The sequence below is a fragment of the Streptomyces sp. NPDC001714 genome (assembly GCF_042892755.1).
GTDB lineage: Bacteria > Actinomycetota > Actinomycetes > Streptomycetales > Streptomycetaceae > Streptomyces.
Genome location: NZ_JBIAUL010000024.1, coordinates 1 through 56,784, shown reverse-complemented (window position 1 = coordinate 56,784; position 56,784 = coordinate 1). Strand labels below are relative to the sequence as shown.

Here is a 56,784-nt window from a genome sequence, read left to right as displayed (position 1 = left end):
AGCTGCGAGGCGTCGCTCTTGGCCTTCTCGACGATCCGGACGCCCTCGTCCTCGGCCTTGGCCTTGCGCTCCGCAGCGAACGATTCTGCGTCGTTGCGCACCTGCTGGGCCGCCGACTCGGCGAGCTCGCGGTGCTGCTCGGCCGCGCGCCGGGCCTCCTCGCGCAGGTCCTTCGCCTCCTCCTCGGCGAGGCGGAGGATCTTCTCGACACGCGCGCCGAGGCCGGCGTACGACGGCTCCGCGTCGCTTACCTGAGCCTGGGCGTTCTGCGTCTCGAGGTGAAGCTCCTCGATGCGCTTTTCCAGAGCGGTGATGCGGGCGAGAGCGCTGTCACGGTCGGAGACGAGCTTGGAGATCCGTTCGTCCACCTGAGCGCGGTCGTACCCACGCCGCACTAGCTCGAAGCCGTAGGGGGAAGTGTCGCTCATGGGGTTCCTGTCGAAAGAGACCGGTGAGGTGATAGGGGGAATCCTAGGGGCCGAAGCGGTGTGTCATCGAGCGGATACGTGTTTGATCTGGAGAATGACACCCCTTTTGAGTGGCTAGCTGTGAGATCGCTTGCCAAAGCCTCTGCCGCAGATTTAACCAAAAGCCTCAGAACACTACAGAACCGGCCCCGGTCTCTAGCCCTCTGACGTCTTGCCACCCGATCGAGGCGCGCCCACCGTACTGCCCGCCTTGACTCCGCCGTCCTTGCCGGCCGACGGAGCCTCGAAGGATTCCAACGCCTCCAGGACGTCCTGGACACGGGAGATCTCGCCGTTGATGTTCTCCCGCCGGCGCTCCAGGATCTCCAGTTCGCGCTTTCCCTCCTCGACCGTGCGGCGCGCCTCGCGGATCGCCTCGGCCTTGAGCTCCTCGGCCTCCCGGACCAGCGTGGCCTTCTTCTGCTCGGCCTCCTTGAGCAGCCCCTCGGCCTTCTTGACGGCGGCGATCCGGACCTTGCCCGCCTCCGAGTTGGCCTCCGAGACCAGGTCCTTGGCCTTGGCCTGGGCCTTGGCGAGCTGCTCCTCGGCGGCCTTGATGAGCGCGTCACAGCGGTCGCCGGTGGACTTCATGGTCTCGGCGGCCTCGCGGCGGGCCCGCTCGTGCAGCTCCTCGATCTCGGCGGTGATGCGGTCGCGCAGCTCCTCCGCCCGCTCCCTTATGGCGGTGGCGTCCCGGCGGGCGCCGACGAGCAGTTCGTCCGCGTCCGTGCGGGCCTTCTCCACCCGCGTGTTGCCCTCGACCGTGGCCTCGGACACCAGCCGGTCGGCCTCCTTGCGGGCCGCGCCCACCATGGTGTCGGCCTGCGACTCGGCGTCCGCGGTGGTCTTCATCGCCTGCTGCTGCGCCTCGGTGAGCAGCTTGTCGGCCTCGGCGGTCGTCTCGTTGATCAGCGTGTCGACCTGCTCCGCCACGTCCTGGCGGCGCTTGTTGGCGTCCTTGCGGGCCTCGTCGAGGGTGCGGTCGGCCTCCTCGCGGGCGGCGTTGAGCATCCGCTCGGCCTCGGCCTCCGCGTCCGCCTTGAGCCGCTCGGCGTCGGCACGGGTCCGGTCGGCGTGCAGCTGGGCGGAGCCGACCGTCTCGGCGGCCTCGGCGCGCAGCCGCTCCGCGTCGCCGGTGGCGTCCGAGATCAGCTTCTCCGCCTTGGCGATGGCGTCGGCGCGGACCCGGTCGGCCTCGGTGATCGTCTCGTTCTGGAGCCGCTCGGCCTCGTTGCGCGCCTCGGTGATGAGGGTGTCGGCCTGGGTCGCCGCGTCCGAACGCATCCGGTTGGCGTCCTCACGCGCCTCGGCACGCGTGCGCGCGGCGTCCTGGTCCGCCTGGGCGATGGTGTCGGATGCCTCGGTGCGCACCCGCTGGGCGTGCGCCGCCGCCTCGGACCGCAGCCGCTCCGACTCGGCCATCGCGTCGGCGACGGTCCGCTCGGCGAGCGACTTCGCCGCCTCGGACGACTCCGCCGCCTCACGCCGGATCCGGGACGCGTCCTCGCTGGCCCGCTCCCGCTCGGCGTAGGCGTCGGCGCGGACCCGGTCCGACTCCTCCTCGGCCTCCCGCCGGGTACGGTCCGCGGCGTGCTCGGCGGCCGAGCGCAGCCCGGTGATCTCCTCCTGCGCCTGCTCGTGCAGCCCGGCGACCGAGTCCCGCACCTGCTGGGCGTGGAGTTCGGCGGCCGACACCATCTCGCTGGCCCGCCGGTCCGCCTCCTCGACCAGCCGTACGGCCTCGGCCTGCGCCTCCTCGACGCGGTTGCGCGCCTGGGCCAGCAGGTCCTCGCTCTGCTCGCGGGCCCGCTCGCGCTCCTGGTCGGCCTCCTGGCGGGCGGAACCGAGCAGCTCCTCGGCCTCCCGGCGCCGCCGGGCGGCCTCCTCCTGGGCGGCGGCCAGCGTCTCGGACGCCTCGGTGGACAGCCGCTCGGCCGCCGCCTGCGCCTCGGCGCGGACCCGGTCGGCGGTGTCCTGGGCCTCCTGCTTGAGCCGCTCCGCCTCGGCCGCGGCCTCGGACCGCAGCCGTACGGCGACGGTCTCGCCCTCCGCGCGAGATGCCGACGCGTCGGCGGCGGCCTCGTCACGGAGCCGCTCGGCCTCGGTCTCGGCCTGCTGCTGGAGGGTGCGGATCCGCTCGGCGGCCTCGGAGCGCAGCCGGTCGGTCTCCTCGGCGGCCTCCCGGCGGATCCGGCCGGCCTCCTCGCGCGCCTCGGTCAGCGCCTGGTCCGCGTTGGTGAGCCGGTCCTCGGCCTCGGTGTGCAGGCGGGTCAGCTCGTCGGCGGCCTCCGCGCGCCGGGCCTCGATGCCCCGCTCGGTCTCCTCGCGCAGCTCGGCCGCGGCCCGCTCGGCTTCCGCCTGCATCGCCTCGGAGTGCTCACGGGCCTCCGCACGGAGCCGTTCGGCCTCCTGGCGGGTGCGCTCCAGGGTCTCCTCGGCCTGCCGGCGCAGCGTGGTCGCGCGCTCGATGGCCTCGGTGCGGACCTTCTCGCTGTCCGTGGTCGCGGTCTGCCGCAGTTCGTCGGCGTCGGCCTTGGCCTTGGCGAGCAGCTCCTCGGCGGACTTGGCCGCCTCCTCGATCTGCTGCACGGCCTCGCGCCGGGCCTCGGCGCGGATCGACTCGCCCTCGGCGACCGCGTCGGACCGCAGCTGCTCGGCCTCGCCGCGCAGCCGGCGGGCCTCCTCCTGCAGCTCGACCGTCTTGGCGCGGTACTCCTTGGTGTCGTCCTTCGCCGTGCCCTTGAGCTGCTCGGCGATGTCGTGCGCCTCGGCGCGCAGCCGGTCCGCCTCGGTCTCCGCCTCGGTGCGGATCCGCTCGGCCTCCTCGGCGGCGGCCTTGGTGGTCTGCTTGGCCTCCTCGGCCGCCCGGTTCAGGACGTCCTCGGCGGTCTTGGCGGCCTTCGCCAGCTGGGAGGCGCTCTCCTCGGCGGTGAGGCTGCGGGCCTTCTCGGAGGCCTCCGCGATGATCTTCTCGGCCTCGGCGCGCGCGTCCGCGACGACCTGCTCGGCGCTCGCCTTGGTGGCCTCGGCCTCCTTGGTGGCCTCGCTGACCAGCCGGGCGACCTGCTCCTTGGCCGTCTGGGTGCGCTGCTGGTTGGTGGCCTCGGCGCTGGAGAGGGCCTTCGTGGCGTTGGCCTCGGCCTCGCTGACCAGCTTCTCCGCCTCGGACTGCGCCTTGCGCAGCGCCTCCTCGGCCTCCGCCATCCGCTGCTCGGCGGCCCGGCTGAGCTCGCCGGCCTGCCGACGGGCGGTGTCCGACTCCGTCGCGGTGGAGTTGCGCAGCTGCTCCGCGTGGTCGGTGGCCTCCTGGGCCTGCGTGGACGCGGCGTTCAGCAGCCGCTCGGCGTCCCGGCGGGCGCGCAGCAGGATCTGCTCGGCCTCGGCACGGGCCGCCTCGGCGTCGCTGGTCAGCCGCTGCCGGGCCTCGTCGGTCAGGCGCTGGGCCTCGGCCCGGGCGGCCGTCATCGCCTGCTCGGCCTCGGCGCGGGATTCGTCGAGCAGCCGCCGGGCCTGCGACTCGGTGCGGGCGCGCAGTTGCTCGGCCCACGACACGTTCTCGTTGACGTGCGACTCGACGGTCTGCCGGCGCTCGGCCAGTTCCTGGTCCAGCTGCTGGCGGCGGGTCACCGCCTCCTGGTGCAGCTCGGCCTGGAGCCGCGCGGCCTGCTCGGCGTGCTCCTGGAGGATCCGCTGGGTCTGCGCCCGGGCCTCCGCGGCCACCCGCTCCGCCTCCTGGCGGATCTGGTCGGCCTGCACCTGGGCGTTCCGCAGCAGCTGCTCGGCGTGGTAGCCGATGTCACCGCCGTCGAACGCGGGCCGGGACATGATGGTGCGCCGCGCCTCGTGCAGCTTGGCGCGCAGCACCTCGACCTGGTAGCCGAGGTCCTCGGCATGCTGGATCGCCTTTTCCCGCTCGGTCTTCAGCCGTTTCATCTCGGCCTCGAACCGAGAGAGGTGGTCGACGTCAGCCGCCGGCTCTCGCTCCTGGCTCTCGTAGCCCCGCACTGCGCGGTCCCATCCGTCCCCTGGTCGCAACCTTCTCCGAACGAGCTCCGTCCATCCGCCGAACGGGGCCCCCGGGGAATGGTGTCAGATCAACGGCGGAGCACGGGCTGCTGCCCCGACGCTCGTCCCCCGAAACCCGGACCCCGGCATGCGGCCGCCCCGGCCCTGCGAACGTGCGAAGGGACGACCGCCCCCAACCCTACCGGCCCATATGTACGAGGGTCAGTGCTCAGGTGACTCAACAGCCGCCGAAGTGACCAGTTCTGTCAGTACGCCGTGGCAGTCCTTCGGGTGCAGGAAGGTGATCCGCGACCCCATGGAGCCGATCCGTGGCTCGTCGTACAGAACGCGTACGCCCTTGGAGCGGATGTCGGCCGCGTCGCCGTCCACATCCGCCGTACCGAAGGCGATGTGGTGGACCCCCTCGCCGTTCTTGGCGAGCCACTTGCCGACCGCCGAGTCCTCCCGGGTCGGTTCGAGAAGCTGCAGGTAGGAGGCGCCGCCGTCGGACGTATCGTTGATCTTGAGCATGGCCTCGCGCACGCCCTGTTCCTCGTTGACCTCGGTGTGGAACACCTCGAAGCCGTACGTGGCCCGGTAGAACTCGACGGTCGCGTCGAGGTCGTGGCAGGCGATCCCGATGTGGTCGATTCGCGTCAGCATGGATTCAGTGCAGCGCCACGGCGGTGGTTACGCAACGTGCCAGCGATCACACTGACGGCCCGATGACGGCACGGAGTGCCACGCAATACATTCGAAGTAAACCCTCGTTCACTCCTCGGCAGTGCAGCCGGTAAGGGGATTCGCAGCTCATGACTTCTGGAACCTCTGGAACCACCTCGGTGATCGTCGCGGGCGCGCGTACGCCCATGGGACGACTGCTGGGCTCGCTGAAGTCCTTCTCGGGAGCCGACCTCGGCGGCTTCGCGATCAAGGCCGCCCTCGACCGTGCGGGGATCGGGGGCGACCAGGTGCAGTACGTGATCATGGGGCAGGTGCTCCAGGCCGGCGCCGGGCAGATCCCGGCCCGCCAGGCCGCGGTGAAGGCCGGCATCCCGATGAGCGTCCCGGCGCTCACCATCAACAAGGTGTGCCTCTCCGGCCTGGACGCCATCGCGCTGGCCGACCAGCTGATCCGCGCGGGCGAGTTCGACATCGTGGTCGCGGGCGGTCAGGAGTCCATGACCAACGCCCCGCACCTGCTCCCGAAGTCCCGCGAGGGCTTCAAGTACGGCTCGATCGAGATGCTCGACGCGATGGCGTACGACGGCCTGACCGACGCCTGGGAGAACATCCCGATGGGCGAGTCGACCGAGAAGCACAACACCCGCCTCGGCCTCGGCCGCGAGGAGCAGGACGCGGTGGCCGCCCTGTCCCACCAGCGGGCCGCCGCCGCCCAGAAGAACGGGATCTTCGAGGCCGAGATCACGCCGGTCGAGATCCCGCAGCGCAAGGGCGAGCCGGTCGTCTTCAGCAAGGACGAGGGCATCCGCGGCGACACCACGGCGGAGTCGCTGGGCAGGCTCCGCCCGGCGTTCACGAAGGACGGCACGATCACCGCCGGCAGCTCCTCCCAGATCTCCGACGGCGCGGCGGCCGTGGTCGTGATGAGCAAGGCCAAGGCCGAGGAGCTGGGCCTGGAGTGGCTGGCCGAGATCGGCGCCCACGGCAACGTGGCCGGACCGGACAACTCCCTCCAGTCCCAGCCGTCCAACGCCATCAACCACGCCCTCAGGAAGGAGGGCCTGGAGGTCGGCGACCTGGACCTCATCGAGATCAACGAGGCCTTCGCCGCCGTCGCCGTCCAGTCAATGAAGGACCTCGGGGTGTCCACCGAAAAGGTGAACGTGAACGGCGGAGCCATCGCTCTGGGCCACCCCATCGGCATGTCCGGTGCCAGGCTCGTCCTGCACCTGGCCCTGGAGCTCAAGCGCCGGGGCGGCGGCGTCGGCGCGGCCGCGCTGTGCGGCGGCGGCGGTCAGGGTGACGCGCTGATCGTGCGGGTACCGAAGGCCTGAGTACGTTTCGCCGAACTGACGGAAGCGAACGGCAGCGAACGGAGCGAACGGAGCTGTGATGCAGGACGTCTCCTCACTGGTGGCCCAGGCCAGGGAGGGCCGACCGCGTGCGGTGGCCCGCCTGATCTCCCTGGTGGAGGGGGCGTCCCCGCAGCTCAGGGAGGTCATGGCGGCACTGGCGCCGCTGACGGGCAACGCCTACGTCGTGGGCCTGACCGGCTCTCCGGGAGTCGGCAAGTCGACATCGACGTCGGCGCTCGTGACCGCCTATCGCAAACAGGGCAAACGGGTCGGCGTCCTTGCCGTCGACCCGTCGTCCCCCTTCTCCGGGGGCGCCCTGCTCGGCGACCGCGTCCGCATGTCCGACCACGCCTCGGATCCCGGTGTCTACATCCGCTCGATGGCGACGCGGGGCCACCTGGGCGGTCTCGCCTGGGCGGCACCCCAGGCCATCCGCGTCCTGGACGCGGCGGGCTGCGAGGTGATCCTGGTGGAGACGGTCGGCGTCGGCCAGTCGGAGGTCGAGATCGCCTCCCAGGCGGACACCAGCGTGGTGCTGCTGGCCCCCGGCATGGGCGACGGCATCCAGGCCGCCAAGGCCGGAATCCTGGAGATCGGCGACGTGTACGTCGTCAACAAGGCCGACCGGGACGGCGCGGACGCCACCGCCCGCGAACTGAACCACATGCTGGGCCTCGGCGAGTCCCGCGGCCCCGGCGACTGGCGGCCTCCGATCGTCAAGACCGTCGCCGCGCGGGCGGAGGGCATCGACGAGCTGGTGGAAGCCCTGGAAAAGCACCGCGCCTGGATGGAGGAGCGGGGCGTCCTGGCGGAACGCCGCGTGGCCCGCGCCGCCCGCGAGGTCGAGACCATCGCGGTGACGGCCCTGCGCGCCCGCATCGGCGACCTCCACGGCGACCGCCACATCGACGCCCTCGCCGACCGCATCGTGGCCGGCGAGCTCGATCCCTACCGGGCGGCGGACGAGTTGGTGGCGGGTCTGACGGAGGGGTAGCCGCCGCAGGGGCGTGGGCCGTCGGTCGGCTGCGGGCCGGTGGGGGCTGGTCGCGCAGTTCCCCGCGCCCCTTTGGGGCGCTGCCGTACTGCTGCGGACTTCGTCGGCCTCGCTTGGCAGCGGTGGCCTGGGCCGTCGGTCGGCTGCGGGCCGGTGGGGGCTGGTCGCGCAGTTCCCCGCGCCCCTTTGGGGTGCTGCCGTACTGCTGCGGACTTCGGCGGCCTCGCTTGGCTGCGCGCAGTTCCTCCCCCAGTGCCTCTTCCCAGCCGCGGGCAGTCGTGCCGCTGGGGCGGCACGGGTGGGCGCGGGCGGTGCCTTGCAGGTGCCGGTAAGTGTCCACACGCGGCGGCCGGTGCTGCTAGCTTGAGCGGCATGTTCCTCTCCTTGGCGTAGAGCGCACCCGGCGCCGCCACCGGCATGTGAGTACCCCGTGCCGTGGCGTGCTCAGGTGTCCCCTCTTCCGCCTCTGCCCGAGGAACTCACTCATGTCCGCGTTGACTTCGTCGCGCCCTTCGCATGCCCGGCGGCCGTCGTACGCCGCCGTCCTGGGTCTCCCGCACGCCCGCCGCACCTTCTTCGCCGCCCTGGCGGCCCGTCTCTCCTACGGCACGGTCTCGCTGTCCGTCCTGCTGTCGGTCACCCGGGCGACCGGCTCCTACACCGTGTCAGGGGTGGTGATGGCCCTGTTCGGCGGCGCGACGGTCGTCCTGCTGCCGGTCCGGGCGACCCTGGTGGACCGCTTCGGCCCGCGGCGCGCCCTGCCACCCATGGCGGCGCTCTACAGCGCCCTGCTCTGCGTCCTGGCCGCCTTGGCCTGGCGCCCAGGCGCTCCTGCGGCGGCGCCGGCCGCGGCCGCCGTGCTCGCGGGCTGCTGCGCCCCGCCCCTGGGTCCCACCATGCGGGCGGTGTGGGGCAGCCTGGCCGACGACCCGCCGTTGCTGCGGCGGGCGTACAGCCTGGACGGGGTGGCCGAGGAACTGCTGTTCGTGTCGGGGCCTGTGCTGGTGGGCCTGCTGCTCCCCTTCGGTCCGCCGCCGGTGGGGGTGCTGCTGAGTGCGGTGCTGATGCTGGGCGGCACCTGGGCGTTCGTGGCGTCGCCCGCGGTGCGGGGGGTGGTGCCGCCGAAGCGGGAGCCGGGCCGGCGGCCCCGCCGTTTCCCGGCGGCTCCCGTGGTCGCGGCCGCCGGCCTCGGCCTCGCGCTGAGCGCGGCCGACCTGCTGGTGATGGCCTTCGCCGAGCGACGGTCGTACGGCGCGGAGGCGGTCCCCTGGGTGCTGGCCGCGCTCTCCGCGGGCAGTGCGGTGGGCGGCCTGCTGAACGGTGCGGTGGACTGGCGCCGCCCGGCCGGGGAGCGGCTGGCGTGGCTGACGGTGGGGCTGGGCGCGGTCCTGGCCACGGCGGGCCTGGCGCCCGGCGTCGGGACGCTGGCGGTGGCCATGGCGGCGACGGGGCTGTTCGTGGCACCGACGCTGACGACGGCGTATCTGCTGGCCGACGAGATGGCGGGGGAGGGGGAGCGGACGCGGGCCGGGGCGTGGGTGAACGCGGCCGTCAACGCCGGCAGCTCGGGAGGTTCGGTCGTGGCAGGGCTGTTGGTCGGGTGGCTGCCGGTGGCGGTCTGCTTCGCTCTGGCGGGAGGTGTCGCGGTCGTGTCCGCCGTAGGCGTGCGGGCTGTCCCCGGGCCGCGGGCGGGCAAGCGCCGGTAAGGGTCCCGTCCCCAGCCCGACATGCAGCAAGCGGCGGACGGGACCTGAACCCCCGTCCGCCGCTGTCAGGTGCTGCCTGTGGTCACGGGCGCCCGCGCTGCCCCCGCAGGTGCTCCGCGATCGGCTTGAGGCCCTTGTCCAGCTCGATGAGTGCCTCCGGCGACAGCAGGTCGATGAAGTGCCGTCGCACGGAGGCCACATGATGTGGCGCCACCTTCTTCATCGTCTCCATGCCGTGCTCGGTGAGGACGGCATACAGCCCGCGGCGGTCCGACTCGCAGTTCTCGCGGCGGACCAGGTTCGCGTTCTCCATGCGGGTGATCTGGTGGGACAGCCGGCTCTTGGACTGGAGGGTGGCGGAGGCGAGGTCGCTCATCCGCATCCGGTAGTCCTCCGACTCGGACAGGTTCACCAGGATCTCGTAGTCGTTCATTGTCAGGCCGAACGGCTGCAGATCCTTTTCGAGCTGGTACGTCAACAGCCTGTTGACCTCCAGGTGGGTGCGCCAGGCGCACTGCTCCGCATCGGTCAGCCAGCGCGTGGCCGTCTCGGTCTCCATGAATGAAGTCTACCTAAAATGTTGAAAGGCGAACTAGTGAGGGTGGTGTGACTGTGCGCACGCGTTCGATGTCACACTCCGCAGACTACCGCTCACAGCCCGAAGCGACGCTGGAGGTCCCCCAGCTGTCCGGGAAGGCGCGGTGTACCCGGTTGCTGTGGATGGCCTGTGGAGGGGACGCCTCCGCCGGGCACTCCGGGCTCGTGCGGAACCGCTCCCGCGGCCTGCTCGGCCATCAGGGTCTCGGTGGACTGGAGCAGGACCGTACCGGCCCCTACGAACTCGAACTGATGCTCCTCTCCGGAGGCCCCGCCGAGGCCTGTCAGTGCACGTAGACCGCCCATCACACCGGTCATATACCCATGGTCGTAGTGATGGCACGGGGAGGGGCAGTCGGCCCAGCCCACCAGTGCCTGCGGGTCCACCCGGATGGGGGGTTCCATGAACACCACCGGGCCGTTGGACGCGGCCACAAACTTTCCGGTTCCGATAAGGGTCAGAAAACCTGGAACGATCGATTGCTTCAGCGCGAGACTTGGCTGAAAAGCGAGCAGGTTGCCGGAGCGAATGGTCAGGTTGCCGTCGTCGAGGTCGTACGAGTTCACATCGAACGCCCGGTCGGCGAGGAGCATCTTGCCCGAGCCCTCGGCCACCACCCAGTCGCTCGCGTGCAGAGGCGAATGGAAACTCGTGCGGACAAGTCGGTCCAAACGGCCGTGCCCGATGCCGTTGAAGTCGATCGAGCCGTAGTAGGCGATCATCTTCCCCTTCTGCAGGAACCACTGGCCGCTCTTGAGCTCCACGCAGAAGGTGTACTTGTTGACGTTGTCGTCGACGGGGAGGGTCATGGGGTCGTACACGACCGGTCCGGCCGCACCGTATGGGCTCACAGCTTCTCCTCCGACGCCTGCACGTACACCATGCCGTTGCCGCTGAGCTCCAGCTGGAACGCCTCGCCGGAGCCGCGGCCCACCATGTCCCGCCAGCCGAGCGCGGACGACAGCTTGTTGCGCACGTCGCCGTGGTGGGCGACGTAGGCCTGCGGGTCGACATGGACCGGGCGCTGCGGAGTGACCGGGATCTCGAAGACCCCGCCGTGGGCCATCACGGCGACCGCGCCATGGCCCTTGAGGGTGGTGGTGAACAGACCCTGGCCGGTGACCTGGCCGCGCACCATGCCCATCACGCCGCCCTGGGAACCCATGAACATCGTCCCCTGCTGCAGGGTGCCCTCGAAGGCGAGCAGCCGGTCCGCCTCGACGTAGAGGGTGTCGCCGGTGAGGGTGATGACGTGGACGTGGTGGCCGCCGTGCCCGAAGAAGACGGTGCCGCTGCCCTCGACGGTCATGAGGGGGGTCGCCTCGCCGGCCACCCGGCGGCCGAGCATCGACATCAGCCCGCCCTGGCCGCCCTGGATGTTGGGTGTGAAGGACACCTCGCCCTTGTAGGCGAGCATCGCGCCACGCTGGCTGAACAGCCGCTGCCCCGGCACGACGGTCGCCTCGACCATCTTGGAGTTCACCTCGCGCAGGGCCATGTCAGACGTCCCCCGCGATCGTGTTGCGCTCGCTCGGCTGTACGTACACCAGGCCGTCCCCCTCGAACCGGATCTGGAAGGCCTCCCCGCCGCCCTCCCCCAAGAACGTGCGGAAGGTCACACCCGACTGGAAGGACTGGCGGAGGTTGCCCTGGTGGGCGATGTAGGCACCCGGGTCGACGGTCAGCGGGTACTGCGGGCTGACTCTGAGCACCACCGCCGGGCCGTCCGACATGATCGCCGCCTGGCCGTGGCCCTCGACCGTGGTGGTGAACAGGCCGTTGCCCTGGGAGGCGCCGCGCAGGCCGGTGAAGGTCGTGCCGGTGCGCAGGCCCGCGTCGGTCGCGAGCAGGTTGCTGGACTCGACGTACAGCTTGTCGCCCTGGAGGCCGACCAGGTTGATCTCGGACGCCCGGTCCGCGAACCAGCACGTCCCGTGCCCCTTCACCTCCATCACCGTCATCTGCTCGCCGGTGAGCCGCCGGGTCACCATCCCGCGCAGCCCCTCGCCGCCGCCGCTCAGCTTCTTGAACGCCATCTGCCCGTCGTACGCGACCATCGAGCCGTTCTTCGCCTTCACGGCGTCCCCGGTCATCTCGACGGCGAGCACCTTGCTGCCCTGGAGTCGGAACATCGCCACGCTGCGAAGGTAGCCGCAGGCAGACGGCGGCGACAGGTCCCGGGGGTGGACATCACCCCGGATCCGCCCCCCAGGGGTGCGGCCGGCAGGGGTGTGCGGCCGTCAGGGGTGCCGCCGCTCGCCGGGGAGGCGTATCACCGCCGTCCCGGCCGTCAGGTCGACCGTGGACCTCGGCGGCGCGCCGTCCTCCTCGTCGTCGCGCAGCACCAGCGCGCTCTGCCGCTCCTTGAGCTCGTTCTGCTTGCCGGGGGAGAGCGCCGCGTGCAGCTGCTCGAAGCCGGTCGCGGAGATCTGTCCCTGCCGGCCGGCGTTCCGCCACGGCAGCACCCCCGCCCGCCCGGCCCTCAGCAGCAGCTGGTCCACGAAGGCCAACACGGTGAGCAGCACCACCAGCCCCGGCAGGGTCATGAAGAACACGAACTGCATACCCGCGCCCCTTTCGTCGCGCGGCCCAGCCTGCCACCCCCGCGCCGGGTCCGCGCCGTCCCTTTGCCACAATGGCTGAACGTTTGTGCTCGCGTTCACAAAGAGTGGACGTCTCTCCCACCGAAGGTGACTCGTGGACATCAAGACCGCCACCGCCATCCGCCGCCTGCGCCTGGTCTCCGCCCCGGAGGCCGTTTCCTTCCTGATCCTCCTCGTCTGCTCGGTGCTCAAGCGGACCACGGACTTCAACGCGGTGCCCGTGATGGGCGCGATCCACGGTGTCCTGTTCATCCTCTACGTGATCTTCTGGGCCGACGCGTGGAACCGCACCAAGTGGTCCCTGAAGACCGGCCTCTTCTACTTCGTCCTCTCCGTCCTGCCGACCGGCGGCTTCTTCGCCGAGCGCAGGCTCAAGCGCGCCGCCGAGGACGAGGTCATCGCCGCCCGCGCCCGCAAGGAAGGGGTCGTGAACGCATGATCGTCGCCTTCTCCGTGACGCCGTTGGGCGTCGGCGAGGACGTCGGGGAGTACGTCGCCGACGCCGTCCGGGTGGTCCGCGAGTCCGGGCTGCCCAACCGCACCGACGCCATGTTCACCTCGGTCGAAGGTGACTGGGACGAGGTCATGGACGTCGTCAGGCGCGCCGTCGCCGCCGTGGAGGACCGCGCCCCGCGCGTCTCCCTGGTCCTCAAGGCGGACATCCGGCCGGGCGTCACCGACGGACTCACCAGCAAGGTGGCCACGGTCGAGCGACACCTCGCCCAGTAGCCGCGGCGGCAGAAGCAAACCGGCAGAAGCGAATCGGCAGAAGCAAACCCGCAGAGAACCCCGGCCCCGCGCGGCCGGGGTTTTCTTCCGCCCAGCGATTGAGCGATCGCTCAAAACTCGGTACCGTCATCCTCGGAGAGTTTGAGCGACCGCTCAAAAAACACTCGAAGGACCAGGTGACGGGGGTACAGCACCGATGGGGCTCTACATAGAGGCGCACATCCGCGCCGAACTCGACGAACTGTGGGCCCGCACCCAGGACCCGGCCCGGCACCAGCGCTGGGACCTGAGGTTCACCGAGATCGCCTACCTGCCGTGCGCGGCGGGCGAACCGCAGCGCTTCCGCTACGCCACACGCGTGCTCCCGTTCCTGACGATCGCCGGCACCGGCGTCTCGGCGGGGGAGAAGGAGCGCCCCGACGGCACCCGCACCTCGGCCCTGCGCTTCGCCTCCCCGCACCCGCTCTCGCTGCTCGCCGAGGGCAGCGGCTACTGGCGGTACATCCCGGTCGCCGACGGCGTTCGCTTCCTCACCGGCTACGACTACCGGCCCCGCTGGGGTGCCTTCGGCGCGCTCGCCGACCGGCTGGTCCTGCGCCCGCTGATGGGCTGGGCGACCGCCTGGTCCTTCGACCGGCTGCGGCTGTGGCTGGAGCGCGGGATCACCCCGGAACGCGCACGCCGGAACTGGCTGGCCGAGCTGACGGCCCGCGCGCTCACGATCGCCGGCTGCGCGGCCGGCCTGGGCCGGGGCCCGGTCCTCGGCGCCCTCTCGCCCACCTGCGCCTTCCTGGTCCCGCTGCTCCTCGTCGTGGCTCTCTCGCTGGCCCTCTTCGCGGCCCCGCTCGCGACCACCCCCGCCGCCCGCCGCTGCCTGCGCACCCCGCCGGCCCGAGTCACCGCCCCCCGAATCCTGCACGCCCTGGAGAAGCAGTCGTGACCTCGATGTTCCGCACGGTCATGGGTCCGGACTTCGACCGGCTGCACCCACAGCTCCAACGGCGCTTCTCGGTAGGCCTGGCGAGCGGCGAGGCCTGCACCGGCCGGGGCGTGATGGACCGCATCTGGCACGGGCCGGTGTTCGTGAAGCCGTTCCTGGCGCTGGGAGCCACCCGCAACATCCTGGTTCCGAAGGCCGCCCGGAACGTGCCCTTCAAGATCGAGAATGTGCCCTACACGGACTCCTACGGCCGTGAGACCGTGACCTTCGTGCGCACCTTCGACCTGCCCGGCCGCTCCCGCCGCTTCGACGCCCAGATGGTGCTCAGCCCCAAGGGCGACCGCATCCTCGACTACCTCGGCACCCACCAGCACCTCGCCAGCGAGCTGCACTTCCATGCCGAGGCCGACGGCTCCCTGCTGATCCGCTCCGGCGAGCACCGGTTCAGGGAGGGCCCGGTGGACGTCCGCGTCCCCGAACTCGTCGGCGCCACCGCCGAGGTGCGCGAGTCCTACGACGACCGCGCCGGGCGCTTCCGGATCCGGGTGCGGGTCGTGAACCGGTACTTCGGGCCGCTCTTCGGCTACCAGGGCTCCTTCGAGGCGTCGTACATCCGCCTCCGCGGCCGCGGGGTACGGCCGGGGCTGCGGCCGGTCCGTGAGGAGTCGCGCGCGTGAGCCCGGAGACCGCCAAGTCCCTGGAGACCAAGAACAAGCTGCTGGAGGGCGCGCTGCGGACGCTCACCGAGCAGGGGATCGCCAAGACCTCGGCCCGCACCGTGGCGGCGGCGGCCGGGGTCAACCAGGCGCTGGTCTTCTACCACTTCGGATCCGTGGACGAACTCCTCTCCGCCGCGTGCCGGTACGGCGCCGAGCAGGCCGTCGCCCGCTTCCGCCCCCGCCTCGCCGCGGTCGGCTCGCTCTCCGAACTCCTCACCGTGGGGCGTCAGATCCACGAGGAGGCACGCGCGGGCGGCCATGTCGCCCTGCTCGGCCAGCTGCTGGCCGGCGCCCAGACCCATGAGGCGCTCGGTCCCGCCACGGCGGCCGGGCTCGACCTGTGGATCGCCGAGATAGAGGAGGTGCTCGTCCGGGTCCTCGCGGCCACCCCGTTCGGCGAGTTCGCCGACCCGGCCGGGCTCGCCCGCGCGGTCGCCGCGTCCTTCGTCGGCATCGAGCTGTACGAGGGCGTCGACGCGGCCGGCGCCCACACGGCCCTGGACGCCCTGGAACAACTCGGCGCACTGGTGGCCGCGTTGGAGGACCTCGGCCCGGTGGCCCAGCGCGCGGTCCGGCACCACCTGCGCCGGGTCGGCCGCACGTAGGCGGTCCACCGGGAGTGCGGCGATGTGCCGTTGGCCGTCTGTCGTCCGCGGCGCCGTCGTGGCTGGTCGCGCAGTTCCTCCCCCAGCCTTCGGCCGGGGGTACCCCCAGCGCCCCTTCGGGGGCGCTGATCCTGCGGGGCGCTGCCGAACAGCAGCAGGCTTTGACGGAACCGTCGTAGGGATCCGCTACTGGCGGCGCGGGCCCGAGGCCAGGGCGATGCCCAGCGGAGTTCGCTCGTACAGCACCTGGTGGCCGTAGCGGCGCGAGGTCAGCAGGCCCGCGTCGCGCAGTGCCGCCAGGTGCGCGGAGACCGAGGAGGGGGCCAGGCGCAGCCGGTGGGCGAGGGCGGTGGTGGTGGCCGGTTCGGCGAGGGCGGCCAGGACCGTGGCACGGCCCCGGCCCAGCAGCCGTACCAGGGCGTCGGGTGTGGCCTCGGCCGGGTCGGTCCACAGACCGCCGATGCCCCGGGCCGGGTAGACCAGCGTGGGCCGGGCCGGCGGGTCGAAGGTGCTGACCACGTCCGGCCACGTGAAGACGCTCGGCATCAGCACCAGACCCTGCCCGCCCAGGCGCCGTTCGTACGCGCCGCCGGGCGATGCCACGGTCAGCGTGCCGGACCGCCAGCCGAACCGGTGGTGGATCTCCGGCAGCAGCCCGCCCAGACCGACCTGCGCGAGCCGCCGGGAGTGGAACGCGATGTCCGCCTCCAGCAGGGCGCGCAGCCGGGGCCAGTCCGGGGCCACCAGCACGCGCCAGGCCTCCTCCAGCGCGTCCGTCAACTCCCGGACCATGCGCGGCGGGTCCGCCAGCCAGGCCCGGCCGGTCGCCGACTCCAGCGCGCCCGGCGTGTCCGCGAGCGAGCGCGCGGTGTCCGCCCGGGCCGTCTCCGGGTCCACCACCCGCAGGGCCGCCAGCTCCTCCTCGACGGACGCGGCCGGACCGGTCGGCGGTGCAACCAGCCAGTCGGGCGAGTGACCGCGCCGGGGCATCAGCAGCCACAGCGGCCTCAGGTCGAGACCGGCCGCCACCGCCCTGATCCGCCGCAGCCAGGGCGCGTGATAGCCGTGCCGGTCGGGCCGCCGCAGCGTGCGCACCGCCTCCTGCGTCTCCCACAGCGGCGACACGGCGAACCGGCACCGGAGGAAGTCGTCCTCGTCGAAGTGGAGGTGGGAGGGCATGGCGGGACCGTTCCGGGGCGAAGATTCGGCTGGTGCCGAAACTCTAAGCGGTGGGCCGGAGCACGGGCACGCTGCCGTCCATGTCCGCCCCTGCCCTCCAGCGACCCGTCGGCTACGGCCGCGTCCTCGCCGTTCCCGAGTTCCGTGCCGTCTTCGCCGCCCACGTCCTGTCCATGCTCGGCGTGATCGTCAGCGAGATCGCGCTGTCCGTGCTGGTGTACGACCTCACGGGATCACCGCTGCTCAGCGCCCTCACCTTCGCGCTGGGCTTTCTGCCCTACGTGGTCGGCGGCACGCTCCTGGCCCCCGTCGCCGACCGGTTCCCGGCCCGCCGGGTGCTGGTGGTGTGCGACCTGGTGTGCGCGGGCTGTGTCGCCGTGATGGCGGTCCCGGGAACCGGGATCGGGGTGCTGCTCGGGCTGCGCTGCGCGCTCGCCGTCGTCTCACCGGTGTTCGCCGGCACCCGGATGGCGACCCTCTCCGCCGTCCTCGGCGGCGGCGACCTGTTCGTACTCGGCCGCTCCCTGCTGCGGATCGTCGCGCAGAGCGCCCTGCTGGTCGGCTACGGCCTCGGCGGACTGCTCCTCGCCGTCCTCTCCCCGCGGCACGCCCTGCTGATCACCGTCGGCACCTTCCTCGCCTCGGCCACACTGCTCCGCCTCGGCACCCGGCGCCGCCCCGCCCGCGCACAGGCCCGGGAGCGCGGCGGCACCCGGCAGCTGCTCGCCGACCGCCGCATCCGCCTGCTGCTCCTCCTCTTCTGGATTCCCGCGATGTTCGCCGTCGTCCCCGAGGCGCTCGCCGCCCCCTACGCCGACGCGCTCGGCACCGGATCCCCGGGGCTCGGCCTGCTGATGTGCGCGCTGCCGGTCGGCACGGTCGCCGGGGAGCTGTACGCGGGCGCCCGGCTCGGCCCGGCCGCGCGGGAGCGGATCGCCCTGCCGCTGGTCTGCCTCACGCTGCTGCCGTACCTGGGGTACGCCCTGCACCCGTCCCTCGCCCTCTCGCTGCTGCTCCTGCTGGCGGCGGGGGCCGGGTCGGCGTACACGCTGGGACTTGACCAGTGGTTCGTGCGGGCCGTGCCCGAGGAGCTGCGCGGCCGGGCCATGACCGTGCTCAGCGCCGGGCTGATGACCGTCCAGGGCGTCGGCATGACCCTGGCGGGGCTGGCGGCGGAGGCCGTGGGGGTGCGGGCGGCCGTGGCGGGCGCCGGGGTGGCGGGAGTGGTCTGCTGCTGCGGCCTGGCGGCGGCGGCCCGGCGGACGTCGCGGCCGCTGCCGTAGCGGCCGCCTCGGTGGGCCGTGTCGCCGGGGCTGCCCCCGGCGGCGGGCAAAGGTGACCGAAAGCCGAGACACGGCTGACCGCTATATGACCGGCCGGTAGGGTCGGTGACGTGCCCAAGCCACTCAGTCTCCCCTTCGACCCCATCGCCCGAGCCGACGACCTCTGGAAGCAGCGCTGGGGAAACGTCCCGTCGATGGCCGCGATCACGTCGATCATGCGGGCCCAGCAGATCCTGCTGGCCGAGGTCGACGCGGTGGTCAAGCCGTACGGGCTGACGTTCGCGCGCTACGAGGCGCTGGTGCTGCTCACCTTCTCCAAGGCCGGCGAGCTGCCGATGTCGAAGATCGGCGAGCGGCTGATGGTGCACCCGACCTCGGTGACGAACACCGTCGACCGGCTGGTGAAGTCCGGTCTGGTCGCCAAGCGGCCCAACCCCAACGACGGGCGTGGCACGCTCGCCAAGATCACCGAGAAGGGCCGCGAGGTCGTGGAGGCGGCCACCCGCGACCTGATGGCGATGGACTTCGGGCTCGGGGTGTACGACGCCGAGGAGTGCGGGGAGATCTTCGCGATGCTGCGGCCGCTCAGGGTCTCCGCGCACGACTTCGACGAGGAGTGAACCCGCCGCCGGCGCAGCGGTGACCCGGGGCAAGATCTCCCGGAACGGGTGGTTACGCTCGTCCCCATGAAAAAGAGCGTGCTGACCCGCTACCGCGTCCTGGCCTATGTCACCGGTGTGCTGCTGGTGCTGCTGTGCCTGAGCATGATCGCCAAGTACGGGCTGGACATCGACGGTGCGGCGGACGTCACACGCGTCGTCGCCATCGCGCACGGCTGGCTCTACGTCGTCTACCTGGTCTTCGCCTTCGACCTGGGCTCCAAGGCGAAGTGGCCGGTCGGCAAGCAGCTGTGGGTGCTGCTGGCGGGCACCATCCCGACCGCCGCCTTCTTCGTGGAGCGCAAGGTCACCCGCGAGCTGGACGCCAAGGTCACCGAGGGTTCTCCGGTGGCCGCGAAGGTCCGGGCCTAGGCCGTAGGCCCCCGGGCCGTACCGCCGTACGGACACCCGTGCGGCGGTTCCCCATCGACATTTACTAGGACGTCCTAGTAAATTCGAAGGTATGGACGCTGACGCCATCGAGGAGGGCCGCCGACGCTGGCAGGCCCGTTACGACGCGGCCCGCAAGCGGGACGCCGACTTCACCACGCTCTCCGGGGACCCCGTGGAGCCGGTGTACGGGCCCCGACCGGGGGACACCTACGAGGGATTCGAGCGGATCGGCTGGCCGGGGGAGTACCCCTTCACGCGCGGGCTGTATCCGACCGGCTACCGCGGGCGGACCTGGACCATCCGCCAGTTCGCCGGGTTCGGCAACGCCGAGCAGACCAACGAGCGCTACAAGATGATCCTCGCCAACGGCGGCGGCGGCCTCTCCGTGGCCTTCGACATGCCGACCCTCATGGGGCGCGACTCGGACGACGGGCGCTCGCTCGGTGAGGTCGGGCACTGCGGGGTCGCCATCGACTCCGCCGCCGACATGGAGGTCCTGTTCAAGGACATCCCGCTGGGCGACGTCACGACGTCCATGACCATCAGCGGGCCCGCCGTGCCCGTCTTCTGCATGTACCTCGTCGCCGCCGAACGGCAGGGCGTCGACCCGTCGGTCCTCAACGGCACGCTCCAGACCGACATCTTCAAGGAGTACATCGCCCAGAAGGAGTGGCTGTTCCAGCCCGAACCCCATCTGCGGCTGATCGGCGACCTGATGGAGTACTGCGCCGCCGGGATCCCCGCGTACAAGCCGCTGTCCGTCTCCGGCTACCACATCCGCGAGGCGGGCGCGACGGCCGCGCAGGAGCTGGCCTACACGCTCGCGGACGGCTTCGGCTACGTCGAGCTGGGGCTCTCCCGCGGCCTCGACGTCGACGTCTTCGCGCCCGGCCTCTCCTTCTTCTTCGACGCGCACGTCGACTTCTTCGAGGAGATCGCCAAGTTCCGCGCCGCGCGCCGGATCTGGGCCCGGTGGATGCGGGACGTCTACGGCTCCCGGTCGGACAAGGCGCAGTGGCTGCGCTTCCACACGCAGACCGCCGGAGTCTCGCTGACCGCCCAGCAGCCGTACAACAACGTGGTGCGGACGGCCGTGGAGGCGCTGGCGGCCGTGCTCGGCGGGACCAACTCGCTGCACACCAACGCCCTCGACGAGACCCTCGCCCTGCCGAGCGAGCAGGCCGCCGAGATCGCGCTGCGCACGCAGCAGGTGCTCATGGAGGAGACCGGCGTCGCCAACGTGGCGGATCCGCTGGGCGGTTCCTGGTACGTCGAGCAGCTCACCGACCGGATCGAGGCCGACGCCGAGAAGATCTTCGACCAGATCAAGGAGCGGGGGCTGCGCGCCCATCCGGACGGGCGGCACCCGATCGGACCGGTCACCTCCGGGATCCTGCGGGGCATCGAGGACGGCTGGTTCACCGGGGAGATCGCCGAGTCGGCCTTCCAGTACCAGCGGTCGCTGGAGAAGGGCGACAAGCGTGTCGTCGGCGTCAACGTGCACACCGGGTCGGTCACCGGGGACCTGGAGATCCTGCGGGTCTCGCACGAGGTCGAGCGGGAGCAGGTGCGGGTGCTGGGTGCCCGGCGGGCCGCCCGGGACGAGGGAGCGGTGCGTGCCGCCCTGGACGCGATGCTGGCCGCTGCGCGGGGCGGGGCCAACATGATCGAGCCGATGCTGGAGGCCGTACGGGCCGAGGCGACCCTGGGTGAGATCTGCGGGGTGCTGCGGGACGAGTGGGGGGTGTACACGGAGCCGGCGGGATTCTAGTCACGTACCAGGGGGCTCCGCCCCCTGGACCCCCGGGCCCTATGCCCACCCACCACCCGACTCGGTCGGCCGAGAGGTGGCCGCCCCGGTTGGCTCGGTCGGCCGAGAGGTGGCCGCCCCGGTCGGCTCGGTCGGACGAGGGGCGGCAGCCCCGGTTGGCTGGGTCGGTTCGGCGGGTTGAGAAGTGGCCGCTCCGGTCGGGTCGGCCGTCGGCTCGGCGGCGAGGCCCAGGAGCAGGACCCGGGTGAAGTCGCGCACCCACGCCTCGTCCGCCGGCTTGCCGCTCATGAGGGTGCGGTGGACCACCGCACCCGCCACCATGTCGAAGATCAGGTCCACCGTGCGGGCGGCCTCCTCCGGGTCCGGCTCGGAGGGGAGTTCGCCCCGGCACTGCGCCCGGGCCCGGCCCTCCAGGACCAGCCGCTTCTGGCGGTCCACGATGGACGCGCGGATACGTTCCCGCAGCGCGTCGTCGCGGGTCGACTCGGCGACCGCCGCCATCAGGCCGCTCCGGGCCTCCGGGCGGTCCAGGATCGCCGCGAACTGCAGCACGACACCCTCGATGTCGTTCGCCAGGCTGCCCCGGTCGGGGAGTTCGAGTTCGTCGAAGAGTTCGGCGACCGCGTCGACGACGAGCTCGTTCTTGCCCGCCCAGCGGCGGTAGAGAGTCGTTTTTGCAACCCCGGCGCGCGTGGCCACGTCTCCGAGGGTGAGCTTGGACCAGCCCAGTTCGACCAGCGCCTGCCGCGTCGCCTCCAGGATCGCCGCGTCCGCGGCGGCGCTGCGCGGGCGGCCGGTACGTCCGGCGGGGGTGCGGCTCTGCATCCCACGACCATAACCGGCGGTTCATGTGATGCCGTGAGGGAGATCACCGGAAAGTGGTGTCGCGCGGGTCCGGGATGGCATTACGCTACGGGTCGTAGCGAAAGCTCGTGGGTGACCGCACGGGCGACGACCATGGCGTGGGGTGGGGACCCGGCGCCGTCGAAGAGCACAGGTTCGGCCCGGCTTTCACAACGCTTTTCACACACGCGCGGGAACGGGGGAGGATAGACGCATGCAGCCACGGAACATGTCCATGAGCGGCGTCGTCGACCTCGCCGCGGTCAAGGCGGCCCAGGAGGCCAAGACCAAGGCCGAGCAGGCGCGCGCCGAAGCGGCCCGGCAGGGTGGTGCCGGTGCCGTGTCCCCGGCCGACCTGGTCATCGACGTCGACGAAGCCGGCTTCGAGCGCGATGTCCTGCAGCGGTCCGCCGAAGTCCCTGTCGTCATCGACTTCTGGGCCGAGTGGTGTCAGCCCTGCAAGCAGCTGAGCCCGGTCCTGGAGCGCCTCGCCGTCGAGTACAACGGCCGCTTCCTGCTGGCGAAGATCGACGTCGACGCCAACCAGATGCTGATGCAGCAGTTCGGGGTCCAGGGGATCCCGGCGGTGTTCGCCGTCGTCGCCGGGCAGGCACTGCCGCTCTTCCAGGGCGCGGCCGGCGAGGAGCAGATCCGCGGGACGCTGGATCAGCTGGTGCAGGTCGCCGAGCAGCGGTTCGGGCTGACCGGACTCGTCGTCGACCCCGACGCGGAGCCGGGTGCCCAGACCGGGCCCGCGGTGGTGCCCGCGGGGCCGTACGACGCGCTCCTCGAAGCCGCCGTCCAGGCGCTGGACGCGGGTGACTTCGGCGGTGCGGTCCAGGCGTACAAGAACGTGCTGAGCGACGACCCGGCCAACAGCGAGGCCAAGCTGGGGCTCGCGCAGGCCGAGTTGCTCCAGCGGGTGCAGGGGATGGACCCCCAGCAGGTGCGCAGGGACGCGGCCGAGAAGCCGGCCGACGCCGAGGCGCAGATCGCGGCCGCCGACCTGGATCTGGTGGGCGGGCATGTCGAGGACGCCTTCGGGCGGCTGATCGAGACCGTGCAGCGGACGGCCGGCGACGACCGGGATGCCGTACGGCGGCGGCTTCTTGAGCTCTTCGAGGTCGTGGGCACCGACGACCCGCGGGTTGTGGGAGCGCGCAGGGCGTTGGCGCGCGCGCTGTTCTAGACAACGATCTGAACACGGGTCTGACCAGTCGCTAAACGTCACGTCCTGTGATGCCCGAGTGAAAGATTTGCCGAGGCGGGGCCGCAGCGGCCGCTCTTTACCAAATCTTGGTAATAGCGGCCGCTGTTACTCGGAGTAAATTCGGGCTGTTGGTCTGTCTGGTTTCGTCCATGGGTCAACTGTTTTGCTCTGCCCCTGGATGCCACCCAGAGTCGCACTCCGAGACCGGTGGGTCGTCCTTCGGTTATCCGGCCGTTACTACCGAGTAACGAAGCCCCTTGTGCGGGCGGCGAGAATGCACCACGATCGGCGACGCTCGGTCCATTCCCGTACCCCGACAGCCGGTCGGGCCGCGGGTTCATCTGGGTCCCCACCGAGCAGAGTCGGCGGCAGTGACGCCGGCTCTTGGGCAGGGGGGTCTTCGCCTCACCGCGAAGCCTGTCCAGAAAGGTTGTGCGTGATGCGTGTCAGGCGCGACCAGTGGTTGTCGCTCGGGGGTGATCGCCGGTGATCGAGGTGCGTTCGTGCCTCCGAGTACGGGCGCTCCCCTTCCGAGGACGTAGCACTTCTCCCATCCCTGCCCGGCCGAGCCGCCGTTGGGGGCGATACCGGGCCAGGAGATGTACGTCCGAGAAGGAGGAAATATGGAGTCCCAGGTGCGTGGCGGGACCAGATGGAAGCGGTTCGCTGTGGTCATGGTGCCCAGCGTTGCCGCCACGGCGTGTATAGGTGTCGCCCTCGCGCAGGGCGCTCTCGCCGCGTCGTTCAGCGTGTCCGGCCAGCAGTTCAAGGTCACGGCCGACCAGCTCGAAGGCGACGGCTTCGTTCAGTACGGTGCTGTCGACTCGGGGTACACCCTCGCGGGTAAGAGCACCATCCACCCGGTGGCGGTCTCGGCGTTCAACACGGCGAAGATCACCAACCTGTGCCAGTCCGTGGTCACGCCGAACGTCCCGATCTTCGGGAACGTCAGCCTGATCCTGCACGCGGGCACCGACAGCAGCAAGCCGGTCGAGGCCAGCAAGCTGTACATCGACCTCGATGACCTCAGCGCCGACGCGACGTTCACCAACATCAACATCGGTGTCGCCGCCAAGGACTCGACCAAGGGTCCCGGCGTCAAGTCGGACGAGGTCACCAAGCAGCAGACGAACCCGTACGGGTTCGCGCAGGAGGCGGACCACGCCTCGCTGTCCGGCGTGAAGCAGACGGCGTGGGCCACCACTGCCGGAACCTTCAAGCTCAGCGGCCTGCACATGTCGATCTCGACGTCGGGAGCGGAGTGCTACTGAGCACTCCGTGACGGGCGGGGGAGCCGACGGCACCCCCGCCCTTCCACCTTCGGTCCACGGTCTTCACACGCGGTACAAGGAAAAACCACCGCCGACCACAGCACCATCACCACAGCAACGCCGCACCAGGGAGCTGTTTTCCATGAGCGCCGAGACTTCTGCCGCACCCGGCACGTTCACCCGCCGGAGGCTGCAGTTCCGTTCCTGGCGGGGCACGCGGCCGTTCTGGGCCGGCCTGTACATGCTGCTCGCCGGTTTCCCGATCATGTACTTCCCGTACGCGCATCTCCAGATCGGCAACCTCACGGTGGCGATGGCGACCACCGCGGGCGCCGGGTCCCTGATCATCGGCGTGCTGCTCGTCGTCCTGGGCGTCAGCGTCTGGTACCAGAAGCACATCCGCACGTTCGCGGGAATCGCCGCGATCCTGCTGGCGCTGGTGTCTCTTCCCGTGTCCAACTTCGGTGGCTTCGTCATGGGCTTCCTGCTCGCGCTGATCGGCGGAGCGATGGCCGTGGCCTGGTCGCCGGGTGTCCCCCCGCAGCCGCAGCCGGAGGGCGACGTTCCCCCGGCCGAGGGCGACACCCCGGACGCGGTCGCCCCCTTCGCGGGCCTGGACGGCGTGGGCAAGGCGGATGACCTGTCAGGAACGAGCCCTGTGAACGGGGCGAACGGGAGGCACAGTGCCGGCTGACGAGGTGACCCACGGGACTGAGGTGGACGAGTCCCGTGTGAGAACCGGGCCGCGGCATGCGGCACCCAAGAAGCCGCTGTTCACCAGGTTCCACATGCCGGCGGGCAAGGCGATAGCCTCCGTGGCGATGCCGACGGCCGTACTCATGGGCTTCGGGTTCACGTCCTCGCTCGCGATCGCCGACACCAGCAACACGTCGTCGTCCTCGAAGACCCTCGCCGAGGACTACAAGGACTGTGTCGCCGCCCTGGACTCGGCCTCGCCCTCCGCTTCGGCGAGCGCGAGCGACGACGCCACGGACTCGGCCACGCCGTCCGCCACGGCCTCGGCCGGCGCGAAGGACTCGACGTCGTCCGGCAAGTCCTCCTCGTCGGATTCAGGTTCCGACGACGCGGCCACGCCGACGCCGTCCGCCTCCAAGTCGTCCTCCTCGTCAGGCGATTCGGGTTCCTCGGACTCTTCGGGGTCCTCCGGCAGCACGGCGACCCCGTCGCCGTCCGCCTCCGCGAGCAGCAGCGGTGGCGGTCTGCTGGACTCGATCGGCGACGCGATCGGCAGCATCCTCAGCGGCGGCAGCACGACGGGTTCGTCCTCGTCGGACTCCACCGCGAGCGCCACCCCCTCGCCGTCCGCGTCCTCGGCGTCCTCGGAGAAGTCGGACTCGTCCTCCTCGTCGAGCGACGGCAGCGGCTCCGGCGCCGTGTCCAAGACCGTCAAGAAGGTCACGGACACCGTGAAGGACACCACCGACACGGCGACCAAGGCGGCCGGCGACGTCACCAAGGACGTCACCAAGGCGGCCGAGGACGCCACCTCCAGCGCCTCGCCGAGCCCATCCGCGAGCTCCAGCACGTCGGCCGACGACTGCAAGGCCGCCACCGACGACGTGAGCGGTGTCGACAACAAGGTGGCGGTGGCGGACGACCCCTGGTACCTGAGCGCCAGTTCGCTGACGCTGAAGAGCGCCGACTACCAGGGCATCGTCGAGGTGAAGACGGCCAGCGGCAAGACGAAGAAGGTGCTGAAGTACGTCATCTCGGGCGGCACCGACATCGGTGACCTGCACCAGACGGTCAAGGACACGACCATCGGCAAGACCTACCACGTGCAGGCCGCGTCCGGTTCCACGTCCACGATCCGCGGCGGCTCCACGACGATGTACACGGAGTCCATCTCCGGCAACCTCTTCGGCCTGATCCCGATCACGTTCGACGTGGACAACCCGCCGCCGCTGAACATCCCGCTGATCTACTTCACCAAGGTGAAGGTCATCCAGGCTGCCCAGTTCGGCGGCACCCTGCACGTGCCCGGGATGCACGTCTACACCACCGACGGAACCAGCTGAGCACCACCACAGACCCGTTCGGGAGCCGCGAGGAGACTGTGCCCCGCCGAGTACCGACTCGGCGGGGCACAGTCGTGTTCGCTGCCCCCTTGAGGCGGGAGTGATTCAAAAGCGCAAATAAAACACCGATATTGCTTTCGTAAAATGCCCTGGTCTGACAGGATGATCGCGGCCCCGGGGGAGGGGCGGGGGGTGGCGTGTCGACCGCACGCCGCAGGGGGATCTGTGCCTGTTTCCAGCCTTTGCTGCGTCCTGCCCGCTTTCCGCGCGGACCGACTGACGGACTGACCATCCAGAGGAAGGCATGGACGTGCGAACGGCACGGAAGAACGGATTCAGACACACCGGGGGAAGACGGCTCCGGCGGGGCCTCGCCGGCACGGCGCTCGCCACCGCTGCCGCGGTACTCGGCGGACTCGTGTACGCGGTCCCCGCCGCCGCGGACGAGCCGGGCGACAACCCGGCCAATCCCTACCAGCGCACCCTGCGCATCAGCCTGGGCGCCCACGCCCGCGCGGACCGCTGCCAGGCGGGGCAGGCCGTGCACTTCGGCGGCCCCGACCTCAAGGCGGCCGCCGCCGCGAAGCTCACCGGTACGGACGCCGACCTGCGCGCGTTCGTGTCACCGGACTCGGTCGGCGGCGAGCGGACCCAGGCCCGTGACCGGGACAGGGACGCGGGCATCGCCGCCCTGAAGGCGTTCCGGGACCGGCAGACGCAACTTGACGAGAGCAACAAGCCGTACCGCTCGGTGAACTCCTCGAACGGCCGGGACTTCTGGGCCCCCGAGTTCGGCGCGGACGTCGTCACCTTCACCCTGGGCACGCAGCAGAAGCTGTACGACAAGGCGTTCGAGGACCCGACCCCGCGCCCGGGCCAGGCCTCCCTGGACCAGGCCAAGAAGGTGCTCGACGCGTTCGACACCGGCGGTGACGCCTGGGCGGCCGCCTACAAGGACGTCGCCGGCCGGGAACTGCTCGACACGAGCGGCCTGGGCTACTCCTCGGCCAACGACATCGCCACCTTCCTGCGCTTCGGCGGCTTCGCCACCAAGGCCCCCGAACCGGACTCGCTGGAGTTCCGCACCGAGGTCGAGGCGCTGAAGCAGGCCTGGGCCGCCTGTGACAGCGACAACCCCATCGACCACTACCGGGTGCTGACCGGGGTCGTCACCGCGGCCTACACGGAGTGGGAGGCCGAGTACGCCGGCCAGGCCGAGCAGCGCAAGCAGATCGTCACCGCCGAGGCCGCCGCGGCGAAGGAGACGCGGGTGGCCACGGAGGCCATGACCGAGGCGGTGCGGCAGGCGTGGCTGGCGGACCAGATCCTGTACTGGCAGAAGTACTGGGCCGCGCACAAGGACTCCATCAACTACCCGAAGGCCGCCGTCTTCACGAAGGCGACGGCCGACCTGAACGCGGCGAAGGCCGCGGCGGCCAAGCAGGTGACCGTGGCGGACGCGGCGGTCGCACGGGCCAGGACGGCCGCCGACACCGTGACCGCCCAGCAGCAGAAGGCCTGGCAGATCGCCGACGCGGCGCAGCAGCCCCGCGGTCGGGGCCTGCTGTACGCCCAGCAGTCGGTGCAGGTCACCAAGGCCTCCTACGCCGCCGCCCAGGCCGCGGCGAAGGCCACGCTGACCGCCTCGAACGCGGCGAAGGCCACCGCGGCCGACTCCCAGACGCTCCTCGCGCTGGCCAAGACCCAGACGCACGCGCTGAACACCGAGTTCCGCAAGACGGCGGCACTGGAGGCCAAGTCCCAGGCGAAGGCCGCCGCTGATTCCGCCGCCAAGCTGGCGGCCGAGGCGGCGGCCGACGCCACCACGGCGAAGAACGCCCGCGCGACGGCCGAGAAGGCGGAACAGACCGCCCGGGACCAGGCGGCCGAGGCGAAGCGGCAGCGCGGCGTCGCGGAGGCCGAGAAGGCCACCGCCGAGCGGGAGCGCGACAACGCGGCGAGCGAGCGGGCGAAGGCCGGCGCGGCCGAGGAACGGGCACGGGGCGAGCAGGACAACGCCCGCCAGGCCCGCACGGACGCGGAGTCGGCGGGTGCCACGGCGAGGGAGAAGCTGGCGGCGGCCGAGGACGCCGAACTGCGCGCCTACCAGGCCCGTAACACCGCGGTCAAGGCAGAGCACGAGAAGGACGCCACCGCCTCGCGGGCGGCCGCGCTGGAGTCGGCGGCCGCCGCGGCCGACGGCACCTCGGCCGCGGCTGAGACACGGCAGGCGGCCACGGAGGCACGTACCGCGGCCACCACGGCGGCGGGTGCCGCGACCCGGGCCCGGGCGGCGGCCGACGACGCGACCACCGCCGCGGTGAACGCACGAGCGGCGGCAACGCGTGCGGAAGGCGCGGCCAAGCGTTCCCGGTCCGCCGCCGACGCCGCCCAGTCGGCATACGCGAAGACGCAGGCCGCGGCGGCCACCGCGCATGCTGCGGCGGCCGAGGCGATCGACGCCGCGGCATCGGCGAAGGAGAAGGCCAAGCAGGCCGATGCCGAGGCGAAGAAGGCCCAGACCGCGGCTGCCACCGCGCGTAAGGAGGCCACCGCGGCGGTGGCCGAGGCCGCGAAGACGGCCGCGTGGGCGGCGAAGACCGCCGGATACGCCACCGCCACGGCACAGTACGCGCAGGCCGCCCGGGACGCCGCGACCGCGACGACCAAGGCGGCCGACGAAGCGATCAGCCTGGGTTCCCCCTACCAGGAGACTGACTCCTCGGCGGCGTACGCGGTGCTGATCGGGCAGACCGCGAAGACGCTTGCCGAGCAGCAGGCGACGGCGGCGAAGGCCAAGTCGGACGAGGCGAAGAAGGCGGCGGCCCAGGCCAAGGCGCTCGCCGACAAGGCCGCCGGTGACGCGAAGACCGCCCTCCAGGCCGCGGCCGACGCAGCGGACTACGCGGTGCAGGCGGTCAACTCCGCGGCCGCGGCGAACGCCTCGGCGGCCGCTGCGGCGGTCGACGCGGCAGCCGCGAAGAAGGCGGACACGAACGCCCAGAAGTACGACGAGCAGGCCGGCACCGACGCCTTCTACGCCAACTTCGCCGCGAACGAGGCCGAATCGGCGGCCGCCCAGGCCGACCGTGACGCCACGGAGGCCGAGAAGGACGCCACCAGCGCCCGTTCCGCCGCCGACGGCGCCGAACAGGACGCGTCGGCGGCCGACCGGACCGCCACCAAGGCGGAGAGCGACGCCACCGCCGCGGAGGGCGCGGCGGACAAGGCCGATACCTACGCCGACCAGGCGGACAAGGCGGCCACCCGGGCGGAGGCCGAGGAACGGGAGCAGGCCAGGCAGGAACGCCAGGATGTCGTCGACTCCGGCGGCTCGACCGCCGATTACGTCCTGACCAAGGACGAGGAGGCGGCCCTGCTCGCGGAGTGCGGCCAGACCTGCGTCGACCAGTACCGCGAGGCCATGGCCGCCGGAAACCAGGACGTCCTCGACTGGGTCAAGGCGAACGGCGGGGCGATCCTGCTCGACCTGCTAGGGGTCACGGACGCCAAGAAGTGCTTCTCCGACCCCGATGTGGAGAGCTGCCTCTGGACGCTCGTCAACGCCATCAGCGTGGTCACCCTGATCGGCAAGGCGCCCGCCGTGGCGGCGGCCATCGTGCGGGTCAGCACCGGGATCGCGAAGTTCTTCGAGGGGGCGGCCAAGGCACGCAAGACGATGAAGGCGCTGAAGGTCATCATCGACGCGCGGCTCGCCAAGGGCGTGTCGTTCTGCGTGAAGCACAGCTTCGTGGCGGGCACGCAGGTCAAGATGGCCGACGGCAGTGTCCGGGCCATCGAGAAGGTCACCGCGGGGGACCAGGTCCTCAACGCGCGGCCGGGTGACACGGCCGCCGAACGGCACGACGTCGTGCTGGCCCACCGCACCACCACCGACACCCGGTTCACCGATCTGACCGTCGCCACGCCGAGCGGCCGACGCACCGTCACCGGAACGTCGGACCACCCGTTCTGGGACCTCACCACGGGGTCGTGGACGGACGCGGGGCGACTCACGGCGGGTCACCGGCTGCAGACCCTGGACCACGGCACCGTTACGGTGGTCGACGTAGCCTCGTACACGAAGCCGCAGGTCACCTATGACCTCACGGTGGAGGGCGTGCACTCCTACTTCGTGATGGCCGGGGACAGCCCGGTGCTGGTGCACAACATCAACTGCCGCACGATCACCGAAGGAGCCCTCAAGCACATCCGCGAACAGCACCTGTGGGGCGGCAAGTACCACGAGGCGGGCGCCATGCAGAACGTGTTCGCCGAGGGGATCGACGGCAACAAGCTCAAGCAGCTCGTCCAGCGGGCCGCGCAGTACGGACACGAGGTCCCCCGGCCCAAGAACGACCCCCGCGGAGGCAACTTCATCGACTACGCATTCGACGACATCACGACCGGCGCGAACGGTCAGAACGGTATCCGTCTCTTCGTCGACGAGTTCGGCAATCTGAAGAGCGCGCAGCCCCAGAACGTCTGGTAGGAGCAGAGAGAAAAGATGATCAGTTTCTCCTTCGTGCCCCGCGCCGAGGACGCCTTCTGGTCCCCGGAGCAGCGCCCGGAGAACCCGGACCGGCCGGAGCACCCGGAGCTGACCGGGGCGGACTTCTCCATGAGCTTTTTCCAGGCGGACGTGACGCTCGTCGTCCACGGCGTGGATCTCAGTCTGCGCACGCCGGGACTGCCCGTGGTCGACTTCGCTCTCATGCTGGAGTACGCGCGACGGGAACTGGAGACCCGGAGTGACATCGCAGTGGAGACGAGCGTGACCCAACACGTGTTCTCCTTCAGCCGCGGGGCGGAGGTCGTCACCCTCACGACGAACTACGTGCCGGTGGTGGCGGAGCTGACCTGGGCCGAGCTGCGGCGGCTCACCGACCGGGCGAAGGCCGAGGCGTTCCGGCTGATCACCACCGCTCATCCGGAGCTGCGCGCCAACGCGTGGCTGCGGGAGACGGTCGGAGCACCGCCGGCGGTGTGATCCGACGGCGGCGGACCGAGGGCGCCCCCTGGCCACAGGGGGCGCCCTCGGTGTCGTACAAGGCCCTTTACCGGCGGGGCGTCACTTGTTGATGCCGCCGATGTGGTGGACGCGGAGCATGTTGGTGGTGCCCGGGACGCCGGGAGGCGAGCCCGCCGTGATGATGACGGTGTCGCCCGGGTTGAAGCGGTTGATCTTGGCGAGCTCCTGGTCGACCATGTCGACCATCTCGTCCGTGCTGTTCACGAACGGCACCACGTGCGACTCCACGCCCCAGCTGAGGGTGAGCTGGTTACGGGTGTTCTCGTCGGTGGTGAAGGCGATGATCGGCTGCTGCGCGCGGTAGCGCGAGAGCCGGCGGGCGGTGTCGCCGGACTGGGTGAACGCGACCAGGCCGCGGCCGCCGAGGAAGTCGGCGATCTCGCAGGCGGCACGGGCCACCGAACCGCCCTGCGTGCGCGGCTTCTTGCCCGGGACGAGCGGCTGCAGGCCCTTGCTGAGCAGCTCCTGCTCGGCCGCCTTGACGATCTTCGACATCGTCTTCACGGTCTCGACCGGGTACGCGCCGACGGAGGACTCCGCCGACAGCATCACCGCGTCCGCGCCGTCCAGGATCGCGTTGGCCACGTCGGAGGCCTCGGCGCGGGTCGGCCGGGAGTTGGTGATCATCGACTCCATCATCTGGGTCGCCACGATCACCGGCTTGGCGTTGCGCCGGCACAGCTCGATCAGGCGCTTCTGCACCATGGGGACCTTCTCGAGCGGGTACTCGACGGCCAGGTCGCCACGGGCCACCATGACGGCGTCGAACGCCATCACGACGCCCTCCATGTTCTCCACCGCCTGCGGCTTCTCCACCTTGGCGATGACGGGGACCCGGCGGCCCTCCTCGTCCATCACCCGGTGGACGTCGTCGACGTCCTTGGCGTCCCGCACGAAGGACAGCGCGACCATGTCGCATCCCATGCGCAGCGCGAACCGGAGGTCCTCGACGTCCTTCTCGGACAGCGCGGGCACGTTGACGGCCGCGCCGGGCAGGTTGATGCCCTTGTGGTCGGAGACGACACCGCCCTCGATGACGATCGTCCGCACCCGCGGGCCCTCGACCTCCGTGACCTTCAGCTCGACGTTGCCGTCGTTGATGAGGATCTGGTCGCCGCGCGAGACGTCGCCCGGCAGGCCCTTGTAGGTCGTACCGCAGATGGTCTTGTCGCCCGGGACGTCCTCGGTCGTGATGACGAACTCGTCACCGCGCTCCAGCTCCACCGGTCCCTCGGCGAAGGTCTCCAGACGGATCTTCGGGCCCTGCAGGTCGGCGAGGACGCCGATGGCACGGCCGGTCTCCTTGGCGGCGGCCCGGACGCGGTCGTACCGCCCCTGGTGCTCGGCGTGGGAGCCGTGGCTGAAATTGAACCGGGCCACGTTCATGCCCGCCTCGATCATGGCGACGAGCATCTCGTGGGTGTCGACCGCGGGGCCGAGAGTACAGACGATTTTCGAACGGCGCATGGGGGCGATCCTATCGGTTTGTTTCGCTACGGAATATTCCGTCTGGTGGAAGATACAAATGGGCGCTAATGTGCTCAGCTGTTATTCGGCCGGCGTCGGTCCGGCGCCCACCAGTGCGTACGTCTGGGTGGCGATCTCCAGCTCCTCGTCGGTCGGCACCACGGCGACCGCGACCCGCGCGGCCGCCGGCGATATCAGCCGCGGCTCGTCCGCCCGTACGGCGTTCAGCTGCGGGTCGACCGCGAGCCCCAGCCCCTCCAGGCCCGCCATGGCCGCCTCCCGCACCGGGGCCGCGTTCTCGCCGACGCCCGCGGTGAAGGCCACCGCGTCGACCCGGCCGAGGACGGCGCAGTACGCGCCGATGTACTTCTTCAGGCGGTGAATGTAGATGTCGAAGGCGAGCCGGGCCTCTTCGTCGCCCTCGTCGATCCGGCGCCGGATCTCCCGCATGTCGTTGTCACCGCACAGACCGAACAAACCACTCCTCTTGTTGAGAAGAGTGTCGATCTCGTCCATGGACATTTCGCCAACTCGCGCCAAATGGAAAATGACGGCCGGGTCCAGATCGCCGGAACGGGTTCCCATCACCAGCCCCTCCAAAGGCGTCAGGCCCATCGAGGTGTCCACGCACCGGCCGCCCCGGACGGCCGACGCGGACGCCCCGTTGCCGAGGTGCAGCACGATGACGTTCACCTCTTCCGGTGTCCTTCCCAGCAGCCGCGCGGTCGCCCGGGACACGTACGCGTGCGAGGTTCCGTGGAAGCCGTACCGGCGGATCCGGTACCGGTCGGCGAGCTTCGGGTCGATCGCGTACCGCGCCGCGGACTCCGGCATCGTCGTGTGGAACGCCGTGTCGAAGACGGCGACCTGAGGCAGGTCAGGGCGCAGCGCCTGCGCGGTGCGGATCCCGGTCAGGTTGGCCGGGTTGTGCAGCGGGGCGACCGGGATCAGCCGCTCGATCTCGGTGAGCACCGCGTCGTCGATCACCGTCGGCTCGGTGAAGAACATCCCGCCGTGCACCACCCGGTGCCCGATCGCGGCCAGCTCCGGCGACTCGAGCCCGAGCCCGTCCCTCGTCAGCTCTTCCGCCACGGCCTTCAGGGCGGCCTCGTGGTCGGCGATCGGCCCGAGGGCCTCGCGGGTGTCACCGCTGTCCAGGCAGGTGTGCCTGAGCCGGGAGGTCTGCTCGCCGATCCGCTCGACGAGACCCACCGCCAGCCGGCTGCTGTCCCGCATGTCCAGCAGCTGGTACTTCACCGACGAGGAGCCGGAGTTGAGGACGAGGACACGGGTCGGACTGGGGCTCACTGGGCGGTTGCCTTCTCGCTCGGGGACGCGGCCTGGGTAGCGGCCGGGTTCTGGGCCGGATTCTGCGCCTGGATCGCCGTGATGGCGACGGTGTTGACGATGTCCTGGACGAGGGCGCCCCGGGACAGGTCGTTGACGGGCTTGCGCAGCCCCTGCAGCACCGGCCCGACCGCGATCGCGCCGGCCGACCGCTGCACGGCCTTGTAGGTGTTGTTGCCGGTGTTGAGGTCCGGGAAGATCAGCACGCTGGCCTGCCCGGCGACCTCGGAGCCCGGCAGCTTGGTGGCGGCCACCGACGGCTCCACGGCCGCGTCGTACTGGATCGGCCCCTCGATCAGCAGATCGGGCCTGCGCGAGCGCGCCAGCTCGGTCGCCTCCCGCACCTTGTCCACGTCCGCCCCCGAACCCGACGTGCCCGTCGAGTACGACAGCATCGCGATCCGCGGCTCCACACCGAACTGGGCGGCCGTGCCCGCCGACTGGACGGCGATGTCGGCGAGTTGCTCCGCGTTCGGGTCCGGGTTCACCGCGCAGTCGCCGTAGACCAGCACCTTGTCGGCGAGGCACATGAAGAAGACGGACGAGACGATCGACGACCCCGGCTTGGTCTTGATGATCTCGAAGGCCGGGCGGATGGTCGCAGCCGTGGAGTGCGCAGACCCCGAGACCATGCCGTCCGCGAGCCCCTCCTGCACCATCAGGGTGCCGAAGTAGTTGACGTCGGCGACCACGTCGTACGCCAGCTCCACCGTCACGCCCCGGTGGGCGCGCAGCAGGGCGTACTGCTCGGCGAAGGCGTCGCGCAGTTCGGAGACGGCCGGGTCGATCAGCTGGGCGTCGGCGAGGTCGATGCCGAGGTCGGCGGCCTTCTTGCGGATCTGGTCGACGGGCCCGAGCAGGGTGATGTCACACACCCCCCGGCGCAGCAGCACCTCCGCCGCATGCAGCACCCGCGCCTCGGTGCCCTCCGGCAGCACCACCCGCCGCTTGTCGGCGCGCGCCTGCTCCAGGAGCTTGTGCTCGAACATCATCGGGGTGAGCCGGCCGGTGCTCGGCGCCGAGACCCGCTTGTTGAGGCCGGCGGTGTCGACGTACCGCTCGAACAGGCCGAGCGCGGTCTCCGCCTTGCGCGGGGTGGCCGCGTTCAGCTTGCCCTCCAGGGAGAACAGCTGGGCGGCGGTCGGGAAGCTGTTGCCGGGCACGGAGATCACCGGGGTGCCGGGGGCCAGCCGGGCGGCGAGGGTGAGGATCTCGTCGGTGGGCCGCTCACCCAGGGTGAGCAGCACGCCGGCTATCGGCGGGGTGCCGGCGCTGTGCGCGGCCAGTGAGCCGACGACCAGGTCGGCACGGTCGCCCGGGGTCACCACCAGGCAGCCCGGGGTCAGGGCGGGCAGGAAGCTCGGCAGCATCGCACCGCCGAAGACGAAGTCCAGCGCGTCCCGGGCCAGCCCCGAGTCGTCGCCGAGCAGCACCTTCGCATCGAGCGCGTGGGCGATCTGGGCGACCGTCGGCGCGGACAGCGCGGGCTCGTCCGGCAGCACGTACACGGGCACCGGGAGCCGTCCGTCGATCCGCTCGGCTATCTCGTCCCGGTCCTCGCGGGCGACCCGGTTGGCGACCATCGCCAGCACGTCGCAGCCGAGACCGTCGTACGCCCGGAACGCGTTGCGGGTCTCCGCCAGCACGGACTCCGCGTTCTGGTCGCGGCCGCCGACCACCGGGATCACGGAGGCACCGAACTCGTTGGCGAGCCGGGCGTTGAGGGACAGCTCGTCCGGGAACTGGGTGTCGGCGTAGTCGGTGCCGAGGACGAGGACGACGTCGTAGTCGCGGGCGACCAGGTGGAAGCGGTCGACGAGGGTGGAGACCAGCTCGTCGGCGCCGCGCTCGGCCTGGAGGGCGGAGGCCTCGTGGTAGTCCATGCCGTAGACGGTGACCGGGTCCTGGGAGAGGCGGTACCGCGCACGCAGCAGCTCGAAGAGGCGGTCGGGACCGTCATGGACGAGGGGGCGGAAGACCCCGACCCGGTCGACCTGCCGGGTCAGGAGCTCCATCACGCCCAGCTCCACGACCTGGCGGCCGTCGCCGCGGTCGATCCCGGTCACGTACACGCTGCGCGTCACGTGTGCACTCCGTCTCTGTGTGGTACCTGTGCGATCGCATAAAAATCGCCCACCGGGGTGAGCGGAACCCTCTTGACAATACCCCCGGCGCCGGATAAGGCGCCCGCCAGGACTTCACCCACCCGCCCGGCATGAAACAATCGGATCGGCTCACCGGCAACGACAGCGAGCAGGAGACACACCACCATGCGCATCGGAGTTCTCACCGCAGGCGGCGACTGCCCCGGCCTGAACGCCGTCATCCGATCGGTGGTACATCGGGCTGTCGCACAGTACGACGACGAGGTCATCGGTTTCGAGGACGGCTTCCGGGGGCTGCTCGACGGCCACTACGTCCCCCTCGACCTGGACGCCGTCAGCGGCATCCTGGCCCGTGGCGGCACGATCCTCGGCTCGTCGCGGCTGGAGCGGGACCGGCTGCGCGAGGCCTGCGAGCGGGCCACCGACATGGTCGAGGAGTTCGGCATCGACGCGCTGATCCCGATCGGCGGCGAGGGCACGCTGACCGCGGCGCGCATGCTGTCCGACGCGGGCCTGCCGGTCGTCGGCGTCCCGAAGACCATCGACAACGACATCTCCTCCACGGACCGCACCTTCGGCTTCGACACGGCCGTCGGCGTCGCCACGGAGGCGATGGACCGCCTCAAGACCACCGCCGAGTCCCACCAGCGGGTGATGGTCGTCGAGGTGATGGGCCGGCACGCCGGCTGGATCGCCCTGGAGTCCGGGATGGCGGCCGGTGCCCACGGCATCTGTCTCCCGGAGCGGCCCTTCGACCCCGCCGACCTGGTCAAGATGGTCGAGGAGCGCTTCGCCCGCGGCAAGAAGTTCGCCGTGGTGTGCGTGGCGGAGGGCGCCCATCCCGCCGAGGGCACGATGGACTACGGCAAGGGCGAGATCGACCTGTACGGCCACGAGCGCTTCCAGGGCATCGGTACGGCCCTGGCGTACGAACTGGAGCGGCGGCTCGGCAAGGAGGCCAAGCCGGTCATCCTCGGGCACGTCCAGCGGGGCGGCACGCCGACGGCCTACGACCGCGTCCTCGCGACGCGGTTCGGGTGGCATGCGGTGGAGGCGGCGCACCGGGGCGACTTCGGGAAGATGACGGCGCTGCGGGGGACGGACATCGAGATGGTGCCGCTGGCGGAGGCGGTGACCGAGCTGAAGACGGTGCCGAAGGATCGGATGGACGAGGCGGAGTCCGTTTTCTAGGGCTCGGGTTCAAGTCCGGCCGCGGTGGGTGGGGGCTGGTCGCGCCCACGCGGCGGAGCCGCAGATCGAACACAGCCCCGCGCCCCTTTCAGGGGCGCTTGTCCTCGACCCTGTTCCAGAAATGGGCGACGATCCCCGTCAGGAAATCTCTGCCCCTGTCCTCGGCTGACTCCGATGTCGGGATGTTGCCCCAGGCCAGGGTTGCCGTCATCCGTCCCTGGTAGTCCTCGTGCAGGTCGCGCAGCGTGCTCTCGATCAGGTGTTTGTCCAGGGGGAGCAGCTTGCTCACCTGGCGGACATAGGCCTGCCAGCGAGTGGTGACCGCATTGCGCAGCAACTCCGCCAGCTTCTCCTCCTTGCAGGTCACGGTGATGAAGTCCGGCAGGGACAGACGGAGCGTGTCGGCCAGGGCGGTGGACTGCCGTTCCGTGCCCTGCCAGTCCTCGTCCTCCTCCATCGCGAGATAGCCCAGGAGGTCGAGGCCGACCGCCGAAGCCACGTCCTCCGGGGCCAGTCCGCGGGCGATCCGGTGTTCGCGCAGGGTCCGCGGCCGGCCGATCAGTTCGCCGGGCGTGCACCACAACACGCCCGCCAGCGCGATGAGTTCGGGACTGCTGGGGATCACCGCCCCGCGCTCCCAGGCGAGTACGAGATCGGGCGTGGCGTACGGCAGCCCGTACGAGGCCCGCAGATCGTGGGCCACGTGCTCGGGCCCCATGCCGAGAGCGGCACGGAGTCTGCGGGCGGCGGGGGCGTTGAAGGGGGGACCTGGCTGGTTCGGCAGAGCTGGGGGTCGGCGCACAGCCGACAAGGTAGGGGCGTGCGAGGGTGCTGACTACGGTCCGTTCGGCCAGGAACACGGATTGTGGGAACGTACGGATTCGACCGTATGTCCGACCTGGTCATCCCTTGACGGCCCCGCCCAGTGCGAACCCACCTCCCAGTCGGCGCGCGACCAGCACGTACAGCAGGATCACCGGCGTCGAGTAGATGACGGAGAAGGCGGCGAGCTGGCCGTACGCCACCATGCCGCGGTTGCCGAAGAAGTCGTTGATGCTGACCGAGGCGGGCATCTGGTCCGGCGAGAGCAGCAGCATGAACGGGACGAAGAAGTTGCCCCACATCATCACGAAGGCGAAGACGGTGACGACGGCGAGGCCGGGTCCCATCAGCGGCAGCACGATCCGCACCAGCGACTGGGCGGAGTTGGCACCGTCCGTCCAGGCGGCCTCCTCCAGCTCCTTCGGCACGCCGTCCATGAAGTTCTTCATCAGCCAGATGGCGAAGGGGAGCTGGGAGGCGGCGAAGAACAGGATCGTGCCCTGCATGGTGTCGATGAGGTTGATCCGGACGAACAGCGCGTACACCGGCACCATGATGGCGGTGATCGGCAGGCTCGTCGCGAACAGGATGGACAGCAGGAACGGCCGGTTGAACCGGGAGCGGTAGCGGGAGAGCGGGTAGGCGGCGAGGGCGGCGCAGACGACGGTGAGCGCGGTGGCGCCGCCGCACAGGAGCAGGCTGTTGAGCAGCGGGGTGTAGGTGATGTCGGGGGTGAGGATCGCGTCGAAGTTCCCGAAGGTGAACCCGTCCGGGATCCTGACCCGCAGGTCGGCGTGCGGATCGACGGCGGAGAGGACCACCCAGGCGAGCGGAAGCACGAAGGCGGCGGCCACGATCAGCAGCCCGAGGTCGGCGGCGAGCCGGTGCGAACGGCGTTGACGGCGGGGCATGGTGCGGTTCACACCTCCGTGCGCAGGAGCCGCATGTAGACGACGGAGAAGAGCGAACCGACCAGGAGAAGGAGCAGGGCGACCGCCGTCCCGTACCCGATCATGCTGTTCTGGAAGGCCTGTTCGTACATGAAGAGGGGCAGCGTCTGGCTCTTGTCGCCGGGCCCGCCACGGGTCATCACCCAGATGAGCCCGAAGACGGAGAGCGTCTGCAGCGTGTTGAGCATCAGATTCGTCCCGATGGACCGCCGGATCATGGGGAGCGTGATGTGCCACATCCGCCGCCAGCCGCCGGCGCCGTCGACCTCCGCCGACTCCTCGATCTCGCTGGGTATCTCGTCGAGCGCGGCGGAGTAGACCAGCATCGAGAAGGCCGTGCCCCGCCACACGTTGGCGAACGACACCGCCAGGATCGGCAGCGTGAACAGCCAGTTCTGCGACGGCAGATGAAGGAGATCGAGGATGGCGTTGAGCGTGCCCTCCCTGCGGAAGAAGGCGTAGAGAAGAAACCCGGCGACGACCTCCGGCAGCACCCACGCCGTGACCACGATCCCTCCGGTGAGCGTCCGCACGGGCTTCGACGCCCGCCGCATCAGCGCGGCGAGCGCCAGGCCCAGGGTGTTCTGCCCGACGAGCGAGGACAGCACGGTGAAGACGAGGGTCAGCCAGACGGCGTTCAGGAAGGCGTCGTCGTGGAACGCCCTGCGGAAGTTGGCGAAACCGACGAAGGAGGAGTGTGCCTGCCCGGTGAGCTGGAGGTCGGTGAAGGCGATCCAGGCGCAGTAGACGATGGGCCCGCCCAGGAAGAGCAGGAGCAGGACCAGGGCGGGGGTGAGGGGGAGGGCGCGGGCGACGCGACGGGTGACCACGGCGTGACTCACCGACCGACTCGCTGGCTGACTCACTGGGTGACCACTTGGCCGTCGGTGACGTCCTTGAGCGTCGAATCGTAGGTACTCGCCGCCTTGTCGACCGAAGCGTCACCGGTGGTCACGCTCTCCATGGCCTCCTGGACGGCGGTGGAGACCTTCGGGTAGGCCGTGTAGGCGGGCCGGTAGTGCGTACTGGCGACGAGATCGGTGAAGAACTTGATGCCGGGCTGGGCGGACGTGTACGACGGGTCGCTCGCGACGTCCTTCCGCACGGCGATCCCCGAGTTGGCGATGTACCACTTCTCCGCGTTCGCCTTGGTCTGCATGGTCTTGATGAAGTCGAAGGCGAGGTCGGGGTTGCCGGCCTTGGCGGGAACGGCCCAGGTCCAGCCGCCGGACATGCTCACCTTGCCGGGGGCCTGACCGTGCTGGGTCGGCATGTAGGCGAGGCCGAGCTGCTGGGACCAGTCGGACCACTCGTGACCGCTGCCCTTGAGCCAGTTCTGGGGAAGCCAGGACCCGTCGAGGTTGATGCCCAGCTTGCCCTGGGGCATGAGTTCACCCCAGACCGTGTTCCGGTAGTTGGGGTCGAGTGCGTCGGACACGTCCGGTCCCAGCTTGTCCTTGTACACGGTCTCGACGAACGACAACGCGTCCTTGAACCCCTGACTCCCGGCGATCCACTTCTTGCTCGTCTTGTCGTAGAGCGGGTCACTGGTCCCGTCGTTGGTGCCGTACAGCAGCATCTCGAAGCCCTGCATGCTGGCGGTCTCACCGGCGGGCTTGCCGGTGTAGACGTTGAGGGGGGTGACGCCGGGGACCTTCTTCTTTATCGTCCGGGCGGCGGCGAGCACCTCGTCCCAGTTCCTGGGCTGCCAGTCGGTGGGCAGACCGGCCTTCTCGAACACCCGCTTGTCGAACCAGAGGCCGCGGGTGTCGGTGCCGTCCGGGACGCCGTACGTCTTCCCGTCCTCACCTCTGGCCGCGGACTTCGCGGTGTCGATGAACTGCCCCCAGTCCTGCCACTTGGCGAGGTAGGAGTCGAGGGGCTTCAGGTACCCGCTGGTGATGTCGGAGTTGATGAGGAAGGTGTCCTCGTAGACGAGGTCGGGAGCGGTTCTCGGGGACCGCAGCATCTGCTGCAGCTTGGTGTAGTAGTCCGCGTCCGAGGCCTTGATCGGGACGAGCTCGACCTTCTTCCCCGGGTACTCCTTCTCGAACTGCTTCTTGATGTCCGCGAGATACGTGTCGGTCACCTTGACGGAGTTGTCCATCGACTGCTTGAAGGAGACCTTCACGGTGTCGGGGCTGCTTCCGGATCCGCCGCTGCACGCGGTGAGCGAAGCGGCGGCGGTGACGAGGGCGAGGGTAACGATGCTGACGGCGGTGGGGCGCACGGGCACGACCTCCTCGGCGGCCACTGCGCTGTGGCCTGGGGGTTCGTCTGTCTGCCCGGTGAAGGTAAGTGGAGTGGTCTAGTCAGGTCAATGAGTGTGCGGGGGTTTGCTGAGGCAGGGGGTAGGTGGAGGGGGTAGGTGAGACGTCCCTCGCCCCGTACGTGGAGACCTTGAGCGCGACCACGCCAAGGCCAACACCGCGCCCGGCCGCGCGTACAGGGGCGTGACGACCTCATGCGAGGTCCTCCCACTCCTCGCGGAGCATGCCAAAGAGCACCCGGTCATAGCGCTCACCCCGCACCAGCACGGCCGACCGGCGGCGGCCTTCCTCGCGGAAGCCCAGCCTGGTGAAGGCACGCACGGCGCGCTCGTTGCCGCTCCAGGTGTCCAGCTCAAGCCGGTTCAGGCAGTACGCGCCGAACAGGTGGCCCACGAGCAGCCGCAGCGCTTCGCTGCCGTAGCCGCGGCACCAGAACTCCCGCTCGCCGATGGTGACTCATGGTGTCGAAGCCGATCTGGATCGCTTCCGCTGTGACCGGGCCGAACAAGGGGTCTTCGCCTGCAGCCCTGGTGAGCGCGGCGGCGGTTCTGGTGCCCTCGCCCAGTTCGGCGAGGGCGACCTGCCAGTCGGTGCCGGGCAGCCCGCCTACTTCGACCCGGGTGCCGTCGTCGACGAGTTCCTCCCGGTCTGGGAAGTGGGCGCGTACGGCGGCGTACTCCAGCGCGAGCGCGGTCAGCACGACGACGGTGGGGGTGTCTCCGGCACCCCCTCGAGGTAGTGCCAAGACGGACTGCGAGGCGGGCGTCGACTGGTGGGAGGCGTGGGCTCACCATTCCCGGCGGGCTCCGGCATGCCCGGAACGGCGTGAGTTCTCACCACAAAACGTTGCCCTGACGGGAAGATTCCGCCCAGTATCGTGACAACCGGTGATCGGGAATGTGTGCGACGCTACGGGGCGATGACCGGGGCGTCGGGGGAGGGGCTCGCATGCCGGAGCAAGGCGTCACCGTCGGGCAGTTGCTGCTCGCCGAGTACCAGACGGTCAAGGACGAGCAGAAGGCGCGGATCGGGTTCCGGGACAACCTGCTGTACGTGACGCTCGGGGTGGTGGCCGCCGTCATCGCCGCGGCGGCGCAGGCGAAGCAGGCGTCGATGCTGCTGGCGTTGCCGCCGGTGTGTGTGGTGCTCGGATGGACCTACCTGGTCAACGACGAGAAGATCACCGCGATCGGGTACTACGTGCGGGACGAGTTGGGGCCACGGCTCGCCCGACTGGCGTCCGCGGGTGGGGAATTCCCGACCTTTGGCTGGGAGGCGTACCACCGGACCGACGTCCGGCGGCGGACCCGCAAGACGATCCAGGCCGTGATCGACCTGACCGCGTTCTGCGCGGTGCCACTGGCGGCGCTGGTGGTGTTCTGGGCGGGCGGGGACGGCGGTGGGTTGCTGGTCGGGCTGTCGGTGCTGGAGGCGATGGCCGTGGTGGGGCTCGGGGTGCAGGTGCTGCTGTACATGAGGCCGGCGAGACCGGGGCGGAGCCCGGCCTGACGCCGTGCCGTTGATGCTCACGTATGAGGGGGCATCGGGGGACGGAACGGCGCATGAGAGCGGCTTTATCGGCTTTGCCGGCGGCCCTGGCCGAGGGGGCTGGTGGGGATGCCGGGCGGGTGCCGGCCGAGACGGTGGATGGCTCGCCGGAGGCGTTGGAGGCCTGGGGCGACCGGGTTGCGGAGCTGCTCGGGGGCGATCCGCGGGTTGCTGGTGCGGTTGCGGCGGCCATGGAGCGGTCTGCGCCGGGTAGCGCTGCTGCCGGGTATGGGGGCGATCACTCCGACTTCCGTGGAGGGGTCTTTCTGCGTGAGGTGGTCGGGGCTCAGGTCGTGATCCAGGGGGCGGGCGTGCGGCGGCGCCGGAGGCGCACTGCGGGATGCGGGCCGGGCGGAGGACGAGGCGGAGGCGTATGCCGAGGCGTCGCGCGTCTATGAGGAGTTCGAGGACTTCTGGTACCGGGCCGGCCGGACTCTCCAGAACCTGGCCATAAGCCACCAGGACGCTCAGCGCCAGGCCGAAGCCCGCGCCCACTACCTCCAAGCCGCCGACGCCTACACCCGAGCCAACGCCCCCACCAAAGCCACCCAAACCCGCGCCCAAGCCGAAGGGCTCACCGCTTCCCCCACCGATAAACCAACTCCGGCCTCCCCACCTGCCCGTACAACGGACTCCGCCCCGCCCGCCCCGCCTCGACCAAATGCTCCAGATACCGCCGAGCCGTGATCCGCGAAATCCCCACGCTCTCCGCGAGCGCCGCCGCGGTGAGCCCCTCCCTCGACTCCCGCAGCGCGACCGTCACCCGCTCCAAGGTCGGCGCACTCAGGCCCTTCGGCAGGGCAGCCGGCGACGGTGCCCGCAGGGCGGCCAGTGCGCGGTCCACCTCGTCCTGGCCGCTCGCTTCCCCCGCCGCCGCGCGGAACTCCGCGTAGCGGGTCAGCCGGTCGCGGAGGGTCGCGAAGGTGAACGGCTTCAGGACGTACTGGACCACGCCCAGCGAGACGCCCTCCCGGACCACCGCCAGGTCCCGTGCCGACGTCACCGCTATGACGTCCGCCTGATGCCCCGCCGCCCGGAGCGAGCGCGCGAACTGCAGGCCGTGCACGTCCGGCAGGTGCAGGTCAAGGAGGAGCAGGTCCACCGGCGTGCGGTCCAGGATGCGGCGCGCCTCCGCTCCCGTGTGCGCCTTCCCCACCGCCACGAACCCAGGCACCCGGCCCACGTACATGACGTGCGCGTCCGCGGCCACCGGGTCGTCCTCGACGACCAGGACTCTGATCGGCTCCCCGGTCATCGCGCCCCGCCTCCCGTCACCGACGCCCGCAACGGCAGCCGTACCTCGAACACCGCTCCGCCCTCCGGCGCCTCCGTCACCGTCATGGTGCCGTCCAGTCGTACGACGGCCTGCCGTACCAGGGCCAGGCCCAGGCCCCGCCCGCCCGGTCCCGCCGGCTTCGTCGAGAAGCCGCGCTGGAAGACCAGCTCGGCGTGGGCGGGGTCGACCCCCGCGCCCGTGTCCGCCACCCGCATCACCAACTCGGCGTCCTCCGCGTACGCGGTCACCGTCACGCGTGCCCCTGCCGTTCCCTGGGCAGCGTCCACCGCGTTGTCGATCAGGTTGCCGAGGATGGTGACCAGATCGCGCGCCGACAGGCTCTCCGGTAGCAAACCGTCATCCAGCCGGCTCTCGTCCGAGACCACCAGCTCCACGCCCCGCTCGTTGGCCTGGGCGGTCTTGCCCAGCAGCAGGGCGGCGAGAACCGGTTCGCTGACCGCGGCCACCACCTGGTCGGTCAGCGCCTGCGCCAGCTCCAGCTCCGCCGTCGCGAAGTCGACCGCCTCCGATGCCCGGCCGAGTTCGATCAGCGACACGACTGTGTGCAGGCGGTTCGCCGCCTCGTGCGCCTGTGAGCGCAGCGCCTGCGTGAAGCCTCGCTCGGAGTCCAACTCGCCCATGAGCGACTGGAGTTCGGTGACGTCTCGCAACGTCACCACAGTCCCCCGCCGCTCACCCCCCGACACCGGGGACGTGTTCACCACCAGGACCCGGTCCGCCGTCAGGTGCACCTCGTCCACCCGGGGCTCGGAGGCCAGTAGGGCGCCGGTCAGCGGGGCCGGCAGGCCCAGCTCCGCCACCGACCGCCCGACCACGTCCCCCTCGGCGCCCACCCCCAGCAGCTCCCGCCCCCCGTCGTTGATCAGCGCCACCCGGTACTGGCCGTCCAGCATCAGCAGGCCCTCGCGCACCGCGTGCAGCGCCGCCTGGTGATAGTCGTGCATGTGGCTCAGTTCCGCCGCGTTCATGCCGTGGGTGTGGCGGCGCAGCCGCGCGTTGATGACGTACGTGCCCAGCGCGCCCAGCAGCAGCGCGCCCCCCGCCACCCCGAGCAGCGCCGTCACCTGCTCCTGGGCCCGCTGGCTGATCGCCTCCACCTTGATGCCTGCGCTCACCAGGCCGATCACCCGGCCGTTCTCCTCCACCGGGGTCACCGTGCGCACGGAGGCGCCGAGGGTGCCCTTGTAGGTCTCGCTGTAGGTGTGGCCCCGCTGGGCCTCCTCGATGTGACCCAGGTAGTGCTTGCCGATCTCCTTCTGTTCGGGGTGGGTCCAGCGGATACCGTCCGGGGTCATGATCGTGATGAAGTCGACCTCGGTGCCCCGCATCACCTGGAGGGCGTAGGGCTGGAGCTCCGCCGAGGGGTTCGGGGTGTGGATGGCCGCGCGGACCGAGGGGGCGTCGGCGACCGAGTGGGCCACCGCCGTCGCCTGCCGGGTCGCCGCCTCCTCCGCCTGGTGGCGGTCGCTGACGTAGGTGAACAGCGCGTAACCGGCGACCAGCACCGCTATCAGCACGGCCTGCATGGCGAAGAGCTGGCCGGCCAGGCTGCGAGGGCGGGGGACTGGCGGAAAACGCATGTCAGCAGTGTGCCCCCTGGGTTAAGCGCGAACTAAATGAACGGAAGGGTGACCGCCCTCACAGAACGGGAGATAGTCACGGCATCCCCCACAACCCCCGGACGTGAGCCGCACGCCGGTGATGCCGACGAAGACGTCAAGGAGGGCAGCCGTGGCCGCAGCAAGCACCCCCGAAACGGCACCTGCCGCACCCGCAGTGAAGCGGGACCGCACCCATTACCTGTACATCGCCGTGATCGCCGCGGTGGCGCTCGGCATCGTCGTCGGGCTCGTCTGGCCCGACGCCGGGGTCGAGCTGAAGCCGCTCGGAACCGGCTTCGTCAACCTGATCAAGATGATGATCTCGCCGATCATCTTCTGCACGATCGTGCTCGGGATCGGGTCCGTGCGGAAGGCCGCCAAGGTCGGTGCCGTGGGCGGTATCGCGCTCGGCTACTTCCTGGTGATGTCCCTGGTCGCGCTGGGCATCGGTCTGGTGGTCGGCAACATCCTGCACCCCGGTGACGGGCTGCACCTCACCAACGCCCTCAAGGCCACCGGACACAGCCAGGTCGACTCCGAGGCGCTCGGCCCGGTCGACTTCGTACTGTCGATCATCCCGACCACCTTCGTCTCCGCCTTCACCGAGGGCCAGGTGCTGCAGACGCTGCTCATCGCGCTGCTCGCCGGGTTCGCGCTGCAGGCCATGGGATCGGTCGGCCAGCCCGTGCTGCGCGGCATCGAGCACATCCAGCGGCTCGTCTTCCGCATCCTCGGCATGATCATGTGGGCCGCGCCGATCGGTGCGTTCGGCGCCATCGCCGCCGTCGTCGGCTCCGCCGGGCTCGACGCGCTCAAGAGTCTCGCCGTGCTGATGCTCGGCTTCTACGTGACCTGCGTGCTGTTCGTCTTCGTCGTGCTCGGAGCACTGCTGCGGATCGTCGCCGGGCTGAACATCTTCACGCTGTTCAAGTACCTCGCCCGTGAGTTCCTGCTGATCCTGTCCACCTCCTCCTCCGAGTCCGCGCTGCCGCGGCTCATCGCGAAGATGGAGCACCTGGGTGTCAGCAAGGCCGTGGTCGGTATCACCGTCCCGACCGGCTACTCCTTCAACCTCGACGGCACCATGATCTACATGACCATGGCGTCCCTCTACATCGCCGACGCCCTCGGCACGCCGATGTCGGTCGGCGAGCAGATCCCGCTGCTGCTCTTCCTGCTGCTGGCCTCGAAGGGCGCGGCCGGTGTCAGCGGTGCGGGGCTCGCCACGCTGGCCGGCGGTCTGCAGTCGCACAAGCCCGCGCTGGTGGACGGCGTCGGTCTGATCGTCGGCATCGACCGCTTCATGAGCGAGGCCCGCGCCCTGACGAACTTCGCGGGCAACTCCGTCGCCACCGTCCTGATCGGTACCTGGACCAAGGACATCGACACGGCCCGGATGCAGCAGGTGCTCGCCGGTGACCTGCCGTTCGACGAGACGACGCTGCTCGACGAGGGGGAGCCGGTGGTTGCGCCGGACCTTCCCGAGCAGCGGGAGGAGCTGGCGAAGGCGTAGTGCGCCGTCGTCGGCCGCGGGTCGATGGGGGCTGGTCGCCTCCCCCAGCCTTCGGCCGGGGGTACCCCCAGCGCCCCTGAAGGGGCGCGACGCCCCGGGCCCGCTGAAAGCCGCCGGACGTCCGGCTCGGCCTGAACCCGGGCCGGCCGTCCGGCCACCGCTCCGGGCGGCTGGGAACTCCCCCCGTTGCCCAGCCGCCCGGTCCACCCCTCGGCCACGCCTGTCAGACGTATCCACTAACGTGCCGTTCCTGTCCAACAGGAACGGCACGTCGGTATGGGGAGGCACGGGGGATGGCGATCGACTGGGACCGTCGGCACTGCGCACGCAAGGGGCATGTGACCTATGCCCCGGACGATCCGCGGCTGCGGGTGCGGCTGCACACCCAGACCGCGGTCGGGGAGGCCTGGCGGTGTCTGCGGTGCGGCGACTTCGTGCTCGGCGAGCCGCACGGCTCGGGGCCGGCGGCCGACGCCCCGCTGGTGCCGCGCGGGAAGGTGCTGCGGGACCTGTTCATCCTGCGCTTCCTGGCGATCGAGCGGGCCGTGCGCGGGGTGTTCATCGTGCTGGTAGCGGTCGCGGTGTGGAAGTTCAGCAACAGCCAGGACGCGGTGCGCAGGCTCTTCAACGAGTACCTGGACACGTTCCGGCCGGTCTTCAGGCACTTCCACTACGACCTCGACCACTCGCCGGTCGTCGGGTCCATCCAGAAGGCCTTCGGCTACAAGCACTCCACGCTGCTGCTGGTGGCCGGACTGCTGCTGGCGTACGCGCTGATCGAACTCGTCGAGGCGGTCGGGCTCTGGTACGCCAAGCGGTGGGCGGAGTATCTGACGGTGGTCGCCACCGCCGCCTTCCTGCCGCTGGAGATCTGGGAACTCACCGAGAAGGTCAGCTATCTGAAGATCGCGACCCTGGCGCTGAACATCCTCGCCGTGCTCTACATCGCCCTCGCCAAGCGGCTGTTCGGGCTGCGCGGCGGACGCAGGGCCTTCGACGAGGAGCGGCACAGCGCCTCGCTGCTTGAGGTCGAGGAGTCCGCGGGGGTCGAACCGAGCTTGTCTTGACGTCGGCGTCAGGTCTTACCGTCGTAGACATGCGAATCGGCGAGCTGGCCGCACGGGCCGGGACCACCACGCGTGCCCTGCGGTACTACGAGGCGCGTGGGCTGCTGCCCGCGCGACGGGCCGAAAACGGTCATCGGACGTACGACGAGAGCGACCTGAGGCTGCTCACGCAGATCCGGACGCTGCAGGACTTCGGGTTCGAGCTGGAGGAGACCCGGCCGTTCGTGGAGTGCCTGCGGGCCGGGCACCCCGAGGGCGACACCTGCCCGGCGTCGCTCGCGGTCTACCGGCGCAAGCTGGCGGAGCTGGACTCGCTGATCGGCGAGTTGCAGGCCGTGCGGGCGACCGTCGGGGCCCAGCTGGAGCGGGCTGAGCGGGCACGGGACGAACTGGCCGTCGAGGCGCTGGTTCCGGGGGGTCCGGAGCCGACCTGTGAACTGGGAGGGACCGGGCGATGATCAAGGCAGCGGGTGTGGCCGAGGTGACGGACGCCGACTTCGCGGCGGAGGTGATCGGGGCGGAGCTGCCGGTGCTGGTGGAGTTCACCGCCGACTGGTGCCCGCCGTGCCGGCAGATGGGCCCCGTGCTCACGGCGCTCGCGGCGGAGGAGGGGGAGCGGCTGAAGGTGGTGCAGCTGGACGTGGACACCAATCCGGAGACGACGAACGCCTACAAGGTGCTGTCGATGCCGACGTTCATGGTGTTCCGGGGCGGCGAGCCGGTGCGGTCGATGGTGGGCGCCCGGCCCAAGCGACGGCTGCTGGAAGAACTGTCCGACGTACTGGGCTGAACCGACCGATAATACGAAGAATCCCCCGGACAATTGCGTCCGGGGGATTTCTTTGCGTATATTCAAGAGTTCGCGACTTCAGGTCGAGGTGAAATCGATGAAGTCGCGGAGAAGTTCAGTGGGCACAGTATATCCGGGCTGGAGTGGAATTGTCAAACACCGAATTTCCGGACGATGAATTGCGCCATGAGCAGGAATTCATCGACGGACTGTACGCGCGGGTGGACGCTCTGCGCGGCGACACCGAGGACTCGGTCGCGGACGCCCTCGCCCTCGGCGACAAGCCGATGCAGGCCCGCCTGGAGCGGGACATCCTGGTCGCCGAGCGGTCCGGGCTGCTCGCCGCGCTGAACGCCGTGGACGGCTCGCTGTGCTTCGGCCGCATCGACCTGACGTCCGGTACCAAGCACCACATCGGACGGATCGGGCTGCGTCTGGACGACGCCGAGCGCACCCCGGTCCTCGTCGACTGGCGTGCCGAGGTCGCCCGCCCCTTCTACCTGGCCACCGGGCACACCCCGATGGGCCTGCGGCGCCGCCGGCACATCGCCACCGACGGCCGCCGGGTCGCCGCCCTGCACGACGAGATCCTCGACCTCGGCGACCGGGAGCGCACCGGCCACGAGGACCCGTCCGGCGACGCGGTGCTGCTCGCCGCGCTCAACTCGGCCCGCACCGGCCGGATGACCGACATCGTGCAGACCATCCAGGCCGAGCAGGACGAGATCATCCGGGCGCCGTACCGCGGGGTCCTGGTGGTCGAGGGCGGTCCCGGGACGGGCAAGACGGCGGTCGCGCTGCACCGCGCCGCCTTCCTTCTCTACGAGTACCGGGAACTGCTCGCCAAGCGGGCCGTCCTGATCGTCGGCCCCAACCCCGCCTTCCTCGGCTACATCGGCGAGGTGCTGCCCTCGCTGGGCGAGACGGGTGTGCTGCTGGCGACGGTCGGCGAGCTGTTCCCGGGCGTGAAGGCGACGGCGTCCGACACCCCCGAGGCGGCCGCCGTGAAGGGCCGTGCCGACATGGCCGACGTGCTCGCCGCCGTCGTACGCGACCGGCAGGCGCTGCCCGACCCCGTCCTCACCGTCGAACACGACCGCGAGGTGCTGATGCTCGACGACGGCCTGGTGAACATGGCCCGCGAGCGCACCCGCGCCGCCCGGCTCCCGCACAACGTGGCCCGCGAGCACTTCGAGGGCCACATCCTCAACACCCTCACCGACCTCTACGCCGAACGCGTGGGCACCGACCCCTTCGACGGCAGCAGCCTGCTCGACGCCTCCGACATCACCCAGATCCGCGACGATCTCGCCGAGAACCCCGAGGTCTGGTCCGCCGTCGACCAGCTGTGGCCGCGGCTGACCCCGCAGCGTCTGGTCGCCGACTTCCTCGCCGGCCCCGAGGGGTACCTGAGCGACGAGGACGCGGCCGCGGTCCGCCGCCCGGTGACCCGGGCCTGGACGGTCTCGGACGTGCCGCTGCTCGACGAGGCGGCGGAGCTCCTCGGTGTGGACGAGCGGGTCGCGCGGGCCCGCGCCGAGCGGGAGCGCGAGACCCAGATCGCCTACGCCCAGGGCGTCCTCGACGTCTCCTACGCCTCCCGCACCTACGAGTTCGACGACAAGGAGGACAGCGACCCCGAGGCCTCCGAGGTGCTGTCCGCGCACGACATCATCGACGCCGAGCGGTTCGCCGAGCGCCAGGAGGAGGAGGACTTCCGCAGCGCGGCCGAGCGCGCGGCGGCCGACCGCACCTGGGCGTTCGGCCACATCATCGTGGACGAGGCGCAGGAACTCTCCCCGATGGCCTGGCGCCTGCTGATGCGCCGCAGCCCGACCCGCTCCATGACCCTGGTCGGCGACCCGGCCCAGACCGCGGAGGCGGCCGGCGTCGGCTCCTGGGCGGACATCCTCCAGCCGTACGTGCAGGACCGCTGGGAGCACACCCGCCTCGGCGTCAACTACCGCACCCCGTCCGAGATCATGGACCTCGCGGCGGCCGTGGTCCGCGCGCAGCACCCGGACTTCGAGCCCCCGAGCTCGGTCCGCTCGACGGGCGTACGGCCGTGGATCCGGCAGGCGTACGACGACCTGCCCGGCGCCGTCGAGAAGGCGGTCGCCGAACTCACCCCGGCGGAGGGCCGCCTGGCCGTGATCGCCCCCCGCGACCTGCACCGCACCCTCGCCGCCCGCCTGGACGGCGTCACCGCCGGCACCGACCCCGACCTGACGCGGACCGTCGTCCTGCTCGACCCGCGCCAGGCCAAGGGGCTGGAGTTCGACTCGGTCCTGGTGGTGGAACCGGACCGCTACGGCACCAGCGACCTGTACGTGGCCCTGACCCGGGCCACCCAGCGGCTGGGGGTGCTGTACACCGGCGGCCTGCCGGACGGGCTCAGGCAGGCCGCAGCCACACCGTAGCCAGCGGCGGCAGGGTCAGCCGGATGCTCGCGGGGCGGCCGTGGCTGCCCTGGGGCTCCGGTTTGACCGGGTCGGGGTTGGTGACGTCGCTGCCGCCGTAGCGGGCCAGGTCGGTGTTGAGGGTCTCGTGCCAGGCGGGGATCTCCTCAGGGACGCCCAGGCGGTAGTCGCGGACCACGGGGGAGAGGTTGGAGACGGCGAGGAGCGGCGTGCCCTCGGCGTCCAGGCGGAGGAACGCGAAGACGTTGTCCTCCGCCGCGTCCCCGACGATCCACTGGAAACCGGCGGGTGCCGTGTCCCGCTGCCACAGGGCAGGGGTCGCCCGGTACACCGAGTTGAGGTCGCGGACCAGGTCCCGCACGCCCCGGTGGTCGGCCGCAGCGCCGTACTCCGGGTCGAGCAGCCACCAGTCCGGGCCGTGCGCCTCCGACCACTCCGCGCCCTGCGCGAACTCCTGGCCCATGAAGAGGAGCTGCTTGCCGGGGTGGGCCCACATGAAGGCCAGGTAGGCACGGTCGTTGGCGCGTTGCTGCCACCAGTCGCCGGGCATCTTCGAGACGAGCGAGCGCTTGCCGTGCACGACCTCGTCGTGGGAGATGGGCAGGACGTAGTTCTCGCTGTACGCGTAGACCATCGAGAAGGTCATCTCGTGGTGGTGGTACCTGCGGTGGACGGGCTCGTGGGACATGTACTCCAGCGAGTCGTGCATCCAGCCCATGTTCCACTTCAGGCCGAAGCCGAGACCGCCGCCGTCGGTGGGGCGGGTCACGCCCTCCCAGGCCGTCGACTCCTCGGCGATGGTGACGACGCCCGGGGTGCGGCGGTAGACGGTCGCGTTCATCTCCTGGAGGAACGCCACCGCGTCCAGGTTCTCCCGGCCGCCGTGCTCGTTCGGCGTCCACTGGCCCGGCTCGCGCGAGTAGTCGAGGTAGAGCATCGAGGCGACCGCGTCCACCCGCAGCCCGTCGATGTGGAACTCCTCGCACCAGTACACGGCGTTCGCCACCAGGAAGTTGCGCACCTCGCGGCGGCCGAAGTCGAACTCCAGGGTGCCCCAGTCGGGATGCGCGGCCCGCAGCGGGTCGGCGTGCTCGTACAGCGGGCGGCCGTCGAACTCCGCGAGCGCCCAGTCGTCCCGCGGGAAGTGCGCCGGCACCCAGTCCATCAGGACGCCGATGCCCGCCCGGTGCAGCGCGTCGACCAGGAACTTGAAGTCGTCGGGGGTGCCGAGCCGGGCCGTCGGCGCGTAGAAGCCGGTGACCTGGTAGCCCCAGGAACCACCGAAGGGGTGCTCGGCGACCGGCATCAGCTCCACGTGCGTGAAGCCCAGGTCGCTGACGTAGGCGGGCAGTTGCGCCGCCAGTTCGCGGTAGGTCAGGCCGGGGCGCCAGGACGGCAGGTGCACCTCGTACACCGAGAAGGGCGCCTCGTGCACGGGGGTGTCGCCGCGGTGCGCCATCCACTCCGCGTCGGACCACTCGTGGCGGGACGCGTGGACGATCGACGACGTGTTCGGCGGGACCTCGGTACGCCGGGCCATCGGATCCGCCCGCAGCGTGCGGGAGCCGTCCGGGCGGGTGATCTCGAACTTGTACAGCTCGCCTTCGCCGATGCCCGGCAGGAACAGCTCCCAGATCCCCGAGGAGCCGAGCGAGCGCATCGGCGACCCGGCGCCGTCCCAGAAGTTGAACCCGCCGGCCACCCGTACGCCCCGCGCGTTCGGCGCCCACACCGTGAACCGGGTGCCCGGCACGCCCTGGTGGACGGTCGGATGCGCGCCGAGCGCCTCCCACAGCCGTTCGTGCCGGCCCTCGCCGATCAGGTGCAGGTCCAGGTCGCCGAGGGTGGGCAGGAAGCGGTACGCGTCCTCGGTCTCCTGGACCGTCCCGTCGTACTCCACCAGCAGCCGGTAGAGCGGCACGTCGGAGAGGGGGAGCAGGGCGGAGAAGAAGCCGTCGCCGTCGTCGTGCAGTTCGGCCCGCAGATCACTGCCCGCTACGGCCGTCACCGTGCGGGCGTACGGGCGGAAGGCGCGGACGGCGATCCCGCCCGGGACCGGATGCGCGCCCAGCACCGAGTGCGGGTCGTGGTGGGTGCCGTGCAGCAGCCGTTCGCGGTCGCCGTCGGCTACGGACACGGGGTTGTTGGAGGTCACGGACGCGTCTCCCGGGGATCAGGTCGGGTCGGGGGTGGCCAGGCGGTGTACGGCCGACAGCGGGACGGGCAGCCAGTCAGGGCGGTGCCGGGCCTCGTAGACGACCTCGTAGACGGCCTTGTCGGTCTCGTAGGCCCGCAGCAGGACGGGGTCGGTGCGCGGGTCGACGCCGGCGATCTCGGCGTAGCCGGCACAGTAGGCCGCCCGGCACCCGCGCGCCCAGCCGGGGGCCGCCGGGGTCACCGAGTGGGCCGCGTAGTCGAAGGAGCGCAGCATCCCGGCGATGTCCCGCGCCGGCGGCTGCGGCATCCGGCGCTCGGCCAGCGGGCGGGCCGGCTCCCCCTCGAAGTCGATCAGCGACCACTGACCGGACGGCGCCCGCAGGCACTGTCCCAGGTGCAGGTCGCCGTGGACCCGCTGGGCGGTCCAGGTGCGGCCCTCGGCGGCCAGGTCGGCCAGCGCGGTGTAGGCGGACCGCAGCCCGTCCTCGTACGGCCGCAGCGCGGGGACCGCCTGCACGGCCGCTTCCAGCCGCTCGGTCATGCCCGCGACCTGCGACTCCAGTTGGCTGTGCCCGAGGGTGGCGGTCGGCAGCGCCCGGGCCAGCGCCGTGTGCACCTCGGCGGTGGCCCGCCCCAGCGCCCGCGCCTCGGCCGTGAAGTCCTCGCCCTTGGCCAGCTCGCGCAGGGCCAGCTCCCAGCCGTCGGTGGCGCCGCGCACGAAGGGCTGGAGGACGGCCAGGACATACGGTTCCCCGGCCAGCTCCGTCCGCAGCCAGGCCGTCGGGGCGGGCACCCGGGCGCAGCCCTCGCGGGCCAGGGCCAGGGGTATCTCCAGATCGGGGTTGACGCCGGGCACGACCCGGCGCAACAGCTTCAGGATGAACGTATCTCCGTAGACGACCGAGGAGTTGGACTGCTCGCCGGTCATCAGCCGGGCCACCAGCCCGTCGCGTATCTCCTGGCCCGGCTCGCGCTCGAAGCGCAGAGCGCCGATCCGGGCCCGGGTGCGCAGGGCCTCCAGGAGGAGCTCGGCGGGCCGGGGGTCGTACAGGGCGTCGTAGACCGTGTGCCCGGCCAGCGGGCCGTCGGCCAGGTGGCCGATCAGCGCGGGCGCCAGCCGGGGCGGCAGCGCCTCGCGCACACCTATGAGGAGCTGGTAGCAGTCGCCGGCCTCGGCGGGGGCGGGCGGCTGGTGGGCACGGACCAGCAGATGGTGCAGGCCCAGCCGGCCGTCCGAGGGCAGGAGTTCGGTCTCGGCCACCGGGGAGAAGCCGGTGACCGGGGAGCCCTTGCCGGCGAACCAGCGCTGCCGGGGCAGCCACTCGCGCAGCAAGGGGTCGAGCGAGGCGAGGAGAGCGGGAGTGGAGGGGCTGACCGTTTCCGCCATGGCGGTACGTCCTTTCCCCGGTCGTCGGGGGCGTTAGTGATGCGTGCCCCGGGCGGGCCGGAGGAAACCAACCGGCGCCGCCCGGGGTGGACTGTGCATGAGCGCTCCGCTGGCTGTGCCGCTACGTTGACCGCGGCCCGGTGGGGGCTGGTCGCGCAGTTCCTCCCCCAGCCTTCGGCCGGGAGGACCCCCAGCGCCCCTTCGGGGCGCTGCCGAACCGCAGCGGACTTCACCAGCCGCCCGCTAGGCCGGCTCCGCGCGCAGCCGGAACCAGTAGAAGCCGTGCCCGGCGAGGGTGAGCAGGTACGGCAGTTCGCCGACCGCCGGGAACCGCACCCCGCCGAACAGCTCGACCGGATGCCGGCCGTTGAACTGCCTGAGGTCCAACTCGGTGGGCTGCGCGAAGCGGGAGAAGTTGTGCACGCACAGGACGAGGTCGTCCTCGTACTCCCGCAGGAACGCGATCACCGCCGGGTTGGAGGACTGCAGTTCGGTGTAGGACCCCAGTCCGAAGGCAGGATTCTGCTTGCGGATCTCGATCATGCGGCGGGTCCAGTGCAGCAGGGACGACGGCGAGGACATGGAGGCCTCGACGTTGGTGACCTGGTAGCCGTAGACGGGGTCCATGATGGCCGGCAGGTAGAGCCGTCCCGGGTCGCAGGAGGAGAAGCCGGCGTTGCGGTCGGGGGTCCACTGCATGGGGGTGCGGACCGCGTCCCGGTCGCCGAGCCAGATGTTGTCGCCCATGCCGATCTCGTCGCCGTAGTAGAGGATCGGCGAGCCGGGCAGGGACAGCAGCAGGGCGGTGAAGAGCTCGATCTGGTTGCGGTCGTTGTCGAGGAGGGTGGCGAGGCGGCGGCGGATGCCGATGTTGGCGCGCATACGCGGGTCCTTCGCGTATTCGGCCCACATGTAGTCGCGTTCCTCGTCGGTGACCATTTCCAGGGTCAGCTCGTCGTGGTTGCGCAGGAAGATGCCCCACTGGCAGCCGGAGGGGATGGCGGGGGTCTTGGCGAGGATCTCCGAGACGGGGTAGCGGGATTCCCGGCGCACCGCCATGAAGATCCGCGGCATGACCGGGAAATGGAACGCCATGTGGCACTCGTCCCCGCCGCTGCGGTAGTCGCCGAAGTAGTCGACGACGTCCTCCGGCCACTGGTTCGCCTCGGCCAGCAGCACGGTGTCCGGGTACTGGGTGTCGATCTCCTTGCGCACCCGCTTCAGGAAGTCGTGGGTCGCGGGCAGGTTCTCGCAGTTGGTGCCCTCACGCTGGTAGAGGTAGGGCACCGCGTCGAGGCGGAAGCCGTCGATACCCAGGTCCAGCCAGAAGCGCAGCGCGGAGAGGATCTCCTCCTGGACGGCCGGGTTCTCGTAGTTGAGGTCCGGCTGGTGCGAGAAGAACCGGTGCCAGTAGTACTGCTTGCGGACCGGATCGTACGTCCAGTTGGAGACCTCGGTGTCGACGAAGATGATCCGCGCGTCCTGGTACTGCTTGTCGTCGTCCGCCCAGACGTAGTAGTCGCCGTACGGCCCGTCGGGGTCCCTGCGCGACTCCTGGAACCACGGGTGCTGGTCGCTGGTGTGGTTCATGACGAAGTCGATGATGACGCGCATGCCGCGCTGGTGGGCGGCGTCGACGAACTCCACGAAGTCGGCGAGGTCACCGAACTCGGGGAGTACGGCGGTGTAGTCGGAGACGTCGTAGCCGCCGTCCCGCAGCGGGGACTTGAAGAAGGGCGGCAGCCAGAGGCAGTCGACGCCGAGCCA

Annotated in this window: 48 protein-coding genes and 1 pseudogene (1 of these 49 only partly in view); 26 read left to right on the top strand and 23 right to left on the bottom strand. The window is 70.8% G+C overall.

Translation table 11 applies throughout. The features are described 5' to 3' along the window. The 3 genes from ACFY0P_RS43385 to mce all read right to left on the bottom strand — a co-directional run. On the bottom strand, positions 1–428 hold the 5' end (the start) of the coding sequence (locus ACFY0P_RS43385; RefSeq protein WP_388926881.1) for a cellulose-binding protein. 508 nt of this gene lie to the left of the window's left edge; 428 of the gene's 936 nt are visible here — the first part of the coding sequence; the start codon lies at positions 426–428; the stop codon falls past the left edge of the window. A 195-nt stretch (positions 429–623) separates the two neighbouring features. Then, positions 624–4,472, bottom strand: a complete 3,849-nt coding sequence (scy, locus tag ACFY0P_RS43380) for a polarized growth protein Scy (RefSeq protein ID WP_388926878.1) — start codon at positions 4,470–4,472, stop codon at positions 624–626. A 222-nt stretch (positions 4,473–4,694) separates the two neighbouring features. Continuing rightward, positions 4,695–5,135: a methylmalonyl-CoA epimerase gene (gene mce, locus ACFY0P_RS43375; RefSeq protein WP_388926875.1), complete on the bottom strand. Its 441-nt coding sequence runs from the start codon at positions 5,133–5,135 to the stop codon at positions 4,695–4,697. Between the two features lie 149 nt (positions 5,136–5,284). Between mce and ACFY0P_RS43370 the strand changes: the two genes are divergently transcribed. The 3 genes from ACFY0P_RS43370 to ACFY0P_RS43360 all read left to right on the top strand — a co-directional run bounded on the left by ACFY0P_RS43370 (position 5,285) and on the right by ACFY0P_RS43360 (position 9,211). Then, positions 5,285–6,490 carry an acetyl-CoA C-acetyltransferase gene (locus ACFY0P_RS43370; RefSeq protein ID WP_388926872.1) on the top strand — a complete coding sequence of 402 codons (1,206 nt, stop codon included), beginning with the start codon at positions 5,285–5,287 and terminating at the stop codon, positions 6,488–6,490. A gap of 58 nt (positions 6,491–6,548) precedes the next feature. Beyond that, positions 6,549–7,505 carry a methylmalonyl Co-A mutase-associated GTPase MeaB gene (meaB, locus tag ACFY0P_RS43365; RefSeq protein WP_351494359.1) on the top strand — a complete coding sequence of 319 codons (957 nt, stop codon included), beginning with the start codon at positions 6,549–6,551 and terminating at the stop codon, positions 7,503–7,505. A 485-nt stretch (positions 7,506–7,990) separates the two neighbouring features. Next, positions 7,991–9,211 carry an MFS transporter gene (locus ACFY0P_RS43360; RefSeq protein ID WP_388926869.1) on the top strand — a complete coding sequence of 407 codons (1,221 nt, stop codon included), beginning with the start codon at positions 7,991–7,993 and terminating at the stop codon, positions 9,209–9,211. Between the two features lie 82 nt (positions 9,212–9,293). Here ACFY0P_RS43360 and ACFY0P_RS43355 read toward each other — a convergent pair whose 3' ends face one another. The 5 genes from ACFY0P_RS43355 to ACFY0P_RS43335 form a co-directional block, all read right to left on the bottom strand. After that, on the bottom strand, positions 9,294–9,770 hold the full coding sequence (locus ACFY0P_RS43355; RefSeq protein ID WP_132888933.1) for a MarR family winged helix-turn-helix transcriptional regulator: 477 nt from the start codon (positions 9,768–9,770) through the stop codon (positions 9,294–9,296). Positions 9,771–9,862: 92 nt separating this feature from the next. Next, a complete protein-coding gene (locus tag ACFY0P_RS43350) occupies positions 9,863–10,618 on the bottom strand; it encodes an AIM24 family protein (RefSeq protein WP_388926864.1) in 756 nt (251 codons plus the stop codon). A 38-nt stretch (positions 10,619–10,656) separates the two neighbouring features. Continuing rightward, entirely contained in the window at positions 10,657–11,307 is a 651-nt protein-coding gene (locus ACFY0P_RS43345; protein ID WP_388926861.1) for an AIM24 family protein, read from the bottom strand. A 1-nt stretch (position 11,308) separates the two neighbouring features. Beyond that, positions 11,309–11,941 (bottom strand): AIM24 family protein, encoded by a 633-nt coding sequence (locus ACFY0P_RS43340; RefSeq protein WP_093499030.1) that lies wholly within the window; start codon positions 11,939–11,941, stop codon positions 11,309–11,311. Between the two features lie 108 nt (positions 11,942–12,049). Beyond that, positions 12,050–12,373 carry a DUF6191 domain-containing protein gene (locus ACFY0P_RS43335; protein WP_388926858.1) on the bottom strand — a complete coding sequence of 108 codons (324 nt, stop codon included), beginning with the start codon at positions 12,371–12,373 and terminating at the stop codon, positions 12,050–12,052. Between the two features lie 133 nt (positions 12,374–12,506). Between ACFY0P_RS43335 and ACFY0P_RS43330 the strand changes: the two genes are divergently transcribed. The 5 genes from ACFY0P_RS43330 (at position 12,507) to ACFY0P_RS43310 (ending at position 15,405) form a co-directional block, all read left to right on the top strand. Then, positions 12,507–12,851, top strand: coding sequence for a DUF3817 domain-containing protein (locus ACFY0P_RS43330; protein ID WP_351494370.1), 345 nt, complete (start codon positions 12,507–12,509; stop codon positions 12,849–12,851). Then, positions 12,848–13,141, top strand: a complete 294-nt coding sequence (locus ACFY0P_RS43325; protein WP_388926855.1) for an MTH1187 family thiamine-binding protein — start codon at positions 12,848–12,850, stop codon at positions 13,139–13,141. The genes ACFY0P_RS43330 and ACFY0P_RS43325 overlap by 4 nt, the downstream gene beginning before the upstream one ends. A 196-nt stretch (positions 13,142–13,337) precedes the next feature. Further along, positions 13,338–14,081, top strand: coding sequence for a hypothetical protein (locus ACFY0P_RS43320; RefSeq protein WP_388926853.1), 744 nt, complete (start codon positions 13,338–13,340; stop codon positions 14,079–14,081). Then, the gene (locus tag ACFY0P_RS43315; protein WP_388926850.1) at positions 14,078–14,758 is read left to right on the top strand and encodes a DUF4166 domain-containing protein; all 681 of its coding nucleotides are present in this window, start codon (positions 14,078–14,080) and stop codon (positions 14,756–14,758) included. Before ACFY0P_RS43320 ends, ACFY0P_RS43315 begins: the two co-directional genes overlap by 4 nt. Then, a complete protein-coding gene (locus ACFY0P_RS43310; RefSeq protein WP_388926847.1) occupies positions 14,755–15,405 on the top strand; it encodes a TetR/AcrR family transcriptional regulator in 651 nt (216 codons plus the stop codon). Before ACFY0P_RS43315 ends, ACFY0P_RS43310 begins: the two co-directional genes overlap by 4 nt. A 186-nt stretch (positions 15,406–15,591) precedes the next feature. On the opposite strand, the gene ACFY0P_RS43305 is transcribed toward ACFY0P_RS43310, so the two are convergent. Then, positions 15,592–16,584 carry a DUF5937 family protein gene (locus tag ACFY0P_RS43305; protein WP_388926844.1) on the bottom strand — a complete coding sequence of 331 codons (993 nt, stop codon included), beginning with the start codon at positions 16,582–16,584 and terminating at the stop codon, positions 15,592–15,594. 80 nt (positions 16,585–16,664) lie between these two features. On the opposite strand from ACFY0P_RS43305, the gene ACFY0P_RS43300 reads away from it, so the two are divergent. The 4 genes from ACFY0P_RS43300 to ACFY0P_RS43285 all read left to right on the top strand — a co-directional run bounded on the left by ACFY0P_RS43300 (position 16,665) and on the right by ACFY0P_RS43285 (position 20,690). Next, the gene (locus ACFY0P_RS43300) at positions 16,665–17,867 is read left to right on the top strand and encodes an MFS transporter (RefSeq protein ID WP_388926841.1); all 1,203 of its coding nucleotides are present in this window, start codon (positions 16,665–16,667) and stop codon (positions 17,865–17,867) included. A 110-nt stretch (positions 17,868–17,977) separates the two neighbouring features. Continuing rightward, on the top strand, positions 17,978–18,487 hold the full coding sequence (locus ACFY0P_RS43295; protein ID WP_388926838.1) for a MarR family winged helix-turn-helix transcriptional regulator: 510 nt from the start codon (positions 17,978–17,980) through the stop codon (positions 18,485–18,487). 66 nt (positions 18,488–18,553) lie between these two features. Then, positions 18,554–18,898: a DUF3817 domain-containing protein gene (locus tag ACFY0P_RS43290; RefSeq protein WP_388926835.1), complete on the top strand. Its 345-nt coding sequence runs from the start codon at positions 18,554–18,556 to the stop codon at positions 18,896–18,898. A gap of 91 nt (positions 18,899–18,989) precedes the next feature. Continuing rightward, entirely contained in the window at positions 18,990–20,690 is a 1,701-nt protein-coding gene (locus tag ACFY0P_RS43285) for a methylmalonyl-CoA mutase (protein ID WP_388926832.1), read from the top strand. Between the two features lie 192 nt (positions 20,691–20,882). Here ACFY0P_RS43285 and ACFY0P_RS43280 read toward each other — a convergent pair. Further along, positions 20,883–21,515, bottom strand: a pseudogene (locus ACFY0P_RS43280) (TetR/AcrR family transcriptional regulator); the annotation flags it as partial. 232 nt (positions 21,516–21,747) lie between these two features. Here ACFY0P_RS43280 and ACFY0P_RS43275 point away from each other — a divergent pair. The 6 genes from ACFY0P_RS43275 to ACFY0P_RS43250 all read left to right on the top strand — a co-directional run bounded on the left by ACFY0P_RS43275 (position 21,748) and on the right by ACFY0P_RS43250 (position 31,043). Further along, entirely contained in the window at positions 21,748–22,722 is a 975-nt protein-coding gene (locus ACFY0P_RS43275) for a tetratricopeptide repeat protein (RefSeq protein ID WP_388926829.1), read from the top strand. 644 nt (positions 22,723–23,366) lie between these two features. Then, positions 23,367–24,014, top strand: coding sequence for a DUF6230 family protein (locus ACFY0P_RS43270; protein WP_388926826.1), 648 nt, complete (start codon positions 23,367–23,369; stop codon positions 24,012–24,014). A gap of 142 nt (positions 24,015–24,156) precedes the next feature. After that, the gene (locus tag ACFY0P_RS43265; protein WP_388926824.1) at positions 24,157–24,708 is read left to right on the top strand and encodes a DUF6114 domain-containing protein; all 552 of its coding nucleotides are present in this window, start codon (positions 24,157–24,159) and stop codon (positions 24,706–24,708) included. Beyond that, positions 24,698–26,053, top strand: a complete 1,356-nt coding sequence (locus tag ACFY0P_RS43260; RefSeq protein WP_388926822.1) for a hypothetical protein — start codon at positions 24,698–24,700, stop codon at positions 26,051–26,053. Before ACFY0P_RS43265 ends, ACFY0P_RS43260 begins: the two co-directional genes overlap by 11 nt. Positions 26,054–26,357: 304 nt before the next feature. After that, positions 26,358–30,545, top strand: coding sequence for a polymorphic toxin-type HINT domain-containing protein (locus tag ACFY0P_RS43255; RefSeq protein WP_388926819.1), 4,188 nt, complete (start codon positions 26,358–26,360; stop codon positions 30,543–30,545). A 15-nt stretch (positions 30,546–30,560) separates the two neighbouring features. After that, positions 30,561–31,043, top strand: a complete 483-nt coding sequence (locus tag ACFY0P_RS43250; protein WP_388926816.1) for a hypothetical protein — start codon at positions 30,561–30,563, stop codon at positions 31,041–31,043. Positions 31,044–31,124: 81 nt separating this feature from the next. Here the strand turns inward: ACFY0P_RS43250 and pyk are convergent, their stop codons facing one another. From pyk to pta, 3 genes are all read right to left on the bottom strand, one after another. Then, positions 31,125–32,552, bottom strand: coding sequence for a pyruvate kinase (gene pyk / locus ACFY0P_RS43245; protein ID WP_388926813.1), 1,428 nt, complete (start codon positions 32,550–32,552; stop codon positions 31,125–31,127). Positions 32,553–32,633: 81 nt separating this feature from the next. Continuing rightward, positions 32,634–33,860, bottom strand: a complete 1,227-nt coding sequence (locus tag ACFY0P_RS43240; protein WP_388926810.1) for an acetate kinase — start codon at positions 33,858–33,860, stop codon at positions 32,634–32,636. Beyond that, complete coding sequence (pta, locus tag ACFY0P_RS43235; RefSeq protein WP_388926808.1) at positions 33,857–35,983, bottom strand: phosphate acetyltransferase; 2,127 nt, start codon at positions 35,981–35,983, stop codon at positions 33,857–33,859. Before pta ends, ACFY0P_RS43240 begins: the two co-directional genes overlap by 4 nt. 186 nt (positions 35,984–36,169) lie before the next feature. On the opposite strand from pta, the gene ACFY0P_RS43230 reads away from it, so the two are divergent. Next, positions 36,170–37,195, top strand: coding sequence for an ATP-dependent 6-phosphofructokinase (locus ACFY0P_RS43230; RefSeq protein ID WP_388926805.1), 1,026 nt, complete (start codon positions 36,170–36,172; stop codon positions 37,193–37,195). 88 nt (positions 37,196–37,283) lie between these two features. Here the strand turns inward: ACFY0P_RS43230 and ACFY0P_RS43225 are convergent, their stop codons facing one another. The 5 genes from ACFY0P_RS43225 to ACFY0P_RS43205 all read right to left on the bottom strand — a co-directional run bounded on the left by ACFY0P_RS43225 (position 37,284) and on the right by ACFY0P_RS43205 (position 41,630). After that, complete coding sequence (locus ACFY0P_RS43225; protein WP_388926802.1) at positions 37,284–38,006, bottom strand: XRE family transcriptional regulator; 723 nt, start codon at positions 38,004–38,006, stop codon at positions 37,284–37,286. Positions 38,007–38,097: 91 nt separating this feature from the next. Next, positions 38,098–38,928, bottom strand: coding sequence for a carbohydrate ABC transporter permease (locus ACFY0P_RS43220; protein ID WP_388926800.1), 831 nt, complete (start codon positions 38,926–38,928; stop codon positions 38,098–38,100). Between the two features lie 8 nt (positions 38,929–38,936). Beyond that, a complete protein-coding gene (locus ACFY0P_RS43215) occupies positions 38,937–39,833 on the bottom strand; it encodes a carbohydrate ABC transporter permease (RefSeq protein WP_388926797.1) in 897 nt (298 codons plus the stop codon). Continuing rightward, entirely contained in the window at positions 39,830–41,197 is a 1,368-nt protein-coding gene (locus ACFY0P_RS43210; protein WP_388926795.1) for an extracellular solute-binding protein, read from the bottom strand. The genes ACFY0P_RS43215 and ACFY0P_RS43210 overlap by 4 nt, the downstream gene beginning before the upstream one ends. Before the next feature lie 232 nt (positions 41,198–41,429). Next, a complete protein-coding gene (locus tag ACFY0P_RS43205; protein ID WP_388926792.1) occupies positions 41,430–41,630 on the bottom strand; it encodes a GNAT family N-acetyltransferase in 201 nt (66 codons plus the stop codon). Positions 41,631–41,685: 55 nt separating this feature from the next. Here ACFY0P_RS43205 and ACFY0P_RS43200 point away from each other — a divergent pair, with 55 nt between their 5' ends. After that, on the top strand, positions 41,686–41,976 hold the full coding sequence (locus ACFY0P_RS43200) for a hypothetical protein (RefSeq protein ID WP_388926789.1): 291 nt from the start codon (positions 41,686–41,688) through the stop codon (positions 41,974–41,976). A 209-nt stretch (positions 41,977–42,185) separates the two neighbouring features. Continuing rightward, complete coding sequence (locus tag ACFY0P_RS43195) at positions 42,186–42,746, top strand: hypothetical protein (protein WP_388926786.1); 561 nt, start codon at positions 42,186–42,188, stop codon at positions 42,744–42,746. Between the two features lie 613 nt (positions 42,747–43,359). Here ACFY0P_RS43195 and ACFY0P_RS43190 read toward each other — a convergent pair. Together ACFY0P_RS43190 and ACFY0P_RS43185 are read right to left on the bottom strand one after the other, a co-directional pair. Continuing rightward, positions 43,360–44,040 carry a response regulator gene (locus ACFY0P_RS43190; RefSeq protein ID WP_388926783.1) on the bottom strand — a complete coding sequence of 227 codons (681 nt, stop codon included), beginning with the start codon at positions 44,038–44,040 and terminating at the stop codon, positions 43,360–43,362. Next, the gene (locus tag ACFY0P_RS43185; protein ID WP_388926780.1) at positions 44,037–45,662 is read right to left on the bottom strand and encodes an ATP-binding protein; all 1,626 of its coding nucleotides are present in this window, start codon (positions 45,660–45,662) and stop codon (positions 44,037–44,039) included. The genes ACFY0P_RS43190 and ACFY0P_RS43185 overlap by 4 nt, the downstream gene beginning before the upstream one ends. A gap of 121 nt (positions 45,663–45,783) precedes the next feature. Here ACFY0P_RS43185 and ACFY0P_RS43180 point away from each other — a divergent pair, with 121 nt between their 5' ends. The 5 genes from ACFY0P_RS43180 (at position 45,784) to ACFY0P_RS43160 (ending at position 51,473) form a co-directional block, all read left to right on the top strand. Continuing rightward, the gene (locus ACFY0P_RS43180; RefSeq protein ID WP_388927092.1) at positions 45,784–47,196 is read left to right on the top strand and encodes a cation:dicarboxylate symporter family transporter; all 1,413 of its coding nucleotides are present in this window, start codon (positions 45,784–45,786) and stop codon (positions 47,194–47,196) included. A gap of 293 nt (positions 47,197–47,489) precedes the next feature. Further along, positions 47,490–48,263 carry a DUF2127 domain-containing protein gene (locus ACFY0P_RS43175; protein WP_388926777.1) on the top strand — a complete coding sequence of 258 codons (774 nt, stop codon included), beginning with the start codon at positions 47,490–47,492 and terminating at the stop codon, positions 48,261–48,263. A gap of 29 nt (positions 48,264–48,292) precedes the next feature. After that, on the top strand, positions 48,293–48,721 hold the full coding sequence (locus ACFY0P_RS43170) for a MerR family transcriptional regulator (RefSeq protein WP_388926774.1): 429 nt from the start codon (positions 48,293–48,295) through the stop codon (positions 48,719–48,721). A gap of 14 nt (positions 48,722–48,735) precedes the next feature. After that, on the top strand, positions 48,736–49,053 hold the full coding sequence (locus ACFY0P_RS43165; RefSeq protein ID WP_388927089.1) for a thioredoxin family protein: 318 nt from the start codon (positions 48,736–48,738) through the stop codon (positions 49,051–49,053). A 143-nt stretch (positions 49,054–49,196) separates the two neighbouring features. Next, positions 49,197–51,473: a HelD family protein gene (locus ACFY0P_RS43160; RefSeq protein WP_388926772.1), complete on the top strand. Its 2,277-nt coding sequence runs from the start codon at positions 49,197–49,199 to the stop codon at positions 51,471–51,473. Here ACFY0P_RS43160 and glgB read toward each other — a convergent pair. The 3 genes from glgB to treS form a co-directional block, all read right to left on the bottom strand. Further along, positions 51,448–53,628: a 1,4-alpha-glucan branching enzyme gene (gene glgB, locus ACFY0P_RS43155; RefSeq protein ID WP_388926769.1), complete on the bottom strand. Its 2,181-nt coding sequence runs from the start codon at positions 53,626–53,628 to the stop codon at positions 51,448–51,450. The genes ACFY0P_RS43160 and glgB overlap by 26 nt on opposite strands. Before the next feature lie 18 nt (positions 53,629–53,646). After that, positions 53,647–55,017, bottom strand: coding sequence for a maltokinase (locus ACFY0P_RS43150; protein WP_388926766.1), 1,371 nt, complete (start codon positions 55,015–55,017; stop codon positions 53,647–53,649). 243 nt (positions 55,018–55,260) lie between these two features. Beyond that, a partial coding sequence (gene treS / locus ACFY0P_RS43145; RefSeq protein ID WP_388926763.1) for a maltose alpha-D-glucosyltransferase occupies positions 55,261–56,784 on the bottom strand: 1,524 nt, incomplete at its 5' end.

Excerpts from the sequence above, each read along its gene's own strand:
- mce (WP_388926875.1), bottom strand. The coding sequence starts at position 5,135 with ATGCTGACGCGAATCGACCACATCGGGATCGCCTGCCACGACCTCGAC.
- ACFY0P_RS43370 (WP_388926872.1), top strand. The coding sequence starts at position 5,285 with ATGACTTCTGGAACCTCTGGAACCACCTCGGTGATCGTCGCGGGCGCG.
- meaB (WP_351494359.1), top strand. The coding sequence starts at position 6,549 with ATGCAGGACGTCTCCTCACTGGTGGCCCAGGCCAGGGAGGGCCGACCG.
- ACFY0P_RS43360 (WP_388926869.1), top strand. The coding sequence starts at position 7,991 with ATGTCCGCGTTGACTTCGTCGCGCCCTTCGCATGCCCGGCGGCCGTCG.
- ACFY0P_RS43355 (WP_132888933.1), bottom strand. The coding sequence starts at position 9,770 with ATGGAGACCGAGACGGCCACGCGCTGGCTGACCGATGCGGAGCAGTGC.
- ACFY0P_RS43350 (WP_388926864.1), bottom strand. The coding sequence starts at position 10,618 with ATGACCCTCCCCGTCGACGACAACGTCAACAAGTACACCTTCTGCGTG.
- ACFY0P_RS43345 (WP_388926861.1), bottom strand. The coding sequence starts at position 11,307 with ATGGCCCTGCGCGAGGTGAACTCCAAGATGGTCGAGGCGACCGTCGTG.
- ACFY0P_RS43340 (WP_093499030.1), bottom strand. The coding sequence starts at position 11,941 with ATGTTCCGACTCCAGGGCAGCAAGGTGCTCGCCGTCGAGATGACCGGG.
- ACFY0P_RS43335 (WP_388926858.1), bottom strand. The coding sequence starts at position 12,373 with ATGCAGTTCGTGTTCTTCATGACCCTGCCGGGGCTGGTGGTGCTGCTC.
- ACFY0P_RS43325 (WP_388926855.1), top strand. The coding sequence starts at position 12,848 with ATGATCGTCGCCTTCTCCGTGACGCCGTTGGGCGTCGGCGAGGACGTC.
- ACFY0P_RS43320 (WP_388926853.1), top strand. The coding sequence starts at position 13,338 with ATGGGGCTCTACATAGAGGCGCACATCCGCGCCGAACTCGACGAACTG.
- ACFY0P_RS43305 (WP_388926844.1), bottom strand. The coding sequence starts at position 16,584 with ATGCCCTCCCACCTCCACTTCGACGAGGACGACTTCCTCCGGTGCCGG.
- ACFY0P_RS43300 (WP_388926841.1), top strand. The coding sequence starts at position 16,665 with ATGTCCGCCCCTGCCCTCCAGCGACCCGTCGGCTACGGCCGCGTCCTC.
- ACFY0P_RS43290 (WP_388926835.1), top strand. The coding sequence starts at position 18,554 with ATGAAAAAGAGCGTGCTGACCCGCTACCGCGTCCTGGCCTATGTCACC.
- ACFY0P_RS43285 (WP_388926832.1), top strand. The coding sequence starts at position 18,990 with ATGGACGCTGACGCCATCGAGGAGGGCCGCCGACGCTGGCAGGCCCGT.
- ACFY0P_RS43275 (WP_388926829.1), top strand. The coding sequence starts at position 21,748 with ATGCAGCCACGGAACATGTCCATGAGCGGCGTCGTCGACCTCGCCGCG.
- ACFY0P_RS43270 (WP_388926826.1), top strand. The coding sequence starts at position 23,367 with ATGGAGTCCCAGGTGCGTGGCGGGACCAGATGGAAGCGGTTCGCTGTG.
- ACFY0P_RS43265 (WP_388926824.1), top strand. The coding sequence starts at position 24,157 with ATGAGCGCCGAGACTTCTGCCGCACCCGGCACGTTCACCCGCCGGAGG.
- ACFY0P_RS43255 (WP_388926819.1), top strand. The coding sequence starts at position 26,358 with ATGGACGTGCGAACGGCACGGAAGAACGGATTCAGACACACCGGGGGA.
- ACFY0P_RS43250 (WP_388926816.1), top strand. The coding sequence starts at position 30,561 with ATGATCAGTTTCTCCTTCGTGCCCCGCGCCGAGGACGCCTTCTGGTCC.
- pyk (WP_388926813.1), bottom strand. The coding sequence starts at position 32,552 with ATGCGCCGTTCGAAAATCGTCTGTACTCTCGGCCCCGCGGTCGACACC.
- ACFY0P_RS43230 (WP_388926805.1), top strand. The coding sequence starts at position 36,170 with ATGCGCATCGGAGTTCTCACCGCAGGCGGCGACTGCCCCGGCCTGAAC.
- ACFY0P_RS43220 (WP_388926800.1), bottom strand. The coding sequence starts at position 38,928 with ATGCCCCGCCGTCAACGCCGTTCGCACCGGCTCGCCGCCGACCTCGGG.
- ACFY0P_RS43200 (WP_388926789.1), top strand. The coding sequence starts at position 41,686 with ATGGTGACTCATGGTGTCGAAGCCGATCTGGATCGCTTCCGCTGTGAC.
- ACFY0P_RS43195 (WP_388926786.1), top strand. The coding sequence starts at position 42,186 with ATGCCGGAGCAAGGCGTCACCGTCGGGCAGTTGCTGCTCGCCGAGTAC.
- ACFY0P_RS43190 (WP_388926783.1), bottom strand. The coding sequence starts at position 44,040 with ATGACCGGGGAGCCGATCAGAGTCCTGGTCGTCGAGGACGACCCGGTG.
- ACFY0P_RS43185 (WP_388926780.1), bottom strand. The coding sequence starts at position 45,662 with ATGCGTTTTCCGCCAGTCCCCCGCCCTCGCAGCCTGGCCGGCCAGCTC.
- ACFY0P_RS43180 (WP_388927092.1), top strand. The coding sequence starts at position 45,784 with ATGCCGACGAAGACGTCAAGGAGGGCAGCCGTGGCCGCAGCAAGCACC.
- ACFY0P_RS43175 (WP_388926777.1), top strand. The coding sequence starts at position 47,490 with ATGGCGATCGACTGGGACCGTCGGCACTGCGCACGCAAGGGGCATGTG.
- ACFY0P_RS43170 (WP_388926774.1), top strand. The coding sequence starts at position 48,293 with ATGCGAATCGGCGAGCTGGCCGCACGGGCCGGGACCACCACGCGTGCC.
- ACFY0P_RS43150 (WP_388926766.1), bottom strand. The coding sequence starts at position 55,017 with ATGGCGGAAACGGTCAGCCCCTCCACTCCCGCTCTCCTCGCCTCGCTC.